We start from the raw sequence: 54,752 nt of genomic DNA on the forward strand, positions 1-54,752 counted from the left end.
AGCTTTAGGCAGGCAGAACGCGCCGCGCGCTCGGTGCACCTCTCCCGCTTGCGGGGAGGTCGACGCGCGAAGCGCGGCGAGTGGGGGTTCTCTGCTCTGGGGGAGTCCCACTGCGGAGACAACCCTCCTTCCAGCCCTCCTCCGCAAGCGGGGGAGGGAGCGCACCACTGCCATCGCAACGATCGAGCCTCATTCACACTCTCGCCCCATTCACCACGCCCGAGATTCCCGATCCCTCCGAGCGCCGAATTCCGCTATTGAGGGGGCGCGGCAATCGATCCGTCCCGCCGGCGCGTGGTTCAATGCAGCTCTACCTTCCGATCGCCGACCTTCCGGTCAACGTCTTCCTGGTGCTCGCCATGGGCGCCGCGGTCGGCTTCGTGTCCGGCATGTTCGGGATCGGCGGCGGTTTCCTGATGACGCCGCTGCTGATCTTCATCGGCATCACACCGGCGGTCGCGGTCGCCTCCGTGGCAAGTCATATCGCGGCCTCCTCCTTTTCCGGCGCGCTGTCGTACTGGCGGCGGCGTGCGATCGATCCGGCGCTGGCGAGCGTTCTCTTATGCGGCGGCGTGACCGGGACGACGCTGGGCGTGTGGACCTTCACGCAGCTTCGCGCGCTCGGGCAGCTCGACCTGATGATCGCGCTGTCTTACGTGGTGCTGCTCACCACCGTCGGCAGCCTGATGTTCTCCGAAGGTCTGCGCGCCCTGATGCGGACCCGGCGCGGCGCGCTGCCGCCACGCCGCACCCACAATTGGATCCACGGCCTGCCGCTGAAGATGCGGTTCAAGCGCTCCAAGATCTATCTGTCGGTGATTCCGGTCGTGGTCGTCGGCACCGCGATCGGATTTATCGGCGCCATCATGGGCATCGGCGGCGGCTTCATCCTGGTGCCGATCATGATCTATCTGCTGCGGGTGCCGACCTCGACCGTGATCGGGACCTCGATGGTCCTGACCGTCGTCACCATGCTGTTCGCGACCATGCTGCATGCCGTGACAAATCACCTGGTTGATGCCGTACTGGCGCTGATCCTGATGGTCGGCGGCGTCACCGGCGCGCAGTTCGGCGCAAGGGCCGGCCAGAAGATCCGCGGCGAGCAGTTGCGGCTGCTGCTTGGCCTTCTGATTCTCTCGGTCGGAATCCGCTTCGCGGTCGAGCTGGTGATCCGCCCCGCGGACCTCTTCACCATCCGTGAGCTGGGGGTGACCTGATGACGCGCGCGCTTCTGGCAGCTCTTCTCGTTCTACTGATCGGCGGCGCAGCGCGCGCCGAGCGGCTGATCGTGTCGGTCTCCAACCACCGCGTCACCGTGACGCCGAACTATTCCGGCGAGGAGCTGGTGCTGTTCGGCTCGGTCGAGAAGGATGCGTCCACGCCAGCCGATCGAATCAATTACGATCTCGTCGTCACCGTGATGGGCCCGCGCGCCGACATGGTGACGCGGCGGAAGGAACGCACCTTCGGCATCTGGATCAACACCGATCACCGCCAGTTCCTGGAGGTGCCGTCCTATTTGGCGCTGTTCGCCAACCGTCCCTTCGATGCCATCACCTCGCCCGAGATCGCGCGGCGGCAGCAGATCGGGCTCAACAACGTGCTGCTGACCCAGCGCGTCAGCGGCGATTATGCCGACGTGGTGCCGAACGATGCATTCCGCTCCGCCTTCATCCGCCTGCGCACCCAGCGCGGGCTCTATCGCGAGGATGCGAGCGCGGTGACGTTCCTGACGCCGACGCTGTTCCGCACCGGCATCCCGTTGCCGGGCGAGGTGCCGATCGGCACCTATGAGGTCGAGATCAAGCTGTTTGCCAATGGTGCGTTCATCGGCAAAACCGAGACCGCGTTCGAGATCGTCAAGATCGGCTTCGAGCAGTTCGTCGCCACCAGTGCGCGCCACCACGGCCTGCTCTACGGCCTCGCCACGGTCGCAATGGCGCTGATGTCGGGATGGATGGCGTCGATCGTGTTCAGGAAGGATTGAGGCCGGCACCCTCCTTCACGGCGCCTCGATCACCGTCGGCACGCCCGGCTCCAGCAGGCGCAGCCGTGTCCCGAAGCCGAGCACGTCGAAGGTCTTGCGCAGGTCCTCGCCGTTCTGACGGAAATGCGCCCAGCCTTCGGTATGAACAGGCACGATCATCGCATCGGGGAAGGCGCGCGCGGTCTCAATGGTGTCGTTGGTGTCCATGGTGAGATGGAACGGGCCGCGCGTTTGCGCCGCGCCCGCGAAGGGCAGCACCACGCCGCATTTGAAGCGGCGCGCGACTTCGGCGACGCCGTCGAACCAGGTGGTGTCGCCGCTGATATAGATCGGACGCGTGTCCTTGCGGCTCGACGAGACCACGAAGCCGATGACGTCGCCCGACAGCGGCTCGATGCCGGCCGGGCCGTGGCGCGCGGGCGTTGCGGTGATGGTCAGCGAATTGCCGTCACCGTCCCTCAGCTTCGCAGTGTCCCAGGGCGCAAGGCCCTCGATATGACCGCCGAGGCGCCTTGCGCCCACCTCGGTCGTGAACACGCGTTTGACTGTGAAGAGATATTCGCGGCCGGAATTGTCGAGATTGTCGGAGTGCTGGTCGTGGCTGAGCAGCACCGCATCGACCGGGCCGATCGCGTCGGGCTTCACGGCAGGGCCGATCGTCTTTTCCAGCTTCACATGCGGCAGCTGATAGGCGCCGGGCGCATCGAAGGTCGGGTCGGTAAGCAGGCGGAAGCCGTCGATCTCGATCAGCGCGGTCGGGCCGCCGATCAACGTGATGGAAACGGGCATGACAAACTCCTGTTACGAGACGGGCTTTGCGGGGCGCGTCACCAGATAGATGCCGAGCGCGACCGGGATGATGCCGAGCAGATCGCGGGCCTCGACATGCTCGCCGAGTACGAGGAACGCGAACAGCATGCCGAGCGGCGGCATCAGGAAATGATAGGCGCTGGCGGCGGTGGCGCCACACACTTTCAGGAGATGAAACCAGAGCCAATAGGCGAGGATCGAGCCGCCAAGCACGAGGAAGGCGAAGGCGCCGATCAGACCCGGCGTATAGTCGATCGCATGAACGTCGGCGAAGGTGAGCGCGACCGGCGTCAGCACGATGCCCGCGGCGAGGTTCTGCACGCCGTTGCCGATCCACAACGAGCCCTTCGGTGCGAGCAGCTTGAACAGGATGGTGCCGGCAACGATGGACGCGAGCGAGGCCAGCGTAAAGACGATGCCGTGCAGGCTGTCGGTGCCGACCGACAGGCGATGCCACACGATCGCGGTCACGCCGATGATGCCGAGCAAGAGGCCGCTCGCCTTGCGCCAGGTCATGCCTTCGCCGAGCAGAAGCGCGGCCAGCGCCGCCGTGAACACCGGATTGGCCGAGACGATCAGGCCGCCGAGGCCTGCGGAGACCGATTGCAGGCCGGTATAGCCCAGCCCGAGATAGAACGCGTTGTTGGCGATGCCGAGCACGGCGAAGATCGCGACATCGCGCCAGGACAACGACCAGCCGTCGCCGCGGATCAGGGTCGCGCCCAGGATCAGGATGCCGGCCAGCGAGAAGCGCGCGGCGAGCAGGATCAGCGGCGGGCAATGGGTGACGCCGATCTTGCCGGCGACGAAGGCGTAGCTCCAGAGCAGGCAGAACAGGCCGATGGCGAGCGGCAGCGTGTTGAAGCGGCTGTGGGGAACGGGAAGCGAGGGTGCGAGCGACATGAGGGCATTCTCCTGGAGCCCTCGATCTAGGTAGACGGCTTGTCATTTGGAAATTAAATGATTAACTTCCGATCAGTGGATTTCCGAATGGAGGCTGATATGCTCGATCTCGAGCTGCTGCGCAGCTTCGTCTCGGTGGTCGAGGCCGGCGGTTTCACCCGCGCCGGCGCGCGCGTCCACCGCACGCAGTCGACCGTGAGCCAGCAGATCAAGCGGCTGGAGGAGGATGTCGGACAGGTGCTGCTGCACCGCGACGGCAAGGACGTGCGTCCGACCGAAGCCGGCGAGCGGCTCTTGTCCTATGCGCGGCGGCTGCTCTCGCTCGCGGAGGAAGCGCGCGACGTGCTGCGGCAGCCGGGCGGCGAAGGCGCGATCCGGCTCGGCATCCCCGAGGATTTCGCGGCCTACCGGCTGACGAAACTGCTGGGCGCGTTCTCGCGCTCGCATCCGCGGTTGCGGCTCGACGTTCGCGCCGACCAGAGCAAGCATCTCGCCCGCGATCTCGAACGCGGCGAACTCGACCTTGCGCTGTACAAGCGCGAGGCGAGCGCAAAAGACGCGATTGCGGTGTGGCCGGAGCGGGTGCACTGGGTGACCAGCAAGAGCCATCCGGTCGACATCAACGTGTCGTCGGTGCCGCTGATCGGGTTTCCGCTCGGCTGCATCTACCGCGCCGGCGCCATCCACGCGCTGGAAAGCGCGGGCCGTGCCTGGCACACCGCCTACACGTCATCGAGTCTCTCCGGCATCCAGGCCGCCGTCGCCGCCGGCATGGGGCTGAGCATATTGTCGGAGATGGCAATCCAGTCCGACCATCGCGTACTGACCGCCAAGGACGGCTTTGCGCCAATCAACAAGACCGAGGTGGCGCTGATGGCCTCGCCGGATGCCAGCGCGGCGACGCTGCGGCTGGCCGAGCGGCTCGCCGAATTCTGCGACAATGTGCAGACGAAGGCGGCTTAAGCTGCTACTGCGGCTTCGATTTGACCCCGGTCGCGGCTTGAGCAAGCGCCTCGTCCTTCGAGACGACCGCTCCGCGGTCTCCTCAGGATGAGGCTCATGAGCGACGTGCGTTGAAACTGCTGCCACGCGTTCCGTCCTCATCCTGAGGGCCCGCCGGAAGGCGGGCGTCTCGAAGGATGGCCGCAACAAAGCTCTCTAGCGTTCAATAGCACCGCGATGCGGCGATGGCGTGGACGCGGCGGTCGCCGAGGAGATGGGCGACGAAACCGTTCTCCGGAAAGATTTTTGCAAACGCGGCGTCGCGGATGCTGAGGCCGCCGGCATAGGCGCCGAAGGCGGGCATCACGGCGCGCATCCCGTCACTGGCAAAGCAGCGGCGCTCCATCGAGCGGCCGCGGGCGGAGACGCGGGCCTTGGGATGCAGATGCCCGGCGATCTCGCCATGCGCGCCGGTCGGCTCGTGGCGGAAGGTGATCGGGCCGATCGCGACTTCCTCGGCGACGGTGCCGCCGAGATCGCGCGGCAGCATGGGATCGTGATTGCCCGAGATCCAGATCCAGTCGCGGCCCGACTGGAGCGCGGCGACGGCGTCGCGGTCCTGTGCGGAGAGGCGCTCATGCGCGCTGCGATCGTGAAAACTGTCGCCGAGCGCGATCACCGTGCGCGGGTTATGGCGGGAGATGACAGCAGCGAGACGGCCAAGCGTCGCCAGCGTGTCGTAAGGCGGCAGCAGCACGCCGCGCATGGCGAAGCTGGAACCTTTCTCGAGATGCAGGTCGGAGACGACGAGCAGGCGCTGCTCGTCCCAGAACAGCGCGCCGGAGAGATCGGCCGCGAACGTCACTTCGTTGATGGTGACGCTGGAAACGCGCATGTCCTCGACATCTCCCGAAATCAGCGCGCCTGCCGTCACGTCGAAACCTGCCTCTATCCCATCGCTTCCTTGACCAGCTCGTCGGCGGCTTCCGCCAACAGCTCGTCTCCAGCTTCGCCATAAACTGACTCGCGGCCGATTTCCAGCATCACGGGCACCGCGAGCGGGGAAACGCGATCGAGTTCCCGGAATGAGATTCGGCCCTTGATGCGCATCAGCATGTCGCTGAGGCGGCGCAGATCGAGCAGGCCGGTGGCGGCATCGGCGCGCGCGGCGCGCAAGAGGACATGGTCGGCCTGGTGCTTGCGCAGCACGTCGTAGACGAGATCCGTCGAGAACAGCACCTGGCGGCGGCTCTTCTCTTCGCCGGTGTGGCGGCGCGCGATCAGGCCGGAGATGATGGCGCAATTGCGGAAAGTGCGCTTCATCAAGGCGGACTCGGCCAGCCAGGCTTCGAGGTCGTCGCCGAGCATGTCGGGGTCGAACAGCGCGTCGAGATCGATCCGGCCGTCGCGGATCATGAAGGACATGTCGCCGAGCGCCCAGACCGCGATGGCGTATTCGTTGGCGACGAAGCCGAGCGGCCGCGCGCGGGCGCGCTCCAGGCGCCGCGTCAGGAGCATGCCGAGCGTCTGGTGCGCGAGGCGGCCTTCGAAGGGATAGCAAACGAGATAATGCTTGTTGGCGCGCGGGAAGCTCTCGACCAAGAGCTCGCGCACCGCCGGCACCTGCGAGACGTCCTTTTGCAGCGACAGCCAGTCGCGCACCTGCTCCGGCAGGCCGCCCCATGCGCTGAAGTCATCGAGCAGGCGGCGGACGCGCTCGGCGAGATAGGTCGAGAGCGGGAATTTGCCGCCCATGTAAGACGGCACCTTGGGATCCTTGTCATGGGCGCGCGAAACATAGACCTGATCCTCGACCAGGGTCTCGTAGCGCACCACCTCGCCTGAGAACACGAAAGTATCGCCGGGGCTCAAGCCCTCGATGAAGGCCTCCTCGATCTCGCCGAGCAGCCTGCCACCGCGCGCGATCACGCCCGTCGATGCCGCACCGCCGCCGCGCGAGCGCACCAGGCGCACCTTCAGCATGTCGTCCTCGACGATGGTGCCGACATTCATGCGGTAGCTCTGCCGCACCTTGGGATTGGCAACGCGCCAGCGGCCCTCCTTGTCCTGCTTGATGCGGGCGAAGCGCTCATAGGTCTTTAGCGCGTAGCCGCCGGAGGCGACGAAGTCGACGACGTCGTCGAAATCCTGGCGCGAGAGATTTGCGTAAGGCGCGGCGGTTCGGACCTCATTGTAGAGTTCATCGGAGAAGAACGGCTCGCCACAGGCGCAGCCGAGCACGTGCTGGGCGAGCACGTCGAGCGCACCGGTGCGCAAGGGCGGCGTGTCCTGCGCATTCTCGGCGATGGCATCGATGGCCACGCGGCATTCCAGCACCTCGAAGCGATTCGCGGGCACCAGCACTGCACGCGAGGCCTCGTCGAGACGATGGTTGGCGCGGCCGATACGCTGCATCAGACGCGAGGATCCCTTGGGCGCGCCGATGTTGACGACGAGATCGACATCGCCCCAGTCGACGCCGAGGTCGAGCGAGGAGGTGCAGACCACGCCGCGCAATCTGCCCGCCGACATGGCGTCCTCGACCTTGCGGCGCTGGGCGACGTCGAGCGAGCCGTGATGCAGGGCGATGGCAAGGCCGTCATCGTTCATGCTCCAGAGATTCTGGAACAGCATCTCGGCCTGGCTGCGGGTGTTGACGAAGACCAGCGTGGTCTTGTTGGCCTTGATCAGCTCGTAGATTTCAGGGAGCGCATGACGCGCGCTGTGGCCGGCCCAGGGCAGGCGTTCGCGCGTGTCCAGCATCTCGACCTCGGGCGGCGCTGCGCCGCCGGCGACGACGATGTCGGCCGCCTCTTCCTTGCCATCGGGCTGCGGCACCAGGAAGCGCGCGAGCTGATCGGGTTCGGCGACCGTCGCCGACAGGCCGATGGCGCGCAGATGCGGCGCGAGGCGCCAGAGCCGCGCGAGACCCAGCGAGAGCAGATCGCCGCGCTTGGACGTCACCAACGCATGCAGCTCATCCAGCACGATGCGCCTGAGCGATGAGAACAGGAACGGCGCGTCGTCGGAGGACAGCAGCAGCGCGAGCTGCTCGGGCGTCGTCAGCAGGACATCCGGCGGATAGCGCCGCTGGCGCTGGCGGCGCGACACCGGTGTGTCGCCGGTGCGGGTCTCGACCTTGATCGGCAGTCCCATCTCGGCGATCGGCCGTTCCAGATTGCGCGCAATATCGACGGCGAGCGCCTTGAGCGGCGAGATGTAGAGCGTGTGCAGGCCGCCGGCGCGCCGCACGTCGCGGCCGGTGGAGACGAGGCTTTTCTTCTCACCTGCGTTCCGCTCGGCCGCCTGCGTGGAAAGCTCCACCAGCGTCGGCAGAAATCCTGCCAGCGTCTTGCCGGCGCCGGTCGGCGCGATCAGCAGCGCGGACCTGTCCTCGCGCGCCTTCTCCAGCAGCGCCAATTGATGCGCGCGCGGCGACCAGCCGCGCGCCGCGAACCACGCATTGAAGCGGTCGGGCAGCAGTGCGGCGGGCTCGGCCGGGGATTTGCGGATGCGGGGCGGCACGGCATGACAGGTAAGCCGTGGGGCCGGGTTCGTCGAGGGGTGGATGCTCTCGTAGGGTGGGCAAAGCGGAGCGTGCCCACCGCGGTCGTCGTCAGGAAGATGGTGGGCACGGCGCAAGAGCGCCTTTGCCCACCCTACGGCACCATGCCCTTCCCTACTCCGACATCGGCTTGTCGGAGATGTCCCAGTCCTTGCCGGTGAAGGTGGAGATGAACAGCGTCTTCATCGGCGTGTAATCCTCGGGCGTGTAGCTGTAGCTGACGCCGTCGAGGAAATAGGGCGAGTGGAAACCGTTGAGGTTCGAGGCCTGCTTGAGCACGTTGGCGCGGGTGAGCTCGTTGCCGCAGCGGCGCAGGATCTCGGCCATGGTCGCGGCTTGGCCATAGCCGGCGAAGGCGATGGTGTTGTCGGAATCGATCGCCGGCGTGTATTTCTTGCGCAGCTCCTCGAACGCCATCACATCGGGGTCCTTCTCCCATTTGGGCAGGCCGACCTCCTTGTTGTAGCGGATGGCGACGATGCCGGTGGCGTTCTCCATGCCCGCGGCATTGAGGATCGAGCGGCCGGTCGATCCCGCCGACAGCAGCTGCAGCGGCTTCCAGCCGAGCTCGGCCACTTTGCGGATCGACTGCGACGTCGCCTTGCCGGTGGTGATGTTGTAGAAGACGTCGGCGCCCGATTTCGAGAGATTGACGAGCTGCGAGTCGACGGTGGGCTCGGTGAGATCATAAGTCTGCTCCATGATCACCTGCGCGGTGCCGCCGGCATCGGCCAGCACCTTCTTGAACGGACCAAGGAAGTCGCGGCCGAAATCGTCGTTCTGGTAGAGGATGCCGATCTTGGCATTCGGCTTCACGCTGACGACGTGGCGCGCGAGAATGCGCGCCTCGGTCGGATAGAGCGGCAGGCCGGCCATGGTCCATTTGAACTCTTTCGGGTTGTTCCACTTCGAGGCGCCGGTGTTGAGCAGCAGCTGCGGCACGCCCTTTGAGTTCAGGTATTTGTGCACGGCGGTCTGCGGCGCGGTGCCGAGCGAGCCGTAGAGCGCGAGCACCTCTTCCTGCTCGACGAGGCGCCGCGTCGCCTCGACGCATTTCGGCGCGCTGTAGGCGTCGTCCATGGTGAGGAACTTGACCTTGCGGCCGTTGATGCCGCCCTTCTCGTTCAGCATCTGGAAATAGGCTTCGCCGATGCGGCCGAGCACGCCGTAGAGCGAGCCGGGGCCGGAATGCGGCACGGTCTGCCCGATCTTGATTTCGGTGTCGCTGGCCCCGGCATCGTATTTCTTCTCCGCGGCCCAGACATAGGGCGCGGGCAGAGTGGATGCGGCGATGGTGGCGAGCGCGGCGGCGCTGAAATCGCGCCGCGATGGATTCTTCGTCATTATTGTTTTCTCCCTGGTGCGCGCATTGTGCTGACATCGCAGCGCAGCTCGCAAGTGGGAAGTCGCAGCTTTGCGACGCAATGACGCTTAATTTGCTGCTGATGCAGCGCCTAGACTCAAGTTTTCTCGGCGACGACAACGAGGCCGCGCACCGGCTCGTTGTTCTCATTACGCGGCGAGGCCGGCTCCATCGTGAGAAGCTTGAGCCCGGCTTGCGCGAGCGCGCTGCGCACATATTCCGCCGAATGGGCATAGCGCAGGCCGGCGCCGAGCACGACGCCGCTACCGTCATGCGTCTCCAGCGTGAAGGCGAGCACGCCGCCCGAGACGAGCACGCGCTTTGCCTCGGTGAGCACCGGCGCGAGATCGGAGAGATAGACGAAGGCATCGGCGGCGACGACGAGATTCGCGCTCGCATCCGCCTTGCCGCGCAGGCCTTCGATCATGTCGGCGACTTCGAGCTCGGCATAGAGCTCAGTCGCACGCGCCTCCTTGATCATGCCGGGCGACAGGTCGATGCCGATGAAATGGTCGACCTGCTTGGCGAAGGCGGCCGCCGCAAGCCCGGTGCCGCAGCCGAGGTCGATGGTTCGCTTGAAGTAGGCCGGCTTTTTCGCGGCGACGCGCGCGGCCAGCACCGCCTTGAAGATCAGTGCGGGCGCGCGATAGCCGAGATCGTTGATCAGCGTATGCTCGAAGCGCGGCGCGTATTGGTCGAACAGCGCCTGCACATAGGCCTTGGGCATCTCCGCCATCGCCGCGTCTCCGAGCCGCATCAGGTGCAGGCCGGCGCCGTGCTGGTCCGCCGGATCGCACCGGAGCGCTTCCCGAAACGCGGCGAGCGCCTTGTCGAGCTCGCCGAGCTGCTGACGGAGTTCGCCGAGCGTGAACCAAGCCGAGGTGAAATCGGGCGCGAGCTCGAGCGCCTGTTCGACGAGGTCCGCGGCTGCAGGCAAATCGCCCTTGAGCTGGAGGTCGCGCGCGAACTCGAAGCGGCGGTCGGCCATGAGATCGCCGGAGGTCAGGAACAAGCGCAGGGGCATCGGGGAACCACTCGTCATTGTCGGGCTTGACCCGCCTGCGGGGCCGAAGCCCCTCCGGCGCGGCGTAGGCCCGGCAATCCATCAAAAAATGAAACTCTTTAAGAGGATGGATGCGCGGGTCAAGCCCGCGCATGACAGCTTAATTTGGAGCGGTCCACTTCCTATATGACCACGATGCGCCCCCAAGACATCCTGCTGCCAACTGCTGCCGGCCTGTGCTGCAAACCCGGCGGCTTCCATATCGATCCTGTGCGCCCGGTCGAGCGGGCGGTGATCACCCATGGTCATTCTGACCATGCCCGCGCCGGCCATGGCGCCGTGCTGGCGACGCAGGAAACGCTCGACATGATGCGGCTGCGCTACGGCGAGAATTTTGCCGGCTCGACACAGGCGATCGCTTACGGCGAGGAGATCCGGCTCGGAGATGTCCGCGTCAAGTTTCACCCAGCCGGCCATGTGCTGGGCTCGGCGCAGATCGCCGTGACCTGCAAGGACACCTGCATCGTCGCCTCCGGCGACTACAAGGACGCACCCGACCCGACCTGCACGCCGTTCGAGCTGGTGCCCTGCGACGTCTTCATCACCGAGGCGACGTTCGGCCTGCCGGTGTTCCGGCATGGCGATGCCGCCGACGAGGTGAAGAAGCTGCTGGCCTCGGTCGCGCTGTTTCCGGAGCGCGCCCATCTGGTCGGCGCCTATTCGCTCGGCAAGGCCCAGCGCGTGATCGCGCTGCTGCGCCAGGCCGGCTATGAGGCGCCGATCTACCTCCACGGCGCGATGGAGACGATCACGCATTACTATCAGAGCCGCGGCATCGACCTCGGCGAGCTCAGGCCGGTGAAAGGCGTGAAGAAGGCAGCGCTCGCCGGCACCATCACGCTGGCGCCGCCGTCGGCGACATCCGATCTCTGGACGCGGCGCTTTCCCGATCCCGTCACCGCTTTCGCCTCGGGCTGGATGCGCGTGCGCGCCCGCGCACGACAGCGGGGCATCGAGCTGCCGCTCGTCATCTCCGACCATGCCGATTGGGACGGCCTCACCGCGACGATCGCAGCGACTGGCGCCGGCGAGATCTGGGTCACCCACGGCCAGGAAGACGCGCTGGTGCATTGGTGCCGAAGCAAGGGCCTGAAAGCGCAGCCGCTCGATCTCGTCGGCTATGGCGACGAGGAGGAGAGCGAGACGCCGATCCAAAACGAGGCCGAGGCATGAACCGCTTCGCCGAGCTGCTCGACCGCCTCGCCTACGAGCCTGGCCGCAACAACAAGCTGCGGCTGATCACCAGCTATTTCCGTGAGGTCGCCGACCCCGATCGCGGCTACGCATTGGCCGCGCTCACCGGCGCGCTCAGCTTCAAGCATGCCAAGCCCGCATTGATCCGCGACCTCATCGCGGCGCGCACGGATGAGGTGCTGTTCGGGCTATCCTACGACTATGTCGGCGATCTCTCGGAGACGGTGGCGCTGATGTGGCCGAAGGCGCCGTTGGCCGCCCACAACAACCCGCCACCTCCGTCCCTCACCGAGGTCGTCACCACGCTGCGCACGCTCGGCAAGACCGAGCTGCCAAAGCAGCTCGAACGCTGGCTCGACGAGCTCGACGAGACCGGCCGCTGGGCGCTGCTGAAGCTCGTCACCGGCGCGCTTCGCATCGGCATTTCCGCGCGCCTTGCCAAGACTGCCGCCGCTGCATTGGGCGACAAGGATCCGCATGAGGTTGAGCTGATCTGGCCGGGGCTTGCGCCGCCCTATCTCGACCTGTTCGCCTGGCTCGAAGGCCGCGGCGACAAGCCGGTCAATCGCGACCCTGCGCCGTTTCGGCCGGTGATGCTCGCGCATGCGATCGAGGACACCGATTTCACGGCGCTCGACCCCGCCGACTATATCGCCGAATGGAAGTGGGACGGCATCCGCGTGCAGGCGGTAGCGGGGCGAGACGAGCACGGCCACATCACCGCGCGGCTCTATTCGCGCACTGGCGAAGACATCACCGGCAGCTTTCCGGATCTCGTGCCGTCATTGCATTTGCCCGGCGCCATCGACGGCGAGCTGCTGATCCTGCGCGAAGGCCGCGTGCAAAGCTTCAATGTCCTGCAGCAGCGGCTCAATCGCAAGGTGGTCTCGCCGAAGCTGATCAAGGAATTCCCCATCCATCTGCGCGCCTACGATCTGCTCGGCGACGACGAGAACGACCTGCGCGAGCTGCCGTTCGGGGAGCGGCGCAAGAGGCTCGAGACCTTCATCGCAAAGGTCGACGATCCCCGCATCGACCTTTCGCCCACCGTTTCGTTCGCCAGCTGGGAGGCGCTTACCGCCGCGCGCGCCGATCCCGCCAGTGCCGGCGCCGGCGAGGACGCCGACGCGGTCGAAGGCGTGATGCTGAAGCGGCGCGATGCGCCGTATTTGCCGGGGCGGCCGAAGGGGCAATGGTGGAAGTGGAAACGCGACCCGCACATCATCGACGCCGTGCTGATGTATGCGCAGCGCGGCCACGGCAAGCGCTCGTCCTATTATTCCGACTACACCTTCGGCGTCTGGACCGGCGGCGATGGCGGCGACGAGCTGGTGCCGGTCGGCAAAGCCTATTTCGGCTTCACCGACGAGGAGCTGTTGCAGATCGACCGCTTCGTCCGCCGCAACACCACCGAAAAATTCGGCCCCGTCCGCCATGTCGTGCACGAGCCGGACAAGGGCCTCGTGCTGGAAGTCGCGTTCGAAGGGCTGCAACGCTCGCCGCGGCATAAATCTGGCGTCGCCATGCGCTTTCCCCGCATCAGCCGCCTGCGCTGGGACAAGCCGCCGCGGGAAGCGGACAGGCTGGAAACGCTGGAGCGGATGCTGAAGGCGGAGCCGGCGCGTGCTGAGCCGGATTTTGGCGGCGCCTGAGCGCGCGCCTCGTCCTTCGAGACGACCGCTTCGCGGTCTCCTCAGGATGAGGCTAATCGGCGCCGGCGCCTGTTTAAACTGCTGCCGCGCACTCCGTCCTCATCCTGAGGAGCCCGCCGAAAGCGGGCGTCTCGAAGGATGGCGGCCGGGAAAACACTCTTATCAGGCCGCGGGAGAGATGACTCGCGAATTAAACTCCCGTAACCCGATTGACGGCCGGACCCGGGTTCCCCATGTGCCCCGCCGTGACTTATAATGGGGACGAATCCCCGCGAGGAGTTTGAGATGGTCCAAGACGTCAGAGATTTGCCGGCCGGCCGCAGCGATGGCCTGAACCGCTTTCTCGGCGGCACGCCGCTGGCAGTCGCGTTTCGCCTGGTCCTGCTCTCGATCCTGGTCGGCGTCGTGCTGGCGGCGATCGGTTTCGATCCCTGGAACATCCTCTACAGCATCCAGCTGCTGTTCCAGCGGCTCTGGGATCTCGGCTTCGACACCATCAACTGGCTGTGGCGCTACTTCCTGCTCGGCGCTGTCATCGTGATCCCGATCTGGCTGCTCTCGCGCGTGTTCGGTTCGCCGCGACGCTGATTCCGGATCATAGTTAGGGAGCCCGCAGCCGATGCAACTGCGCTTTGTCGGCTGCGGTGACGCCTTCGGCTCGGGTGGCAGGCTCAACACTTGCTTCCACATCTCGGGGCGCGAGAGCAATTTCCTGATCGATTGCGGCGCGTCGGCCCTGCCGGCGCTGAAGCGGCTCGAGATCGACTGTGACGACATCAATCTCATCCTCATCACGCATTTCCACGGCGACCATTTTGCCGGGCTGCCGTTTTTTCTGCTCGATGCGCAATTCTCGCGGCGGACGCGGCCGCTGACGATTGCGGGCCCGCAAGGCACCGAGACGCGGCTCCGCGCAGTGATGGAAGCGCTGTTCGAGCACTCCTCCAAGACCAAGCAGCGTTTCGAGCTCAACGTGGTCGAACTAGCGCCTCGGCAAAGCCAAAGCTTCGGCACGGTGACGGTGACGCCCTATCCGGTCGTGCACGGCGAATCCGGCGGGCCGTTCCTGGCCTATCGCGTCGAAGCCGAGGGCCGCACGCTCGCCTACAGCGCCGATACCGAATGGACGGAGACGCTCATTCCGCTGGCGCATGGCGCGGACCTTTTCATTGCGGAAGCCTATATGTACGAGAAGGTGGTCAAGAACCATCTCAGCCTGAAGACCTTGGAACAGCATCTGCCCGAGATCGGCGCCAAGCGCCTCGTCCTCACCCATATGAGCGACGACGTGCTGTCGCGCCTCGACGACATCGACCATCTCGCCGCCGAAGACGGCATGGTGCTCGTGTTCTGACATGCACGCCCCCATTCCCCTCAAGATCGGCTCCCGCCAGGTGTTCGCCATCGCCGGCCCTGCGATGGTGGCGAACCTCACCACGCCGCTGATCGGCGTGGTCTCGACCACTGCGATCGGACGGCTCGACGATGCCGCGCTGCTCGGCGGCGTTGCGATGGCTTCCGTGATCTTCGACTGCCTGTTCTGGCTGTTCGGCTTCCTGCGCATGAGCACGCTCGCCTTTACGGCGCAGGCGATGGGCGCCGGCGAGACGCGCGAGCAGACCGTGATCCTGGTGCGCGGCTTCATCGTGGCCGGCCTGATCGGCGCCGGACTGATCGTGCTGCAATTGCCGCTGGCCGCCGCGCTGTTCGACCTGATGGGCGGCAGCGAGGGCGTGACGCGCGCCGCCAAGACCTATTTCATGATCCGGATCTGGTCCTCGCCCTTCGCTTTCGCCAATTACGTCGTGCTCGGCTGGCTGGTGGGACAGGCCCGCGCCAATCCGGCACTCGCGCTCCAGGTCGTCATCAACCTCATCAACATGGCAGCCACGATCCTGCTGGTGCTGGTCTACGACTTCGGCATCGCAGGTGCGGCAATTGCGGCGCTGCTGTCGGAGACGACCGGCTTCGTGCTGGGTGTGATCGTGTGCCGGCGCTACGCGGTCGGCGGTTTTGCAGTGCCTCGCACAACGCTGTTCGACCGCGCCAAGCTGATGCGGCTTTTGGCGGTGAACACCGACATCCTGATCCGCACCGCGGCGCTGATCACGGTGTTCCTGTTCTTCACCGCCAAGGGCGCGCGCACGGGCGACGTCACGCTCGCCGCGAATTCCGTGCTCAACAATTTCCTGCTGGTCAGCGCCTTCTTCCTCGACGGCCTCGCCAATGCGGCCCAGCAGCTTTGCGGCCGCACCTATGGCGCGCGGGACGCCACGGGCTTTGCGAATTCGACCCGGCTGGTGCTCACATGGGGCCTCGGCTTCGCCACGGTCGTCGCGGTGCTGTTCGCGACGTTCGGGCCCGATATCATCAATTTCATGACCGCGAGCGAAGACGTCCGCCGCGCCGCGCGCGAATTCCTGCCGTTCATCGTGCTTGCACCGATTCCCGGCGTATTCGCGTTCGGCTTCGACGGCATCTATGTCGGCGCCACCTGGGCGCGGGAGATGCGCAATCTTATGCTGGCCTCGCTCGCGATCTTCTTCTGCGTCTGGCTGGCACTGCAATCGTTTGGCAATACCGGATTGTGGTGCGCGCTGATCGCGTTCTACATCGCCCGCGGCGGCTTGCAGGGGGCGCGGTATCCGGCGCTGTACCGGGCGACGTTCTCAAAAATCTAACAATCGTGTCCCGGACGCGCTGCAGCGTGAAACGCTGCTGCGCAGAGCCGGGATCCAGTTTGCGGCGAGCATGGGCCCCGGCTCTGCAGCGCACCACGCCGAAGGCGGCGCGCTGCGCTGCGTCCGGGGCACGAGCCCGTCTTACATTCCCGGCCAGTCTTCCGCCGTCAACGTCGCAGCATCGGCGCCGACGATCTCGGACAGCGAATCCCGTCCCGTGCGCAGCAGCGTCGAGGCGAGGTCGCGCTTGATCTCGTCGACGAGGCCGAGGCCCTTGTAGACCAGCGACGAGTAGAGCTGGATCAGGCTGGCACCGGCGCGGATCTTGGTCAGCGCGGCGCCGCCTGAATCGACACCGCCAACGCCGATCAGCGGGAATGCGCCTTCGACGCGCACATAGGTCTCCGCGACCATGCGCGTCGACAGGCGGAACAGCGGCCTGCCGGACAGGCCGCCCTGCTCCTTGGCCCGCGTCGCCTCGCGCAACGTGCTGTTCCGCGCGATGGTCGTGTTCGACACGATCATGCCGTCGACCCGGCGCGATCGCGCGACCTGCACGACGTCGTCGAGCTGGGCGAGGCTGAGGTCGGGCGCGATCTTGAGCAGCACCGGCGTGTCGCCGGCCTTCTGCCTGACACGCTCGCGGGCGTCGATCACGCGTGCGAGCAGATCGTCAAGCAGCGCGCCTTCCTGCAAATTGCGCAGGCCCGGCGTGTTCGGCGAGGAGACATTGACGGTGAAATAGCTCGCAACCGGCGCGAAGGTCTCGATCAGCTTGACGTAATCGGCGACGCGATCCGGCGAATCCTTGTTGGCGCCGACATTGACGCCGACGATGCCGCCATGCTGCGCGCGCGCAGCGAGCCGGCGCAACGCGACCTCGGCGCCGTCATTGTTGAAGCCCATGCGGTTGATCACGGCCTCGTCGCGCTCGAGCCGGAACAGCCGCGGCCGCGGATTGCCGGCTTGCGGCTTCGGCGTGACCGAGCCGATCTCGACGAAGCCGAAGCCGAGCCGCAGCAGCGCATCCGGCACCTCGGCGCTCTTGTCGAAGCCCGCGGCCATGCCGATCGGATTGGGAAAGTTGAGGCCGAAGGCGCGCACCGCGAGCTTGGGATCGTCCGCACGCGGCTTGACCGGCGGCAGAAAGCGCAGCCCCTGGATCGCGAGACGGTGCGCATCCTCCGGATCGAGCCAGCGCAGCACCGGCAGTGAAAAGGCGTCGAAAGCACGGATCACGGGGCAAGCTCCGGAACGTCGTGGCTGCCATCGGAGCGCATGTTGAGATTCATCACCGAAAGCACGGCGCCGAGATCGAGCTCGCCATAGAGATGCGGAAACAGCTCGTCGTTGCGCGAGCGCTCCCAGCGCAGCTCGCTGCCGAGCGCATCGCCCTCGACCTCAACCAGGAACAGCGCGCGCTGTCCGGAATAGTGCTTGCGCAAGGTCTCGGGAACCTGGGTGGCGGTGGAGAAATGGATGAAACCGTCGCGCGCATCATCCGCGCTGCCGCGGTAGACACCCTGCCGTTCCGCCTCGCGCCAGGCCGAGGCCGGACAGATTTTGTAGATCTTGACCACCGCTTCCGCAGCCCTGTTTGCTCTTTGAGTCTTTTGGGTTTTTTCGTCTCGTGCGGGTCTCGAAAAGCCCTGGCGCGACCGTAAAGGCGGCCCCTGCCGAACTCAAGAGTTAGCCACCGCCTCTTGCGCGAAAAACGGAAAACCGGTTGATTTGAGGACAGTTTTCCTGAGTTGCGACGGGCTGGACCTTCCATGGTCAAACAGGCCAATGCGCCGAGGATGCTGACCCACGACCAGATCTGGATCGCGCTGGATCGGCTGGCGGCGCGCGCCGGTCTGTCGCCGTCGGGCCTTGCCAAGCGCGCCGGGCTCGATCCCACCACCTTCAACCGGTCGAAGCGCGTCACCGCCGACGGCCGCGAGCGCTGGCCCTCGACCGAATCGATCGCGAAGGCGCTGGCCGCGGCCGATTGCTCGATCGACAGCTTTGCGCGGCTGATCGACGACGACGCCGTCGACGGCCGCTCGATACCGCTGCTCGGCTTCGCGCTGGCCGCCACCAGTGGCGCTTTCGACGAAGCCGGCCATCCATCCGGCAAGGGCTGGAGCGAGATCACGCTGCCGAGCGCCGAGGACGGCCACGCCTTCGCGCTGGAGATTTCCGGCGATGCACTGCTGCCGGCCTATCGCCACGGTGACATCATCCTGGTCTCGCCCGATGCACCGATCCGCAAGGGCGATCGCGTGGTGGTGAGGACGAGGACGGACGAGATGACGATCGCGACGCTGAAGCGTCGCACGGCCAAGGCGTTGGACGTGCAGCCGCTCGATGCGTCGCAGGCGGCGCGGACGATCGCGGCGAACGACGTCGCGTGGGTGGCGCGGATCGTGTGGGCGAGCCAGTGAGAGGCCCGCATACTCCGCCGTCATTCCCCGCGGAGGCGGGGAATCCAGTACGCCGCGGCCCCTCGACTCCATAAGTCCGGTCTCTGGAATACTGGATCGTCCGCCTTCGCGGACGATGACAGCATGGTTTTCCCTCACGCACTCCTTGCCAGCGCGCCGTCGATCATGTTGACCGCGTTCTGAAGGCCGTACACGGCGACGAAGGAGCCGAAGCGCGGGCCCTTCTCCTGGCCGAGCAGCACCTGATAGAGCATGTTGAACCAGTCGAGCGTGACGCCGGGGCGGCCGTCCTTGCCCTTCTTGACCTGATCGAGGAACGGCTCGCGGCGGCCGATTTCGTAGACGACGTTCTGGATGTCTTCGGCCGAGGCGTCCTGAGGCAGCTGCGACAGCGCTTCGCGCAGATCCTGCAGCGCGGCGCGCTCGGTGTCCGTGGGCACGCGGAACTGCTTGGTCGGCGCGACGAAATCGCGATAATAGTTGATGGCATAGCCGACCATCGCATCCAGCTTGGGATGCGTCTGCGGGCTGACGCCCGGACGGTAGCGGCCGATGAAGCCCCACAGCGTCTCGGCATTCTCCGCGTTCGACGACGACACCAGCGTGAGCAGGAGCTGGAACGTCACCGGCATGTCGCCCTGCGGCGGCTTGCCGTTGTGGATGTGCCACACCGGATTGCCGAGCTGCTGCTTGCCGTCCTGCTTGGCAAAGCCGTCGATGAATTGCTGGTAGTCGTCGACGTTGCGCGGGATCACGTCGAAGTAGAGCCGCTTCGCCGCCTTCGGCTCGCGATACATGAACAGCGATAGCGATTCCGGCGAGGCGTAGCGCAGCCATTCGTCGATGGTGAGGCCGTTGCCCTTCGACTTCGAGATCTTCTGGCCCTTCTCGTCGAGGAAGAGCTCGTAGTTGAAGCCTTCCGGCGGCGTGGCGCCGAGCGCCCGCGCGATCGCGCCGGACAGCTTCACCGAATCGATCAGGTCCTTGCCGGCCATCTCGTAGTCGACGCCGAGCGCGACCCAGCGCATCGCCCAATCGGCCTTCCACTGGCACTTGACGTTGCCGCCGGTGACTGGCGTCTCGACCTCCTGGTTGGTATCGGGATCGAGATAGGTCACGGTGCCGGCCGCGACGTCGCGGCGGATCATCGGGACCTGCAGCACGACTCCGGTCGTCTTGCTGATGGGCAGGAACGGCGAATAAGTGGCGCGGCGATCGGGACCGAGCGTCGGCAGGATGATCGCCATGATCTTGTCGTAGGCGGCCAGCATCTTGAGCAGCGTCGCGTCGAACCGGCCGGACGTATAATAGTCGGTCGAGCTCGCGAACTCGTAGTCGAAGCCGAAATGATCCAGAAACGCGCGCAAGCGCGCGTTATTATGTGCGCCGAACGAGGGATACTCGTTGGAGAACGGATCCGGCACCCGGGTCAGCGGCTTGCCGAGATGCGCGGCCAGCATCTCCTTGTTGGGGACGTTGTCGGGCACCTTGCGAAACCCGTCCATGTCGTCGGAGAACGCCAGCAGGCGCGTCTTGATCTTGTCCTCGGTCAGCACGCGGAAGGCGTGGCGCACCATCGAGGTGCGCGCGACCTCGCCGAACGTGCCGATATGCGGCAGGCCGGAGGGACCGTAGCCGGTCTCGAACAGCACCTCGTCCTTCGGGCTCTTCTTCAGCCGCGCGACGATGGCCTTCGCCTGCTCGAACGGCCAGGCGTTGGATTGTTCGGCGAGCGCACGCAAATCGCTAGGGCTGATGCTGGGATCGATAACGGACATCAAGAAGGGCCTCCGGGCCGCGGAAAATAGCGATTTCCGGGCAGAATGCAATTTTGTGGGGCGGACGTCAGACCCTCACCCTGAGGAGCGCGCTCTTCGCGCGCGTCTCGAAGGGCGAGGCCACTGACGGGGCCTTCATCCTTCGAGACGCTTGCTACGCAAGCTCCTCAGGATGAGGAATGAGAGCGGCACGCGACGAACTAAAACGGGCTCACCGAGAAATAGCGCAGCCACAGATCGGTGTAGCGGCCTTTTTCCCAGACGCGGAACAGCGCCCAGTTCAGGGCCTGGCGCAGCACGTCGTTGCCTTTGCGCACGGCGATGCCGACACCTTCGCCGAAGAAGCGGCTCTCGACGAAAGGGCCGCCGGAGAAGGCGCAGCAATCGCCGGAATCGGTGCCGTTGATCCAGAACGCCAGCGAGATGGCGTCGCCGAAGATGAAATCGACCTCGCCCTTCCGCAGGGCCGTGCGTAGCGCATCGTCATTGGGATAAGCGTGCAGCTCGGCGTCGGTGAACATCGCCTTGAGATAGGCCTCATGCGCCGAGCCCGCGATGACGCCGACCTTCTTGCCCTCGAGATATTCGGGGCGGATCTCCGGCATCACCGCCTCCTTGCGCGAGACGAAGCGGGCCGGCACCCGGTAATAGGGATCGGTGAAGTCGACGCGGGCGCGCAACTGGGGGCTCACCGCCATCGAGGCGATGATGGCGTCGCCGCGGTTGGAGGTCAGCGCATCGACCAGCGTCTCGAAGCGGCGCATCTGCACCGTGCAGCTCACCTTGATCTCGTCGCACAGGCTGCGTGCGAGATCGACATTGAAGCCGGCGGGATTGCCGTCGGCGCCGGTGAAGTTGAACGGCGGATAGTCGGTCTCGGTCAGGAAACGGATCACAGTGATGCGCGACAGGTCCGGCCGCTCCGGTCGGCGCCGCGGGTCCCAGAAACCCGGCACGGCCTGCGGGGCGGCCTGGGGTGTGACCTGAGGCGAAGCCTGCGGCGCGGCCGGCGGTTGCTTGGCTGGGGCCTGGGCATGCGCGGCTGGCAGGCCGGCAAGCAGACAGGCAGCGGCGGCCAGTCCGAGCAGCAGGCCACGGACAGATTTGGACGATTTCGCCTGTTGCGATGGAGCCATCGGCCGGAAATGAACTGATATCGTTGGGATCGGAGGCCTTATAGACCATCCCGCCGGGAACGCGAGCGGGGAATGTGGATGGGAAAGGTCCCTCCGCCGTCATGCCCGGGCTTGTCCCGGGCATCCACGAACTCTCCTGCCCGCTCAAGAACGTGGATGGACGGGACATGCCCGGCCATGACGATGTGGGAAGCACGGTGCCTAAATCAGGCTCAGATATACTTCTTCAGATCCGCCGCCGCCTCTTCCGGCGTGCGCTTCAGGTTGAATGGCGAGACGAATCTGCCCTCGCGGTCCATCAGATAGATCAGCGCGGTATGGTCCATGGTGTAGTCACCGTCCTTGGCCGGGACCTTCTTGGCGTAGACCCGGTAGGAGGTGATCACCTTGGCGATCTCGGCGGGATCGCCGGACAGGCCCTGAAGATGCGGATCGAAGCTCGACAGATAGTCCTTCATCGCCGCCTGCGTGTCGCGCTCGGGATCGACCGAGATGAAGACGGCATTGACCTTGTCGGCATCCTTGCCCAGCACGCGCAGCACTTCCGAGATCTCGAACAGCGAGGTCGGGCAGACGTCGGGACAATGGGTGTAGCCGAAGAAGATCAGGGTCGGCTTGCCCTTCAGATTCTTGTCGGTGACGGCCTTGCCGTTCTGGTCGGTGAGCTGGAAGGGACCGCCGATCGCGGCCGGCTGCGCCACCTTGCTCACCCCGCCCATGGCCCAGAACATGATCAGGAGCCCAACGATGAGGCTTGCGGCGAAGGCGGTCGCGATCACCAGCGGACGGGCCATGGAACTCATTGGCGGAACACTTCCTGTCGGGGATCAGAAGCAGGCGGCGAAGCCGGTCCTGATGATTTCGAAGAACACCTGGGTGCCGTAATGGAACCAGAGCGCGAGGGCGCCGACCACGACGAGCGCGCCAAGAGCTGCGCCCGCCCACAGCAGCACGGACGGCAGCCGGCCGGCAGTGGGCGAATTGTCCTGTAGCGGATGGGCGGGGTGCACTGGTTGAGCCATGGCAAGGATCGGGGCGAAGGGTTCCCTGCCTTTCAAATAGGCGCTGGGACGGGACCGGGCAAGCGCGGCGGAGGTGGTGGGGATCACGTGGTGCGGAGGCGCGCGGCGGTCCTCATACCGGGCTTGTCCGTCTGCGCGGCCGAAGGAGGCGAAGGCCCGGGCATCCATGCACTTCGTGCCGCCCAGGTCCAAAAACGTCATGGCCGGGACGAGCCCGGCCATGACGATACGAAAGCGGCAGATGGGCGCGTACGCAGCTTACCGCGACGGCCTGTTGGTCGAAGCTTGCGCGTCCAGGTAGCAAGGCTTGTACATGGCCTGCAGCTGCTTGCCCCTCAGGAAGAGCATGTTCGGCGTGAGGCCGCCGCGCTGCGCGATCCAGCGTTTCACCTGCGAGGGATACATCGCGTAGAGCATCTGGGTGGCCTCGGGATTGGTGACGGCGCGGCCGTTGCTGCCGAAATCCCATGCGGCGTGGAAGCCGAGCGTTGCGTGCGAGGTTACGCAGATCCGGTCGCGCGGGATGGCGCCCAGGACGATGGTGCAGGCCGAGGCACAGAGACCGTCGATGATGACGGTTTCGCCGGATTGCCTGAGATCCTGATATTTGTCGACGTAGGTTCCGATCCTGCCGCCGCGGTCATCCGCAATTCGAACCACCGCGTGAGAAGCCCCCATGCTCGCGATCAGCAAAACCGCCGCAAGCAACCCCGTCAGAACCTTCATTGTCCCCCGCCCCAGTCGTCTTCGAATCTGCGTGTCAGGTGGTGATGCGCGGCTAGCGTCTGTCGACTTCAAGGTTTTGTCTAGGCGCGCCGGCTTCCTCAAAACAAATTCAAATCCAGTGTTGCGCCCGCGCTGCACTCGGCTGATCTCTATCCCGGAGTGGAACAAGTTAACGATGTCTTGCGCGTCACGCCCTTGATCTCAGTTGCAACCGCTGGCTTCAATCCGGGCAACTACAGGGAGGAACCTGTGGAGGGGGAGAGTCATGGCGGAAGAGACTGACGTCATCGTCGTCGGCGCGGGGCTGTCGGGCCTGGTGGCCGCAACAGAGATCGCCGACGCGGGCAAGCGCGTCATCGTGGTCGACCAGGAGGGCGAGCAGTCGCTCGGCGGTCAGGCGTTCTGGTCGTTCGGCGGGTTGTTCCTGGTCAATTCGCCGGAGCAGCGCCGGCTCGGCATCAAGGACTCCTACGATCTCGCGCTCCAGGATTGGATCGGCACTGCCGGCTTCGACCGCGACGAGGATTTCTGGCCGCGGCAATGGGCCGAGGCCTATGTGGCGTTCGCGGCCGGCGAGAAGCGCGGCTGGCTGCGCGCGATGGGTCATCGCATCTTTCCCGTGGTGGGCTGGGCCGAGCGCGGCGGCTATGACGCCATGGGCCACGGCAATTCGGTACCGCGCTTCCACGTCACCTGGGGCACCGGTCCCGGCATCGTCGAGCCGTTCGCGCGCCGCGCGCGCGAAGGCGCCCGAAACGGCCGTCTCACCTTCAAGTTCCGCCACCGCGTCGATGCGCTCTCCAGCACCAATGGCACGGTCGATGGCGTCAGCGGCGCCATTCTCGCCCCCGACAATATCGAGCGCGGCAAGAGCTCGTCGCGCAATGTGGTCGGCGAGTTCGCGCTGAAGGCGCAGGCGGTGATCGTCGCCTCCGGCGGCATCGGCGGCAATCATGAGCTGGTGCGGCAGAACTGGCCGAAGCGGCTCGGTGATCCCCCGAAATTCATGATCTCGGGCGTGCCCGAGCATGTCGACGGCCGCATGATCGGCATCACGGAGAAGGCGGGCGCGCGGCTGATCAACCGCGACCGCATGTGGCATTACGTCGAGGGCATCCAGAACTGGTCGCCGATCTGGCCGCGCCACGGCATCCGCATCCTGCCCGGCCCATCCTCGATGTGGTTCGACGCGACAGGCACGCGGCTGCCCGCGCCGCTATTCCCCGGCTCCGACACGCTCGGGCAGCTCAAATACATCATGTCGACCGGCTATGATCATTCCTGGTTCATCCTGACGCAGAGCATCATCAAGAAGGAGTTCGCGCTGTCGGGCTCGGAGCAGAACCCCGACCTCACCGGCAAGAGCTGGCGCATGACGCTGCGCCGCGCCACCAATAAGGGGGCGCCGGCGCCGGTCGAGGCGTTCAAAAGCCATGGTGTCGACTTCATCGTGCGCGACAAGCTCGATGAGCTCGTTGCGGCCATGAACCAACTCGCCGGCAGCGACTTATTGAAGCTCGAGCACATCAGGATGCAGATCGAAGCGCGCGACCGTGAGATCGCCAACCCCTACGTCAAGGACGCGCAGGTGATGAACATCCACAATGCGCGCCGCTATATCGGCGACAAGCTGATCCGCACCGCCTCCCCGCACAAGATCCTCGATCCCGCGCACGGGCCGCTGATCGCGGTGAAGCTCAACATCCTCACCCGCAAGACGCTGGGCGGCTTCGAGACCGATCTCGACTCCCGCGTGTTCGGCGAGGAAGGCAGCGTCATTCCCGGCCTCTATGCCGTTGGCGAAGCCGCCGGCTTCGGCGGCGGCGGCGTGCACGGCTACCGCTCGCTGGAAGGCACCTTCCTCGGCGGCTGCCTGTTCTCGGGCCGGAATGCCGGCCGCGCCGCGGCGAAGGCGGTGGGCTAGTTCATGCCGCGGTGGATGCAGATCGGGGCGCTGGTTGCGGCATTGACCGCCGCCTCCCCTGCATCCGCCGACACGATCGACGTCAACGGCGTGAAGCGCTCCTACGCCGCGCAGCTGCCGGCGAAGAAGCCGGCGCCGCTGGTGATCGTGCTGCATGGCAAGACCCAGCGCGGCGCCGACATGATCACGCGGACGGCGTGGCCGCAAACCGCCAAGCGCGAGGGTCTCGCCGTGGTCTTTCCGGACGGACTCAACAATGCCTGGGCGGACGCGCGGACGAAGGCAGGCCCAGCCCTGCGCGGACCACCGGCGGGCACCGACGACGTCGCCTTCATCGCAAGGCTGGTCGAGAAGCTGGTGGCCGACGGCACGGCCGATGCAAAGCGGATCTACGTCACCGGCGTCTCCAACGGCGGCGCCATGGCGATGACGCTGGTTTGTGCGCGGGCCGATCTGTTTGCGGCAGGCGCGAGCGTGATCATGAACCTCAACGATGAGGCCGCCGTGACCTGCCATCCATCGCGGCCGCTGCCGATGCTGCTCATGAACGGCACGGCCGACCCGCTGGTCCCCTATGAGGGCGGGCGAGGATCGAGCTATTTTGCCGCAGAGGGATTCTGGTCGACCGACGAGACGCTGGCATTCTGGCGCAAGCTCAATGGCTGCGAGACGGACGAGGTGACCGAGACCGAGCTGCCCGACAGGAATCCCGCGGACCAATCCACGGTGACGCGGATTTCCTCACGCTGTCCGGCGAGACACGAGGTCGTGCTCTATCGCGTCAATGGGGGCGGCCATCGCATGCCTGGATTTGCACCGGACGCGCGTTTCCCGAAAGTCGCGGCCAAGCTGCTCGGCCCGCAGAACGGCGACATCGACGGCGCCGAGACGATCTGGACATTCTTCAGCCAGTCTCATTGAGCGGGCAAACGCATGCATGCCGGGCAACGCATGCGTGCCGGGGGTGGCACACGGCAGGTCGCTGGGCTAGACAGGGCCGCCCTTTCACCAGGAGATCCCCCAATGAGCATTCAGCGTTTTGAAACCGGCCCGCGCATGAGCCAGGTCGTCGTGCACGGCAACACCGTCTATCTCGCCGGTGTCGTCGCCAACAAGGCCGCCGGCGAAAGCGTGACGAAGCAGACCCAGGACATCCTGGCGACCATCGATGGTCACCTCGCCAAGGCCGGCACCGACAAATCGAAGCTGCTCTCGGCCACGATCTACATCACCGACATGAAGACCTTCGGAGAGATGAACGCAGTGTGGGACGCCTGGGTCTCGCCCGGCAACACGCCGGCCCGCGCCACCGTCGAAGCCAAGCTGGCGGCGCCGCAATACACCGTCGAGATCATGGTGACCGCGGCGAAGTAAATCCGCAGACGATGCGAATGAAGCGCGATGAGGTCATCATCGCGCTTCATTTTTTCGCGTATCGATGACCTCCGAGGTAATCGATATGTGCGCGTAGACCTTCGATAGTCACGGTCAGCCGGACACGGCTTCATCGAAGGAGACTGACATGACCGACCACACCGCCATCGCCCTTTGCTATATCGATCTCTGGAACGAGCGCACGACGAGCCGCCGCCGCGAGCTGCTGAGCGAAACCTGGACGGCAGATGCAAGCTATGTCGATCCGCTGATGAAGGGTGACGGCCGGGATGGCATCGACGCGCTGATCGCGGGCGTGCAGCAGCGCTTTCCCGATTTCACATTCAAGCTGATCGGCGAGCCCAATGGCTACGGCGATCATGTGCGATTCTCGTGGGGACTTGGTCCCGACGGCGTCGACAGCCCGATCAAGGGGACGGATTTCGCCGTGCTGAAGGATGGGCGGATCAGAAGCGTGACGGGATTCTTGGATCAGGTGCCCGCGGAGGCGTGAGGGGCGCTGCTCGTTGCTGCGCCCTCTCCCCTTGTGGGAGAGGGCATCACCTCTCGTAGACACAAGCTCGGTAGGGTGAGGGGGTATCTCTCCGCGCGCGAATTTTGAGAGGTGATATCGCGGAGAGAACCCCTCATCCGGCGCTGCGCGCCACCTTCTCCCACAAGGGGAGAAGGAAGCGCGTGCGCGGCTCAGCTCACCGCCAACCGATACGCCGCCTTCGCATTCGCGCCGAATGCCTTCTCTCGCACGCCCGGTCCAAGCCTTGCCAGACACGCCTCGAGCGCGCTCTTGATCTCGCCGTAGCTGCCCGCAAGCAGGCACACCGGCCAGTCGGAGCCAAAGATCAGGCGATCCTCGCCAAAGCATTTCGCGGCATGTTCGACGAACGGAAACAGATGCTCCGCATCCCAGTCGTTCCAAACCGCTTCCGTTGCGAACCCTGAAATCTTGCACCAGACATTGCCGCAGGTGGCGAGCGCTGTGATGCGATCGGTCCATTCCTCGCTGCCGCCGTCGGCGATCGGCGGCTTGGCGGCGTGATCGAGCACGAAACGTGCTTGCGGAAAGGCCTGCGCGGTTGCGACGGCCGAGGGCAGCTCGCGGGTGCGAACCAGCAAGTCATAGGTGAGATCGCGGGCGAACACGGCGGTGAGGCCGCGCTGAACGTCCTCGCGCAGCAGCCAGTCGGGATCGGCCTCGTCATGGACCTGATGGCGGATGCCAACCAGCTTGTTGCCCCCGCGCGATGCACGCAGCCCGTCGAGGGTTTCGCCAAGCGCAGCGTCGGTCAGATCAGCCCAGCCGACGACGCCGATCACCGACGGCGTCGCATCTGCGATCCGCAAAAATTCCTCGGTCTCCTCCAGCGCGGAGCGGCATTGCACCAGGATGCTGGCGTCGATGCCGTTTTCCTTCAGGAGCGGCGCGAGATCGGCAGGACTGAAGGCGCGGCGGATCGGCGTGAGCTCCTCCGCCTCCATCCAGGGATAGTCTGCGCGCGCCGGGTCCCAAAAGTGTTGATGGCCGTCGATCATCATGCTCACGCTCCGCCCGGCAGCGGCGCGCGGTCATCGACGAGATTTTTCGCGCGCAGCTCCTGCCAGAACGCCGGCGGCACCGCGCGCTCCGACATCGCCATGTTGTCGGCCACTTCCGCTGCATTGCGCGCGCCCATCACCGCGACCGTCACGGCCGGGTGAGCCATGCAGAACTGGAACGCGGCGGCCTTCAGCTCCGTGCCGTGCTTGCGGCAGAGCGCGTCGAGCTCGCGCGCCCGCGCAACCAGTGCCGCATCCGCGTCCTGATAGTTGAACTTGGCGCTGGTGTTGGGATTGGCCAGGATGCCGCTGTTGTAGATGCCACCGAGCAGGATGCCGATGCCTTTCGCCGTGCAGAGAGGAAACAGCGCATCCAGTGCGCCCTGATCGAGCAGCGTGTAGCGGCCGGCGAGCAGGAAGCAATCGACCGGCACCGCCTCGGCAAATCGAACCAGCATTTCGGACTGGTTCATGCCGGCCCCGATCGCCTTGACCGTGCCCTCGCTGCGCAGCCGCTGCAGCGCGCGGAACGCACCGTTGACGGCGTCGTCGAAGTGGTCGTCGGGATCATGCACGAGCAGGACGTCGACGCGGTTGAGCCCGAGCCTTGCGAGGCTCTCCTCGACCGAGCGCATCACGCCGTCATGGCTGAAATCGAACACCGGCCGCTCGCGCGGCGTTCCCTTGTAGTGCTCGTCCTCGGCAGCTGCGCCCTCGGGCGCGCGCAACAGGCGGCCGACCTTGGTCGAGATGACGTAGGAGTCGCGCGGCTGCTGGCGCAGGAACGCGCCGAGCCGCCGCTCGGCGAGGCCAAAGCCGTAAAGCGGCGCGGTGTCGAAGAAGCGGATTCCGGCCGACCAGGCTCGTTCGATCGTCGCTTGCGCGTCGGCATCGCTGACGGGGCTGAACAATCCGCCGAGCGGAGCGGAACCGAGGCCGATTGAGGTGACGTCGAGAGAGCCGAGCCGCGACCGTTTCATTCCCATTGCCTTCCAGACTTCATTCCAGCAGCCCAAATCATCTCCCCCGCTCGCGGAAATCGCAAGCGGGGGAGGCATGCAGGAGCGCGGGGCTGGCAGCGCTCCTACTTCAACATCTGCGCGACGTTGTCCTTGGTCACGAGATCGAGGCCAGTGTAGACGATCTCCGGCACCTTCTCGCCCTTCTTGATAGCGAGCAGCGTGTCCATCGCCTTCTCGCCCATTTCGAACGGACGTTGCCCGACCAGCGCATTGGCATAGCCGTCGCGCAGCAGCTCGAGCTGCATCTTCAGCGTATCGGCGACGACCAGCGTGAACTTGCCGGAATCGATGTCCTTCTTGTTCCTGGAGGCGAAGGCCTTGAAACCTTCGGGGGCGAACATCGGCCAGCCGCCGATGGGGACGATGGCGGCGAGGTCGGGCGTGGCCGTGCGCATGTCCGTCATCTGCTGCACCGCGAGCGCGGGATCGTCGTTGCAGAAGGTCGGCGAGCCCGCGACCTCGGTCCATTTCGAGCCCTTCAGCGCCTCGCGCACGCCGTCGACGCGCTCGGCGAGATTCTTGGCGCCGGGACCGCCCGAGACCATGGCATATTTGCCGCCGTCGGGCCGCATCTTCAGGAGCTGCTTGCCGAGCGCCGTGCCGAACTCCTTGTTGTTGGTGCCGATATAGGCGATGCGCTTGGAGCCCGGCGCGTCCGCATCGAAGGTGATGACGGGGATGCCGGCAGCGGTCGCCGCCTCGATCGACTTGGTCATGGCCGCGACGTCGGCGACCGAGATGGCGAGGCCGTCGACCTTCTGGGTGACAAAGTCCTGGATGATCTGGGCTTGCGTCGCCGGCTCGTGCTCCACCGGCCCCTTGTAGATGCACTCGATGTTGCCGAGCTCCTTGGCGCGCTTCAGGCAGCCGTCGCGCGCGAAGTCGAAGAACGGATTGTTCATCGCCTTGGGCACGATGACGAAGCGGTAGTTCGCGGCGAACGCCGGCGTGGCCATCATCGCAACCGCGATGCCGGCAAGAAGAAGTTTCCTCATTGTCTCCTCCACTCTTGTCAGGCGCCTGCCCTGTCTAGAGGTGTCCGGGAAGCGGACAGGCGGCGTTTTATTTGCCTTCCCGGACCATTCGTTACGTCACGTCATCCGCGAGCGGATGCGATCGACCAGCACGGCCAGGATGATGATCACGCCCACCAAGGTCTGCTGCCAGTAGGAGCTGACCTGCGCCAGCACGAGGCCATTGCGGATCACTTCCAGCAGCACACAGCCGACGATGGCCCCGAGCGGACCGCCGATGCCGCCGGCGAGGTTGGCGCCGCCGATCACGGCAGCCGCGATCACGTTGAGCTCGTAGGAGGTCGCCATGTTGGCCGGGGCCGATCCGAGCCAGCCGGAGATGATGATGCCCTGTAGGCCTGCGGCGAGCGCGCAGATGACGTAGACCTCGATCTTGACGCGCACCACGGGAATGCCGGTGAGCTCGGCCGCCTTCTCGTTGCCGCCGAGCGCGAAGACGTGGCGGCCGAACGCGGTGTGGTGCAGCACCACGGCCATCGCCAGCGCGAGGATCATAAGATAGATGAAAGGCGCGGGCAGGCCGAACATGGTGCCCGAGGTCAGCGCATAGAAGTAATCGGCGTCCGGCCCGCCGGGAAAACTGCCGCGGCCGTTGGAGACGACATAGCCGAGCCCGCGCACGATCGAGAGCATGCCGAGCGTGGTGACGAAGGGCGACAGGCCGAGCACGGCGATGCAGAAGCCGTTGACGAGGCCGGCGATCAGCGCAACGCCGAGGCCGGCGAGAACAGAGACCAGCAGGATCAGCCCAGGCACGTTGGCAACGACAGTCTTGCCGTCCGCCGCCATGTGCACGAAAAGCGAGCCCGCGGGCGAGCCGGGCGCCGACAGCTCGGTCATCACCATGGAGGTGATCATGGCGGAGAAGCACATCATCGATCCCACCGAAAGATCGATACCGCCGGTGATGATCACGAAGGTGACGCCGAGCGTGGCGATGGCGATGAAGGAGAAATTCTTCGCCACGTTCTGCATGTTGCCTTCGGTGAAGAAGTACGGGCTGGCGAAATGCATGATCACCAGCAGCACGGCCAGCGCCAGCAGGACATAGCCGGTCTGGGAGGCGAAGATGCCGCGCTGCCACCATCTGATCCGGCCGACATTGGTGAAGCTGATCGGGGATTCCATGGGCATGGCCATCACGCCGCCTCCTTCGCGCCGGTGATGAGGGCGGTGATCTCCTCAGGCGAGGTCTGGTGGATCGGCTTGTCGGCGCGCTTCTCGCCGCGGCGCATGACGACGACGCGGTCGCATACGGCGAAGACGTCGGGCATACGGTGCGAGATCAGCATGACGGCGACGCCCTGCTCCTTCAGCCGGTGGATCAGGCCTAGCACCTGCTCGACCTGGCGCACCGATATCGCGGCGGTCGGCTCGTCCATCATCACCAGCCGCGCATTGGAGAGCCTGGTACGCGCGATCGCGACCGCCTGGCGCTGGCCGCCCGACATCTGCTTGACGAGATCGTCGGGCCGCGTCTCCGAGCGCAGCTCGCCGAACAATTCGAGGGCACGCACCGCCATCGCCTTGTGGTCGAGCAGCGCAACAGGTCCGAATTTGCGCTTCAGCTCGCGGCCGAGGAAGACGTTGGCCGCGGCGGTCAGATTGTCCGCGAGCGCGAGGTCCTGGTACACGACCTCGATGCCGACGGCGCGGGCGTCGACCGGACGGTTGAAATGGACGGCATTCCCGGCAAAGCGCATCTCGCCATGGCTTGGGCGAAAATTGCCGGCAATGATCTTGACCAGCGTCGACTTGCCGGCGCCGTTGTCGCCCATCAGGCCGACGACTTCCCCCGGGAAGACCTGCATGTCGACGTCGTGCAGCGCGCGGATCGCGCCGAACTCCTTGCCGATGCCGGAGAGCTCGAGGACCGGGGTCGCGTCAGCATGTGCCATCAGCGGACTTCCTCAGACGTAGCGATTGACCAGGGATTCCAGATATTCCTGCCGGCCCGAGCGCGGCTGCGGATCAAAGCCGGGGAGAAGCGCGCGGTCGGCGAGATCGGCGAGCGAACGCTGGCCGCCGAGAATGGCGCGGCCCTCGGGGCCTGCCCATCCCTCGTAGCGCTTGGCGAGCGGCGCGGTGAGTGCGCCGGCGTCGAGCATGTCGGCCGCGGCGAGGAAGGCGCGCGCGCAGGCATCCATCGAGCCGACATGGGCGTGAATGAGGTCGTCGGGGTCGATCGACTGGCGGCGGATCTTGGCGTCGAAATTCAGCCCGCCCGAGGTGAAGCCACCGCGATTCAGGATCTCGTGAAATACGAGCGTCAGTTCCGGCACATTCATCGCGAACTGGTCAGTGTCCCAACCGAGCAGATCGTCGCCGCGGTTGATGTCGAGCGAGCCGAACACGCCGAGCGCCTCCGCCAGCGCAACCTCGTGATGGAAGGAATGACCGGCCAGGATGGCATGGTTCTGCTCGATGTTGAGCTTGACGTCTTTGAGGAGATCGTAGCGTTCGAGGAAGCCGTAGCAGGTGGCAACGTCGAAATCATATTGGTGCTTGGTCGGCTCCTTCGGCTTCGGCTCGATCAGGATCGGGCCTTTGAAGCCTATTCTGTGCTTGTGCTCGACGACGAGCGAGACGAAGCGCCCGAGCTGGTCGAGCTCGCGCTTGAGATCGGTGTTCAGCAGGGTCTCGTAACCCTCGCGCCCGCCCCACAGCACATAGTTCTGGCCGCCGAGCCGATGCGTCACCTCCAGCGCGGCGCGGACCTGACCGGCGGCATAGGTGAAGATTTCGGGGTCCGGATTGGTCGCTGCGCCCGCCATGTAGCGGCGATGGGTGAACAGATTGGCGGTGCCCCAGAGCAGGCGCACTCTTGCCGAGGCCATCTTCTGCTCGAACAGGTCGGCGATGGCATTGAGATTGGCGACCGACTCGGCGAGCGATGCGCCTTCCGGCGCCGCGTCGACGTCGTGGAAGGTGAAGAAGGGCACGTCGAGCAGGCGGAACAGCTCGAAGGCGATATCGGCCTTGGCGCGCGCCTGCGCCATCGCATCAGTGCCGCCGTGCCAGGGCCGCAGGAACGTCTCCCCGCCGAAGGGATCACCGCCCGGCCAGCACAGGGAATGCCAATAGCAGACCGCAAAGCGCAGATGGTCCTCAAGCCGGCGGCCATGGATGAGGCGGTCCTTGTCGTACCAGCGGAAGGCGGGCGTGTTGTCCGCATCCTTGCCGGCAAAGGCGACGGGTGCGCTGGCCTCGAAGAATTTGGCTGACGCGTTCACTTAAGCTAGCTCCTTCAATGCAGGATAAAGCGCGCGCCAGCGACGATAGGCCTCGTCATAGGCTGCGGTGACGGACGGGCGAGGCGTGAAACTCGCGAACCGCCGCGGACGGGTGCAGACCTCCGCGGGATCCTCGCCTGTTGCGGCGAGCCGGCCGAGACGCGCGGCGCCGAGCGCCGCTCCGACCTCGCCATCCTCGACGCGGTGGACGGGGATGCCGAGCGCGTCGGCGCAGATTTGCGCCCACAATTGCGAGCGCGAGCCGCCGCCGACGAGATCGAGCTCAGTGATCGTCCCACCGGCCGCGCCCAGCGCCGCCAGATTGTCGCGCGCGGCAAAGGCGACGCCTTCGAGCACGGCCTGGACGATCTGGCTGCGCGAGGTCGCGCCGCGCAGGCCGACGAAGGCGCCGCTGGCGCCGGCATCGTTGTGCGGCGTGCGCTCGCCGTCGAGGTACGGCAAGAACGAGACGGGGCTCGGCCCGTCGACGCGCTTACCCAGTGGCACCAACAGCGCTGCAGCCGGCGTCTCCATTAGGCCGGCCAGCCAAGTCAGAGACGCCGTCGCCGAGAGCATCACGCCCATCTGGTGCCAGAGGCCGGGCAGCGCGTGACAGAACGCATGCACAGCCGTTTCAGGCGCCGGCGCGAAGCGGTCGGTGGCGCGGAACACCACGCCCGACGTGCCCAGCGACAGGAAGGCATCGCCCGGTGAGATCGCGCCAAGCCCGATCGCGCTCGCGGCATTGTCGCCGGCGCCACCGGCGACCACGACGTCTTTTGTCATTCCCCAGCGCTGCGCATAGTCAGGCGCAAGCACCGCGCTCGCCGCGCTGCCCTCGACGAGGCGCGGCATGTGGTGCAGATCGAGCCCGGTGGCGTGCAGCAGCAGGGCCGACCAACGGCGCAGGCCGACGTCCAGCCACAGCGTGCCGGCTGCGTCGGACATATCCTCGACCATCTCGCCGGTGAGGCGATAGCGGACATAGGCTTTGGGCAGCAGCACCTTTGCGACACGCTCAAAGATCCTCGGCTCATGCCGCGCGACCCAGAGCAGCTTTGGCGCGGTGAAGCCGGCCATGGCCAGATTACCCGCGATCGCGTGCAGCGACGGGCAGCGCCGCTCCAGCGCGGCGCATTCGGCCTGCGAGCGGCCGTCGTTCCAGAGAATGGCCGGGCGCAGCGGCCGGCCATCCTCCCCGAGCAGCGTCGCACCATGCATCTGGCCCGACAGCCCGATGCCGCGGACCCGCGCGACCTCGTGCGGATGGCGGGCGGCGAGATTGTCGACCGCAGCGGTGGCGGCATCGACCCAGGAATCGGGATCCTGCTCGGACCACAGCGGCGCGGGATGCGAAAGCGCAAGCTCGCGCGCGCTCCTCGCGATAGTCGCGCCGGCGTCGCTGACAAGCACTGCCTTCACACCGGACGTGCCGACGTCCAGTCCGAGATACATGCCATCCTCCCATTCACCTGTCGCGGTGCGCGATCTTGGAGCCGGGTTCACCGGTGCAGCTGTCGAAATCTCCTGCCGCTAGGGCAGATTGTCCCGCATCACGATGTCGATCCTGATCTTCTCCTGTTCGTGCAAAATCGGCTCGCCGCGGGCGAGCGCGAGCAGCACGCGCACCGCGGCGCGCGCTTCATGTCCCGGATTTTGCGAGATCGCCGCATCCATCACGCCCTGCAACAGCAGCCGCCGCGTCAGCGCGGTAACGTCGTGTCCGACGAACACGACCTGCTTGTCGCGGCCGACATCGCCCGATGCTCTGTCGCCCGACGCCTTATCACTCAAAGCCTTATCACCCAAAGCCTTGGCCACGCCCTGCGTGCCGGCGCCGACATTATAAAGGCCGACGATGTCAGCGTACCTGCCGAACAGGCGCGCCAGCAGCTGCTCCGAACGCTCGTCCTCATCGCGCCCTTCGAGCACCGGCAGCACGGTGAGATCAGGGAATTCCGCCGCCATCACCTGATTGAAGCCGAAGATGCGCTCTGCATGGTCGCGCAGGCCCTGCGAGCCCGCGATGATCGCGACCTTGCCTGACCTTTGGCCGACCAGCCGTCCCACCAGCGCGCCGGCGGTGCGGCCCGCGGCGATGTTGTCGATGCCGACATAATGGTGCCGGCGCGAGGACGGCACGTCCGAGACCAGCGTCACCACCTTGGTCCCGCCATCGACGAGATCGTTGATGGCGGCGCGGACGCTCGGATGATCCAGCGCCACCACGGCGACGCCGTCGTAATCGCCCGACAGCGCCTCCAGCGAGGCTGCAAGCGCGGAAACTTCGAACACGTCGGTTGCGACCATCTCGACGCTGATCCGGCGCGCCGACAGCCAGGACGACATTTCGCCGAGATAGGCCTCGATCTGCTGCATGAACGGGTTCGGCCCCGACGGCATCACGAAGGCGAAGCGGCGGGCGCGGCCGCGCGCGAGCTCGGCGGCGGCCACATGCGGCTGGAACGAATTGCGCTCGATCGCCGCCTTCACGCGCCGGACCGTGTCCGGGCGCACGCCCGGGCGGTTATGCAGGACGCGGTCGACCGTTGCCAGGCTGACCCCGGCCTCGCGCGCGATGTCCTTCAGCGTCAGTGCGGTCGGCGTGAGCGTCTCGGCCATGGCTGAAGGCTAGCAGAGGTGTTTTGAGGTACGCAACTCATTTTGAGGGGCGGCCGGCATTTTGGATTGCGCGCCCCAGGAACGGCTCCTCCCCTCGACCGTTGCCGCCGCGTGCATAACGACATCACCCATGATCCTGGCGACGGACTGAGCCCGACGCTCGAGCGCAATATCCAGGCGCTGGTCGAGCGCCGCCGCGGTGAGCAACGCGCTGCCAAGGGCCAGGAAAAGCTCGCCGACGCCATCACAGCCTTCACCGGCAGCATGATTTTCGTCTATCTGCACCTCGCTTTGTTCGGCTTCTGGATCATCGCCAACCTGCATTGGGTGCCGGGGGTCCCGGCCTGGGACGAGAGCTTCGTGGTGCTGGCGATGATCGCTTCGGTGGAGGCGATATTCCTCTCGACCTTCGTGCTGATCTCGCAGAACCGCATGACGGCGGCCGCAGACAAGCGCGCCGATCTCGACCTCCAGATCAGCCTGCTCGCTGAGCACGAGCTGACCAAGGTCGCCCGCCTGCTCACCCAGGTCGCCGAACGGCTCGACGTCAAACCCGACTCCAAGCGCGAGCTGGAGGAAGCGGCGCGCGACATTGCGCCCGAGCGCGTGCTCGACAAGCTCGAGGAGACGCGACGAGGTTGAGGCTGAGTGCGTTTAGCGCTGGCCCGCGGGCTTACCCGGACGTCAGGTCGAGCGTCAGGAACACGCTGTTGGGATCCTCGACATAGCCCTCGAACGGCGCGCAGGCGACGAAGCCGTGCGCCTGATAGAGCGCTTGCGCCGGCTTGAAATAATTCCACGATCCGGTCTCGAGGCTGAGGCGCTGCAGGCCGCGCGCGTGGGCTTCCGCGATGATGTGACGAAGCATCTGGCCGCCATAGCCCTGCCTGCGCGTGGTCTGGAGCGTGTGCATCGACTTGACTTCACCGTGCTCGGCCGAAAGCGTCTTCAGCGCGCCGGTGGCGACCAGCGTCTCGCCCTCCCAGCCGGTCCAGAATGCGATGTCGGGCGCGCGAAGTCGAGCGCGTGGGCACTGCCCGGCGCCGTCTGCGCCCGCGCCGCCGTGACGTGATGATCGAGCAGCGCAATGACGCGGGGATCATAGGTGTCGCCGGTGCGGATCTGCATCATCATTTTATCCATGGTCTCACATCTTGCCGTAGGAAGCGCCGCGCCTGGTGATGATGACGTAGCGCGCATCCTGCCGGGTCTCGTTCTCGAACATCACCGCGCGCATCACATCGAAATCCAGGCAATCGCCCTCGCGCAGCCGCACCGCCTTGGCATCGATATGCACGGCGATCGTGCCCTCCAGCATCAGCAGTTGCTGGGTGAAGGCGTTGCGGCCCCAGGGGCTGTAGGAGACCCGGGCGCCGGCCGGCAGGTCGACGACGATGATCTCGATGCCGCTTGCCGCATCCGGCGGCGAGGCATGACGGCGCCGGTAGCCGCTGTCGGGATCGCGCCAATGCGGCTGGTCGGCGAGCCGCACCAGGCGCTCCGGCGGTTTCTCGGCGAGCGCGACCACATCGCTGAGCGAGACATCGAGCGCCGCGCAGAGCTTTCCGAGCAGCGCCGCCGTCGCACTGCTCTGCGCCCGCTCCACCCGCCCGATCATGGCCCGGCTGACGCCGGACCGGCCTGCAAGCTCGTTCAACGTCATGCCCGCCTGCGTCCGCAGCGTCTTCAGGCGGCGCCCGATGGCGCGATCGAGTTTCTGCTGGTCCATAGTCCCTCTTCAGGATAGCGCCCGGTGCGAGGACCGCGCTCGCCGAGACGGCTGAGCTTAGCGCACGCGAAATCGAACGCCGGGAATGAAGGGCTAATATAATGGAATCTTGAGCGCGGCAGGCGAGGTCGAAAGCAGTCAAGCCCGGCTTGAGCTCAAATCACGCGGAGAGGAGAAGCTGGAGCGGGCGAAGGGAATCGAACCCTCGTATGCAGCTTGGGAAGCTGCCGTTCTACCATTGAACTACGCCCGCGGACGCGCTGCTTCGCGCCCATCCTGATTAGCCGAGACGGCGCGTCCCGCCAAGCGCTTTGGCGTGGCGCACCCGACGCTGCTTAACTTTCTGGTAAGATTCCAGGTGCGCCGGATTGTGGCAGTGATATGATGCTTGTCTGGGGAGAAACGTGCACTGAGTGGGGCGTGTGCATGGTGGGGCGCGCTTACGCGATATTCGACACGGCGATCGGCCGCTGCGGCATCATCTGGAGCAGCAGCGGCGTGGTTGCCGTGCAATTGCCGGAGGCGCGGGAGATCGACACCCGCCGCCGGATTTTTGCAGTGCATCCCGACGCGCGCGAGCAGCGGCCGTCCGAGAACGCTGAGCTTGCCATCGAGGGCATCACGGTGCTGCTGCAAGGCAGCGATCCCGACTTCTCCGACGTCAGCCTGGATGCCGGCGGTGTGCCCGGCTTCAACCGGCGCGTCTATGAATACACCTGCACGATCCCGCGCGGAGAGACGCGCACCTACCACGAGATCGCCAAGGCGCTCGGCGCCTCCGGTGCCGCGCACTCTGTGGCGCAGGCAACCGCGAAAAATCCCTACATGCTGATCGTGCCCTGTCACCGGGTGCTGGAGGCCGGCAATTACACCGACCGGCTGTCGCCCTATGGCGGCGTCATCTCCAAGCGGCGGCTGCTGGCGCTCGAAGGCGCCCATCCGATCGCCAGCAAGACGCTGTTCGAGGTGCTGCTGCCGGTTGCTCCGCCGCGCCCTCCTACCTAAGGCGCGGTCTTGCCCGCATCTTAGCTTTGGTTTTTGAGGCATGATCTTATCGGACAACCGCTACACACTTGTCCGGATCATGCCTAGATTGGCGGGATGGACGCCACCACCCACCTGATGACGCGCTCGATGACCGTCTCCGAGTTTCGCTGCGATGCGGGACCGGACGACATGCCGTTTGCGGAGTGCCGCACCGGCCACTCCATTGCCTATGTCCGCTCCGGCAGTTTTGGCTGCCATTGCCGCGCCGGCTTCTTCGAGCTGGTGGCGGGCTCGATGCTGGTCGGCGCTCCCGGCGAGGAATACACCTGCACGCATGAGCACGTCTCCGGCGACGTCTGCCTGTCCTTCTTTCTCAGCGAGGACCTGGTCGACGGCCTCGGAGGGCGCTGCGAGGTGTGGCAACTCGGCGCGACGCCGCCGCTCCCCGAGCTGATGGTGCTCGGCGAGCTCGCCCAAACGGCAGCAGATGGCAACAGCGATCTCGGCCTCGACGAAATCGGTCACATCCTGGCCGCTCGTTTCGTCGACGTTGCCTCCGGCAAAACGCGCAAGCAGACCCTGCCGACTGCGCGCGACCGCCGGCGCGCGGTGGAAGCTGCGCTGTGGATCGACGACAATTCGCAGGGCGAGGTCGATCTGGAGCAGGCTGCGCGGCAGGTGGGCCTCAGCCCGTTCCACTTCCTGCGACTGTTCTCCAGCGTGCTCGGCGTCACCCCGCATCAATATCTGGTGCGCTCGCGGCTGCGGCATGCCGCACGGCTGCTGGCTGACGAGGACATCGCGGTCACCGACGTCGCCTATGACGTCGGCTTCGGCGATCTCTCCAATTTCGTCCGCACCTTCCATCGCGCCGCGGGCGTGTCGCCGGGCAAGTTTCGCCAGGCCTCGAAGGGCGAGCGCAAGATTCTCCAAGAGCAGCTTGCCCTCAGCTGACTAGGGTCGTCTCCGGCGCGCGCCAGTTGCGGCGCGCTTTCGCAATGGAGACGAACATGTACGACCACATCGGACTTCGCGTTGCCGACCTCGACGCCGCGACGCGCTTCTACAGCGCCGTGCTGGCGCCGCTCGGTTACGCCCTTTGCTCCAGCGGCGACGGCTATGCCGGCTTCGGGCCGAAGGGCGAGCCGGCGCTGTGGCTGCACCTGAACAAGGGTCGCAAAGCCGACGGCGCCCACATCGCCTTCCGCGCCAAGGACCACGACGCAGTGAAGGCGTTTCACAGCGAAGGCCTGAAGAATGGCGGCCGCGACAATGGCGGCGCCGGGCCGCGCAAGGATTACAGCCCGACCTACTATGCGGCGTTCCTGATCGATCCCGACGGCAACAATGTCGAGGCGGTTTGTACGTGAGTTCTCCTCGTCATTGCGAGGGGCTCTTGCGACGAAGCAATCCAGACTGCCTTCGCAGAGATGTCTCTGGATTGCTTCGCTGCACTCGCAATGACGTGGCAACCACCCAACATCATCAAGGACACCTTCATGGCCTCCATCCACAACGACATCCCCCTCCTCGCCTCCGCGCACGACGTCTGGGACGCGGTACGGGATTTCGGCGCGCTGCATCATCGGCTTGTCCCGGGCTTCGTCACCGCCTGCACGCGCGATGGCGATGCGCGGATCGTCACCTTCGCCAACGGTTCGGTGGCGCGCGAGGTGCTGGTCGATTGCGACGATACGCAGCAGCGCCTCGTCTATGCCATCAACAATGAGCGGCTGAAGCACTACAGCGCTTCGGTGCAGGTGATTGCCGACGGCGAGACGCGGTGTCGCCTGCTCTGGACCATCGACATGCTGCCGAACGAGCTTGCGCCTTATGTTCAGGGACAGACGAAGGAGGCCGTGGCCGCGATGCACCGGGCGTTTCCGGTGCCGGCCATCCTCGCCACAAGCATCGCTAGTCCACCGTCGAAAGAGCAGGCCTGATCGCAGGTTTTGTCTGGCGCGGTCCCCAGCGCGTCAGCACCACGCTGGAGCACGACAGCAAGCCGAGCACGACCATCGAGCTTGCGGCGAGCCAGAAGAAGCTCTGCACGCTGGCGTGGTGGGTCGACAGCCACCAGCCGATCGCGGCGATGTAGATCAACCGCGCGGTCTGCGCCAGCACCGGCCCGATCACTTTGGCCGCGCCTTGCGAGGAGAAATACATCGTCGTGGCAAGGCCGAAGAAAGCGTAGAACGGTCCGACCGTCGAGAGATATTGATGGCTCGCCGCGCGCACGGCCTCGCTGTCGGTGAAGATGTTGACCCAGAGATCGGGGAAGATCGCAACGAGACAGGCCGGCGCGCCGACCGCCACGAAGGCGGCAGCACTGGCGATCCAGGCGATACGCCGGGCGCGCGCGATGCGGCCCGCGCCGATCGCCATCCCGACCATCGGCACACAGGCGATGCCGAACGAGAACGCGATCGAGGTCAGCAAAAATTCCAGCCGCGCGCCGATGCCGTAGCCGGCAAGGATCGCAGTTCCGAACTGCGCCAGCATGTGGGTGAAGATCGAGATCGTCAGCACCGATTGCAGCGGCGAGAAGCAGGCGATGGCGCCGACCTTGAGGATGTCGAAGAACATCGCCCATTGGATGCGCAAGCCGCGCAGCCTCAGCACGATCCCGGCGCGGCCGGAGAACAGGTACCAGCCCATGATGCCGATGTTCATGCAATAGGCGATCAACGCACCGGCGGCGACGCCGCGCATGCCGAACTGCGGCACCGGGCCAAGCCCGAGGCCCAAGGTGCCACCGAGCACGATCTGCCAGGCCGCGGAGTTGAGAATGAGGAACGACGGCAGCTTCATGTTGCCGGTGCCGCGCAGGACGCCCGCCATGGTGTTGAGCAGCCAGGGTAGCACCGCACCGCCGAAAAACACCTGAGTGTAGGCGACGGCGTGCGTCAGCACATCGCCACGGCCGCCGAGCAATTCGAGAAGGCGCGGCCCGAAGATCAGCATACTCAGCATGAAGACGAGACCGAAGCTGATGCCGATCATCAGCGCGTGCATCGCCAGCGTGCCGGCGCGTTCGCGGTTACCGGCGCCGAGCGCGCGGGCGATGGCGGAGGCCACCGCGCCGCCCATGGCACCGCCCGACATCGTCATGGTCAGGATCACGGTCGGAAACACCAGCGCCATCGCAGCCAGGGCCTCGACGCCGAGCCGGCCGACATAGGACGTCTCCGCGATCACCACACAGATGCCGGCTGAGAGCCCGATCACGTTCGGCCAAGCCAGCGAGAGCAGCGTGCGCAGGATCGGTCCATCCGTCAGCGCGCTCTTGATCGGCTGCGGAGGCGGCGGCAACGGACGCTCTTGTTCATCGACCGGGATTTCGGCGATGTCGGACATGTCCTCTCCCGGGCACGAGCGCCATTTTTGCGGCGCGGCAATGAACAGGTGTGCCAATCAATTTCTTCGCGCGCGAGGCGCGGCAGGGCTTGTTAGCACGGCGCGCGCCGATTCCTCCTGCGCAGGGTGCAGGCGTGCTCTGCGGCAGCGCATTCCAAGGGGTGAAACTACTGGAGTGTCCACACCAGCGGCGGGCGGCCGCCCTTGGCTGGACGCATGTGCACGCCAATGTGCCGCCCGCATCCCGCAGCCAGGCCTTCGAACAACCCCTCAAGCACCTTGGCGCAAGCGGGGTGATAGTCGGTGACGTCGTCCATCAGCTTCCAGCTCTGCTGACTGATTTCGAACGTACCTTCGGATTGCGCCATCTCGGCGGCGTCATCCTGCGCGGCGAACAACGCGTTCAAGAACGAGGCAAATTCGCGCGCACCACCGCGGCTCATCGACAGCGCGGCTGCGACCTCGTCGAAGTACTGCATCCCGATCAGCTTGCCGGTGAGGTGCAGCAGATAGCCGGCGTCCTCGGGGCCGAACAGCTGCACCATGACCGGCGCGGCGGTGCGGACATATTCCATCGCATAGTTGCGATAGGCTTTCTCGAGTCGTGGTTTCGGCCAGCTCGCAACCGGCAGCGCCGGCGCGGTGTTCGCGTCGAACAGCGGCGCCTCGAGGTGACGCGCAAACACCAGACGCTGGTCGAGCTCCAGCGAATGGTCGTATTGATGATAGTAGCCTTCGAGGCCGTCCTGGCCATCGACGCTCTGCTTGGTGCAAACGAAGCCCAGCCTGATATCGCCGAGCGCGACGCCGTTGTTGGCGTGCCAGCCGCGCAACATCGCGCGCGAGACCTCGCCGGGCACCCCGCAGATCGCGGTGCCCTTCCAGATCCAGCGTGGCGGCGGATAGCGGATCCAGGCCTTGATGTCGCTCTCATACATGTATTCGACATGCACGCCGCCGATCCAGTTGGAGAGATAGTGATATTGCGCAGCGGCGACCGCCGGCGGCAGATGGCTGAGTCCGAGCTTTTCGAGCCCGGGCAGGAAGCGCTCCTGCTGCTGGCGGCGGAACACGCGGAAGACGAATTCGGCGGCATTCGCATTCCCGCGGCGCGTGACAACGGTGAGAATGAGGCCGGTGAAGTAGGCGTGATAGAGATCAGCGATCGCCCGCCAGCGCTTCCATTGGGCTTCCTGCGCCGTGTCTGATGCAGCGGTCATGTTCGCTCCCGATCGTTGTTTTGATCGAGTGTGTCACTGCGTCAGTTTGCAGGCAACATGATGCGCGTGCAGGCCGCTCTGCGCAGCACGCCCGTCAATTCCGCATCACGAATTTTGTGCCGACCTGGCCGCCCGCTCGCGCTCGACGCGTTCGGTGACATCGCGCGCCATCGCCACAGATCCCTGCACGGCACCGCCTGCATCACGCACCAGCGCGAACGTCATCTCGATGTAGAGCTTGCGCCCGCTCTTGTGCAGCGCGCGGGTCAGCGTCGGCCTGCCCGCAAGCTTCATCGCGCCGCTCGCAAGCGCGGCCTCAAAACCTTTCCAATGCGCGGCGCGCAAATGCTCGGGAATGATCAGGTCGAGGTTCTGGCCGAGCGCTTCGTCCGCCGTGAAACCGAACAGCGCGGTCGACGCACGATTCCAGCGCATGATCGTGCCGGAGCGATCGGAATAGATCAGCGCGTCGGCGACGTCGTTGAGGATGTTTGCGTTGAGATCGGATAGATCGGTCATGTCGTCACCTCGCACACAGCCCGAGCCCGTTTCGCATCCTGCCACACATCAGTGTCATCGCCCGCGAAGGCGGGCGATCCAGTATTCGAGGCAGCAGTGACTGAATCGAGAGGCTGCGGCGCACTGGATGCCCGGTCAAGCCGGGGCATGACAGTAAAGTGTGGGGCTACACCCGAAAATGCTTCGATAGTTTGAGGCCCTGCGCCTGGTAGTTCGAGCCGATACGCTGGCCGTACATCGCATCGGGGCGGGCCAACATCTTCTCGTAGACGAGGCGGCCGACGATCTGGCCGTGCTCGAGGATGAACGGCACCTCGCGCGAGCGCACTTCGAGCACCGCCCGCGATCCTAGCCCGCCCGCGCCGGCATAGCCGAAGCCGGGATCGAAGAAGCCGGCATAGTGCACGCGGAATTCGCCGACCAGCGGATCGAACGGCACCATTTCGGCGGCGTAGTCGGGCGGAACCTGAACGGCTTCCTTGGAGGCGAGGATGTAGAACTCGCCGGGATCGAGGATCAGGCTACCGTCGGGACGGGCCGAGATCGGCTCCCAGAAATCCTCCACCGCATAGCCGGAGCGGCGATCGACGTCGACCACGCCGGTATGGCGCTTGGCGCGATAGCCGACGAAGCCGTTCGCTTTCTCGCCCGACAGATCCACCGACACAGCGACGCCGCCCGAGAGGTCGGCATCGTCGATGTCGACGAGGCGCTCAGTGGCATGCAAGCCATCGAGCTCGTCGGCGTTGAGGATGGCATCGCCGGTGCGAAAGCGTACCTGCGACAGGCGCGAGCCCTCGCGCACCAGTACCGGAAACGTCTTCGGGCTGATTTCGGCATAGAGCGGGCCGTGATAGCCGGCGCCGATCATGTCGAAGCGGCGGGTGCCGTCGGCGATCACACGCGTGAAGACGTCGAGCCGGCCGGTCGAGCTCTTGGGGTTCGCAGCCGCGACGATCTCCGGCGGCAGCGCGAGGCTCTCCAGCAGCGGCACGATGTAGACGCAGTTGGTCTCCAGCACCGCGCCGTCCGCGAGGCTGAACTCGTGCAGCTTCAACTCGTCAATGCGCTCGGCGACGGTGGCGCCGGGACCCGGCAGGAAGCTGGCGCGGACGCGATAGGCGATGTCGCCGAGGCGCAGATCGAGGCTCGCCGGCTGGATCTGGCTTTCGACGAAATCGTAGGCAGGCAGGATGAGCCCCGCCTCCGCCATCGCCGCGATCATGCGGTCGGGCAGGATACCATTGGCGTCGGCAGCGACCGTGAACGTCAACCGAGGGACCTCATCAGGGAGCAAACACATCCCGACATACGGGAAATATGAGCCTTTTACGGCTATCCGATGGACGCCTTGACGGAAAGGGCATTGCGGAATATGAGCATCACTTATCCCGTGGTGATTTGAGCCGGCCGGCTTGCAGCCACGTTAAATAAGTCGCTAAACAGGCCGGGGACCTCTGTGATCCCGGCCCGTGGAGATATCCAGGCCGGTTTTTTTGTGACCGGTTTCGACGAGACGGTCATATCGGAGGGTCCTATGTCGAAGTCACCTGCCACCTACCGCCCCGAAACCCGCCTGGTCCATTCCGGCACCCTGCGCTCGCAATATGGCGAGACGTCGGAGGCGCTGTTCCTGACGCAAGGCTATGTCTACAACAGCGCCGAGGAATGCGAGGCGCGGTTCAAGGGCGAGGATCCCGGCTTCATCTATTCCCGTTATTCGAATCCGACCATCGCGATGTTCGAGCGCCGCATCATCGAGCTCGAGGGCGCTGAGGCTGCACGTTCGGCGGCCACCGGCATGGCGGCGGTGACGACGGCGATCCTGGCGCCGCTTAAGGCCGGCGATCACGTCGTGGCTTCGCGTGCGCTGTTTGGCTCCTGCCTCTACGTCATCCAGGATCTGCTACCGCGCTACGGCATCGAGACCACGCTGGTCGACGGGCTCGATCTCGACCAATGGCAGCGGGCCGTGCGGCCGAACACCAAGACGTTCTTCCTGGAGAGCCCAACCAACCCGACGCTCGACGTGCTCGACATCCCGTCCATCGCCGAGATCGCACACAAGGGCGGTGCGCGGCTCGTCGTCGACAACGTGTTCGCAACCCCGATCTGGCAGAGCCCACTGGCGTTAGGGGCCGACGTCGTCGTCTATTCCGCGACCAAGCATATCGACGGCCAGGGCCGGTGCCTCGGCGGCATCATCCTGTCCTCGGAAGCCTTCATCGCCGAGCACATCCACAATTTCATGCGTCAGACCGGCCCGTCGATCTCGCCGTTCAATGCCTGGGTCCTGCTCAAGGGCCTGGAGACGCTGGGCGTGCGCGTGCGTGCGCAGACCGACACCGCAGCACGCATTGCCGAGGTACTGGCGAGCCATCCGAAGGTCTCGCGGCTGGTCTATCCCGGCCGCGCCGATCATCCGCAAGCAGCATTGGTGAAAAAGCAGATGCGCGGCGGCTCGACGCTGGTCGGCTTCGAGGTCAAGGGCGGCAAACAGGCGGCCTTCCGCGTGCTCAACGAATTGAAGCTGGCGAAGATCTCGAACAATCTCGGCGACGCCAAGAGTCTCGTCACCCATCCGGCCACGACGACGCATCAGCGCCTGAAGCCGGAGGACCGCGCCGCGCTCGGCATCAGCGAAGGCTTCATCCGCTTCTCTGCGGGGCTGGAGCATGCCGATGATCTGATCGAGGATCTGACCGCGGCGCTGGAGAAGGCGTGAGCGGCGAATAGTGAGTAGCGAATAGCGAGTGCAATCCCTATTCGCTACTCGCCATTCCCCATTCGCGTCTCGTCACATCGGCCGATACGCACGCACGTCCGCGGGAACGTTCACGCCCAGCCTGATCTGGCCGACCGAGCGGATGATGTCGTCGCCGAGCAGCTGGGCGAAGCAGGCGTAGCCCCAATCGTTCATGTGCAGACCGTCGGCGATGACGAAGCCCTCGACCGGGATCGACTGGTTCTCGTGCCAGTCGCGCATCACCTCGAAGCGCGGAAAGATGCCGACCTTGCGGAGCTCGGCAACCTTGCCAAGCAGCTTGATCATCTTGCCGGCGCTCTCGGCGCGCTGGTTGACGGCCGGCGAATATTGCGGATCGACCAGCACGATGTCGGCGCCGCCTGCGGCCTGGATTCGGGAGATGCCGTCCTCGACCAGCTTGGCGGTATCGCCGGGATCGAGGTTGCGCAGCACGGCGTTGGTGCCGACCTGCCAGATCACCATGTCCGGATGGACGTCGATCACCTGCGTCTGAAGGCGCTTCATCATCTCGGGCGCGTCCTCGCCGCCGACGCCGGCGTTGACGACGGTGATGTCGGCGGTCGGATAGTGCCGGCGCAGCTGCGCCGCGAGACGGTTCGGATAGTTGAATTCCGGCGAGCTCGCGCCGAATCCAGCGGTCGAGGACGAGCCGAACGCAACGATGACGACGGGCTGGCCGGCGACGAGCTTGCTTGCGACATGCGGCAGCGAGCCCATCGCCTTCGAGCCGCCCTTCGGCGGCAGGCAGGGCACGCGGCTGAAAATGTCGCCGGCGGATTTTGCGACCTCCTTCACCTTGTCGATGGCGCGGGCCGTGATGCCGCGCTGCTCGGGAGATGTCGCAGCGACGGTGGTTTGTGCGTGCGAGGCGGAGGCGGGATCAGCCGGCTGCGCGGGCGTCGTCTGTGCAGCGTGCGTCTGCGCGCGAGACGGCGACGCGGGCGTCAGCAACAGCAGCAGCGCCGCTGCGATCGCAGCCAGCGCTGGCGTCAGGCAAAAAGGGCGGAGAAAACTCATTAACGCTAGACCTCAATTTTGCTGCTGGGCCGGCTCCAGACGGGCTGCGTCGATCACGAACTGTGCCAACGCCCGGCCAAGGCAATCATGGACCTGTTTCGCCAGCTCAGGGCCGCGGGACGGGTTGAACAGGTCGAACTGGCCCTGCTCATTCCACTGCCGCATGATCGCGAAGCGATCGAACAGCGGGATGTCGTGCTCCTGCGCAACCACGCGCATATTATCGAGAAAAGGCTGCGCCGAGATCATGGTGTCGGTACGCGGGCTGTACTGCAAATTCATCAAGACGACGTCCGCCCCTGCCTTTTGCAACGCAGTAACCCCTTCGGTCACCGCGCCGCGAAAATCGTCGGGATCGATGGCTCGGATAGCGTCCACGGTCCCGGTCTGCCAGATGACCAAAGTAGGCGTTTTTGCTTCCATCAGCTTAACGAAGGTGCCGGCGGTTTCCTCGGCCGTCTTCTTGCTCTGTATATCTACGGAAACGTGCACCACTTCCGACGGCGGCAGCTTGTCCTTGAGGATTGCTTCCATCCGCGCCGGATAGGAGCTGCTCTCCGAGGATGGAATCGTGGTCGAGCGGCTGCCGATGACCAGAATCTCGAGCGGCTTGCCGGCCTTGACGGCATCGGCAACCCTGGGAAGCTGGCTTTCACTGGTCAGCAGATAGGACGGCAGTTCGCACGCGGGGGGCACCGCGGGGGCAGCAGGCACAGCATCGCCCGCGCGCGCCAGGGGCGCGGCGAGGCCACCGCATAGCAGGACCAGGCTCAGGAGAACCTTCGCCTTCATCAGCCCCCTCCCGCCAGATCGGCGTTCTTGGCTTTTGCACCGCTCTTGTCAGCCACGCGCTTGTACCACGAAATGAGCCAGGCTACCCCCCACATGATCAGGATTCCGGAGAGACTAATCAAGGCATGCATGCCCGCGCCACCTGAGACTTCCGCCAGGATGAAATGGCCGGCGAACGCCAGGAAGACGCCGAGACAGAAGATCTCCAGGGAATGCTGGCCGCACAGGATCAGCGGCCGCAGCCAGGGCGATTTCAGTCCCGGCCAGGTCCGGGGCAGGAAGCGCACCGTGAGCGCTGCCAGTGCCAGGAAATGCGCGAAGCGCAGCACATCGAGGTCGGTCTTGTTGATCGGATACATCCATTGCTCGATCCGCTTCGGCATGAATTGGGAGAGCTGCGGCACGTACCAGGTCAACGTCACGTAGAACGCCGCCACGAGATAGGCGATCGAGATCCACATCGTCACCGGCGAGGCCAGGATACGCGACATGCGCCGCGCACCTCCGAGCGCGCACCATGCGCCGAACACGAACAGCAACTGCCAGGCGAAGGGATTGAACGCCCAGAAGCCGTTCGGATAGGCCGACAAATAGAGATCGTACTCCCAGGTGACCGCGTAGAGCAGCACCGAAAGCCCGAGCGTGACGTCGGGCCGCCATTTCATCGACCACAGGATCAGCGGCAGCGCCAACATCAGGACGATATATAGCGGCAGCACGTCCATGTTGACGGGACGGAAACGCAGCAACAACGCCTGCACGATCATGACGTCGGGCTGCTTGAGGAACTCCATGATCCCCATCTCTTCGGTATAGAGCGGGTTCTCGAACCTGGTCGCCACATAGGAGATTTCGGCAAGGAAGATCGTGAACAGGAAGACGTGGGCGACATAGATCTGCCAGACCCGGCGCAGGATGCGCGCGGTGGCGATGAGGACGCCGCTCTCCAGCATCGCCCGACCGTAGACGAAGGCGGCGGTGTAGCCGGAGATGAAGATGAAGATCTCGGTGGCGTCGCTGAGGCCGTAATTGCGGATGGTGAACCAGGTCAGCAAACTGGGCGGCAGGTGATCGATGAAGATCAGCCACAGCGCCAGCCCGCGAAACAGATCGAGCCGCAGCTCGCGCTCGCCGATGGCCGGCAGCGTGATAGCCGAGGAGACCACGCGCGGCTTCGCCCCCGCGGGTTTGGCGGTTCCCGCGATCGTCGATCCCGTCACTTGGTCGGCAATGGTCATCGGGGGCCAAAAACCCTTCCGCAAATCGCGACGTGTCAAGCAGTGTACCGATCCGGCCGATCTCTCGCAAAGCGGCCGGATCACATCGCGGTGTCCTTCCCCGCGAATTCTGGCGGGACGATGTCGCCAAGGCCGTCTCGCGGCGTTTGGTTCCCGGCCGGGGAATCGGTATGATGGCCGCATGTACCGCGCCGTGACCCGCCAGATCGAAGTGACCGTCGAGCCGAACTTTGTTCCGGAGCAGTCGTCGCCTGACCGCTCGCGCTATTTCTGGTCCTACACCATCGTCATCACCAATTCCGGCGAGGAGACCGTGCAGCTGAAGACGCGGCACTGGATCATCACCGATGCCTCCGGCCGCCAGCAGGAGGTCAAGGGCGAGGGCGTGGTCGGCGAGCAGCCGATTTTGGCTCCCGGCGAGCGCTTCGAATACACCTCCGGCGTACCGCTGACGACCGCCTCCGGCTTCATGACCGGCCGCTACCAGATGGTTAGCGAAAGCGGCGAGCGCTTCGAGATCGACGTGCCGACGTTCTCGCTCGACAGCCCCGACAACAAGCGGGTGTTGAACTAGGGGGCAGAGCGACGCTACGCGTCCTCCACGCCCGCCTCATCCGGCGTGAACTGGTACACCGACGAGCAGAACTCGCAGGTCACGACGACCTTGTCGTCCTTCACCATCGCGGCGCGATCGTCAGCCGAAAAGCTCTTCAGCATGGAGGCGACCGCATCGCGCGAGCAGGAGCATTGCGCTTTCAGCGACAGCGGGTTGAACACACGCACACCACGCTCGTGAAACAACCGAAACAGCAGCCGCTCGCCGGAGAGCTCGGGATCGATCAGCTCGACGTCCTCGACGGTCTCGATCAGCGAGCGCGCCTCGACCCAGGCGTCGTCTTCCGTGACGCTGTGCACCTCGGTGCCTTCGGGCGCATCGCCGGGATGCAGGTCCGCCTGCCGTGCGCGCTCCGGCGCCTTCGGCAGGAACTGCATCAGCATGCCGCCGGCGCGCCAGCGATGCTTGCCGCCGTCGCTCGAGCGCCATTCCTCGCCGACCGCAAGGCGCACGCGCGTCGGGATCTGCTCGGAGCGCAGGAAATATTCGTGGGCGGCCTCTTCCAGGCCGCCGCCGTCGAGCGCGACCAGGCCTTGATAGCGGCTCATGTCGGGGCCCTGATCGATGGTCATGGCGAGATGGCCGCGGCCGAGCAGCGCGCCGGAGTTCAAGCCAGAATCCTTGGCCTCGCCGAGACGCGCGGCATCGTAGCGCGCGTAAGCGCGCAGGCGATCCGGGGCCATGTAATCGACGACCAGGAACGACACCGGACCGTCGGTCTGGGCCTGGAGGATGAAGCGCCCCTCGAATTTCAGCGCCGAGCCGAGCAGCGTCGTCAGCACGATGGCCTCGCCGAGCAGCTTGCCGACGGGCGCGGGATAATCGTGCTTGGTCAGGATGTCGTCGAGCGCCGGGCCAAGCCGCACCAGGCGGCCGCGCACGTCGAGCGCATCGACCTCGTAAGGCAGCACGGCGTCATCGATCGGAACCGCTGATGGTGCGCGAACCGGGCCTTCGGGCCCGGCTTTCATGTCAGGAGATTGGGAAACCATGGCGCTCTATCTGGGGTCTGAGATGGGGATTGGAAGGGGGTGCGATCCGGATGCAGAATGGATCACACGAAAGCACGACAAGATCAGTGTCGTCCCGGGACTCGCAAGGCGCGAGCCCGGGACCCATAGCCACATGATTACATCACAACGCGAGATGACAACCCCGAGTCCTCGCCAAACAACTTCCTGTGGCTATGGATCCCGGATCGGCGCGCCGCTGTGCGGCGCTTGTCCGGGACGACAGTGTGTGCAAGGCGGTCGCCGGGCTTCCACCGGTGCTACTTCACCGCGTCGAAGCACCAGGCCAGGATGCCCTTTTGCGCGTGCAGGCGGTTTTCGGCCTCGTCGAACACGACCGATTGCGGGCCGTCGATCACCTCGTCGGTGACCTCCTCGCCGCGATGGGCCGGCAGGCAGTGCATGAACAGCGCGTCGGGCTTGGCCAGCGACATCAGCTTGCCGTTGACCTGGTAGGGCTTCAGCACGTTGTGACGATGCTCGCCCTCCTTGTCGCCCATCGACACCCAGGTGTCGGTGACGACGCAGTCGGCGCCCTTCACCGCGGCTTCCGGATCGGTGCCGAGCACGATGGGCGCGTTGGTCGCCTTGATCCAGTCGCGCATCACCTTCTTGGGTGCGAGCTCCGGAGGCGTCGCAACATTGAGCTGGAATTTGAAGCGCTCGGCGGCGTGCGCCCAGGACGCCAGCACGTTGTTGTCGTCGCCGGTCCAGGCCACCGTCTTGCCCTCGATCGGGCCGCGATGCTCCTCGTAGGTCATGAGGTCGGCCATCACCTGGCAGGGATGCGAACGGCGCGTCAGGCCGTTGATGACGGGCACGGTCGCATAGGCGGCAAGCTCCAGCAGCGCCTCGTGATTGAGGATGCGGATCATGATGGCGTCGACATAGCGCGACAGCACGCGCGCGGTGTCGGCGATGGTCTCGCCGCGGCCGAGCTGCATCTCGGCGCCGGTGAGCATGATGGGCTCACCGCCGAGCTGGCGCATGGCCACGTCGAACGACACCCGCGTCCGCGTCGAAGGACGCTCGAAGATCATCGCCAGCGTCTTGCCTTCGAGCGGCCTGACCGGCTGATGCGCCTTCTGCTTCGCCTTCATGGCGGAGGATGCGGCGAGCATGCGCTTGAGCTCCGACAACGGGAGCTCGTTGATGTCGAGGAAGTGTCTCGGCGACTTGCTCATCAGCTTGCCGCCCGCTTGGTCTGACTGGACGAGATCGCAGCGCAAGCACGCTCGAGCCGCCCGACGCTGTCCTCGATCTCGGCTTCGGTGACGATCAGAGGCGGCAGGAAGCGCACGACATTGTCGCCGGCACCGACCGTGAGCAGCTTTTCGTTGCGCAAGGCGGCAACGAGATCAGCCGAAGGCACCACCGCCTTGATGCCGATCAGCAGACCTTCGCCACGGACTTCGCTGACGATATCGGGGTGGCGGTCGATCACGGAGGCGAGCTTCTGCTTGAGCAGCAGCGACATCTTCTGCACGTGATCGAAGAAGCCGGGCTTGAGCATGACGTCGAGCACGGCGTTCGCAGCGGAGATCGCGAGCGGATTGCCGCCGAACGTCGAGCCGTGTGAGCCGGGCCCCATTCCGGCAGCCGCCTCCGCCGTGGCGAGCACCGCGCCGATCGGGAAGCCGCCACCGAGCGCCTTGGCGAGCGACATCACGTCGGGCGTGACGCCGGTGCGCCGGTGCGCGAAGAGATCGCCGGTACGCCCCATGCCGGTCTGCACCTCGTCGAAAGCGAGCAGAAGACCCTTCTCGTCGCAGAGCTGGCGCAGCGCCTTGAGGAAGGCGGGCGTCGACGAACGCACGCCGCCCTCGCCCTGGATCGGCTCAATCAGGATGCCAGCGGTCTGCGGGCCGATCGCCTTCTTCACGGCCTCGATGTCGCCATGCGGGACCTGGTCGAAACCGTCCATCGGCGGACCAAAACCTTCGAGGTATTTTGCAGATCCGGTCGCGGCCAGCGTCGCCAGCGTGCGGCCATGGAAGGCGCCTTCGAAGGTGATGATGCGATAGCGTTCCGGATGGCCCTTGGAGAAGTGATGGTGGCGGACCAGCTTGATCACACCCTCCAGCGCCTCGGCGCCGGAATTGCAGAAGAACACGAAGTCCGCAAAGCTCTCGTTGCACAGGCGCACGGCGAGCTTCTCGCCATCCGGGCTCTGGAACAGGTTCGACATGTGCCAGAGCTTCGTCGACTGCTCCTGCAAGGCCTTGACCAGCGCCGGATGGCAATGGCCGAGCGCGTTCACCGCAACACCCGAGGTGAAATCGAGATAGCGATCGCCATTGGTCGCGATCAGCCAGCAGCCTTCGCCGCGCTCGAAACCAAGGTCGGCCCTGGCGAAAACGGGAAGCAGATGCGGCGCGGCGCTGTTGGTCATGACCATCACTTGGATGTTGCATTTGAATGTTGAGACCTGCCTGGCATGCCTTGCGCAGCGCACCATTGACCGGTCCGGAAAACGAAACGTGCCGCCTTTTAAGGGCGGCACGCGGCACTATCTTATGCCTGGCAAGACGGGTGTCAATGCCGCCCGGAAAGCCTCGCGAAACGCTGATTCCGTAGTCTTGCGGTGCCGATTTTGCGGGGTTTTCACCACGGAACATGTGGAAGCGAGTCGGCGGACTCTTGCGCGGGAGTCACGCCATATTGTAGCGTTTGGACTGTCAGATACGACATCTCGTGCAGCGGTTCTGATCCCAAGAGTCCTCATGTACCGGCGTAAACGTTCGGGCGCTCGTTGCGCGCCCGGCGAGCCTTAAGGGATTCTGGCGGCACGGGTTTTTTCAAGGCTTAGGCATTCGCTGCGAGGCCCCAGGATGGCGGCGCGCAGCGAGGGAAAGGGTGCAATGACGGTTTTGACCTGGTCCGATGATCGCGTCGAGCAGCTGAAAAAGCTCTGGGAGGCCGGACTTTCGGCCAGCCAGATCGCGGCTGAGCTCGGCAATGTGACCCGCAATGCCGTGATCGGCAAAGTGCACAGGCTCGGCCTGTCCGGCCGCGCCAAGAGTCCGTCTTCGGCCGCTCCGCGGCCGCGCAAGGCACGCCCGGCGCAGCACATGATGCGGGTGACCCGTCCGATCTCGCGCGGCAACACCGCGCTGGCGCAGGCCTTCGAGGTCGAGGTCGAGGCAGAGCCCGTCACCTACGACAACGTGGTGCCGATGAGCCAGCGGCTGTCGCTGCTGGAATTGAACGAGGCGACCTGCCACTGGCCGGTCGGCGATCCCTCGAGCCCGGATTTCTTCTTCTGCGGCGGCAAGGCGCTCTCCGGCCTGCCCTACTGCGCCCAGCACTCGCGCGTCGCCTATCAGCCCGCAGCGGATCGCCGGCGCGCGCCGGCCAAGCCGAGCACGCGGTGAGCGGGGTTTAACTGACTGCAAGGACAGCAGCCGTCGCGCGATGACGGCTCCAATTGCTCGGTGTCACCCCCGCGAACGCGGGGATCCATAACCCAAGGGCGCAATTGTTGCGCGA

General features: G+C 65.5%; 53 protein-coding genes, 1 tRNA gene, 1 pseudogene and 1 riboswitch. Of the genes and pseudogenes, 21 read left to right on the forward strand and 34 right to left on the reverse strand.

Translation table 11 applies throughout. The features are described from left to right. The first annotated feature begins 302 nt into the window (after positions 1 to 302). Positions 303 to 1,217, forward strand: coding sequence for a sulfite exporter TauE/SafE family protein (locus SE91_RS33240; RefSeq protein WP_061850647.1), 915 nt, complete (start codon positions 303 to 305; stop codon positions 1,215 to 1,217). Beyond that, positions 1,217 to 1,987 carry a TIGR02186 family protein gene (locus SE91_RS33245; RefSeq protein WP_061850648.1) on the forward strand — a complete coding sequence of 257 codons (771 nt, stop codon included), beginning with the start codon at positions 1,217 to 1,219 and terminating at the stop codon, positions 1,985 to 1,987. Before SE91_RS33240 ends, SE91_RS33245 begins: the two co-directional genes overlap by 1 nt. A gap of 15 nt (positions 1,988 to 2,002) precedes the next feature. Here SE91_RS33245 and SE91_RS33250 read toward each other — a convergent pair whose 3' ends face one another. Both SE91_RS33250 and SE91_RS33255 read right to left on the reverse strand, forming a co-directional pair. After that, on the reverse strand, positions 2,003 to 2,776 hold the full coding sequence (locus SE91_RS33250; RefSeq protein WP_061850649.1) for an MBL fold metallo-hydrolase: 774 nt from the start codon (positions 2,774 to 2,776) through the stop codon (positions 2,003 to 2,005). Between the two features lie 12 nt (positions 2,777 to 2,788). Beyond that, a complete protein-coding gene (locus SE91_RS33255) occupies positions 2,789 to 3,700 on the reverse strand; it encodes a DMT family transporter (protein WP_061850650.1) in 912 nt (303 codons plus the stop codon). 99 nt (positions 3,701 to 3,799) lie between these two features. Here SE91_RS33255 and SE91_RS33260 point away from each other — a divergent pair, with 99 nt between their 5' ends. After that, positions 3,800 to 4,663 (forward strand): LysR family transcriptional regulator, encoded by an 864-nt coding sequence (locus SE91_RS33260; protein ID WP_061851443.1) that lies wholly within the window; start codon positions 3,800 to 3,802, stop codon positions 4,661 to 4,663. Positions 4,664 to 4,865: 202 nt separating this feature from the next. On the opposite strand, the gene pdeM is transcribed toward SE91_RS33260, so the two are convergent. The 4 genes from pdeM to SE91_RS33280 all read right to left on the reverse strand — a co-directional run bounded on the left by pdeM (position 4,866) and on the right by SE91_RS33280 (position 10,594). Then, positions 4,866 to 5,537 carry a ligase-associated DNA damage response endonuclease PdeM gene (gene pdeM / locus SE91_RS33265; RefSeq protein ID WP_061850651.1) on the reverse strand — a complete coding sequence of 224 codons (672 nt, stop codon included), beginning with the start codon at positions 5,535 to 5,537 and terminating at the stop codon, positions 4,866 to 4,868. Positions 5,538 to 5,590: 53 nt separating this feature from the next. Next, positions 5,591 to 8,167: a ligase-associated DNA damage response DEXH box helicase gene (locus SE91_RS33270; protein WP_061850652.1), complete on the reverse strand. Its 2,577-nt coding sequence runs from the start codon at positions 8,165 to 8,167 to the stop codon at positions 5,591 to 5,593. 154 nt (positions 8,168 to 8,321) lie between these two features. Next, complete coding sequence (locus SE91_RS33275; protein WP_008541146.1) at positions 8,322 to 9,551, reverse strand: ABC transporter substrate-binding protein; 1,230 nt, start codon at positions 9,549 to 9,551, stop codon at positions 8,322 to 8,324. Between the two features lie 116 nt (positions 9,552 to 9,667). Next, a complete protein-coding gene (locus SE91_RS33280; protein ID WP_061850653.1) occupies positions 9,668 to 10,594 on the reverse strand; it encodes a class I SAM-dependent DNA methyltransferase in 927 nt (308 codons plus the stop codon). Between the two features lie 174 nt (positions 10,595 to 10,768). Between SE91_RS33280 and SE91_RS33285 the strand changes: the two genes are divergently transcribed. The 5 genes from SE91_RS33285 (at position 10,769) to SE91_RS33305 (ending at position 16,160) form a co-directional block, all read left to right on the forward strand. Further along, a complete protein-coding gene (locus SE91_RS33285) occupies positions 10,769 to 11,806 on the forward strand; it encodes a ligase-associated DNA damage response exonuclease (protein ID WP_061851444.1) in 1,038 nt (345 codons plus the stop codon). Beyond that, positions 11,803 to 13,479: an ATP-dependent DNA ligase gene (locus SE91_RS33290; protein ID WP_061850654.1), complete on the forward strand. Its 1,677-nt coding sequence runs from the start codon at positions 11,803 to 11,805 to the stop codon at positions 13,477 to 13,479. The genes SE91_RS33285 and SE91_RS33290 overlap by 4 nt, the downstream gene beginning before the upstream one ends. 285 nt (positions 13,480 to 13,764) lie before the next feature. Further along, the gene (locus SE91_RS33295; RefSeq protein ID WP_008569045.1) at positions 13,765 to 14,067 is read left to right on the forward strand and encodes a DUF6460 domain-containing protein; all 303 of its coding nucleotides are present in this window, start codon (positions 13,765 to 13,767) and stop codon (positions 14,065 to 14,067) included. 31 nt (positions 14,068 to 14,098) lie between these two features. Continuing rightward, a complete protein-coding gene (locus SE91_RS33300; protein ID WP_060737294.1) occupies positions 14,099 to 14,833 on the forward strand; it encodes an MBL fold metallo-hydrolase in 735 nt (244 codons plus the stop codon). A 1-nt stretch (position 14,834) separates the two neighbouring features. Then, the gene (locus tag SE91_RS33305) at positions 14,835 to 16,160 is read left to right on the forward strand and encodes an MATE family efflux transporter (protein WP_061850655.1); all 1,326 of its coding nucleotides are present in this window, start codon (positions 14,835 to 14,837) and stop codon (positions 16,158 to 16,160) included. Positions 16,161 to 16,301: 141 nt separating this feature from the next. On the opposite strand, the gene SE91_RS33310 is transcribed toward SE91_RS33305, so the two are convergent. Both SE91_RS33310 and SE91_RS33315 read right to left on the reverse strand, forming a co-directional pair. Next, entirely contained in the window at positions 16,302 to 17,399 is a 1,098-nt protein-coding gene (locus SE91_RS33310; RefSeq protein WP_061850656.1) for a quinone-dependent dihydroorotate dehydrogenase, read from the reverse strand. After that, entirely contained in the window at positions 17,396 to 17,740 is a 345-nt protein-coding gene (locus tag SE91_RS33315; protein WP_061850657.1) for a DUF952 domain-containing protein, read from the reverse strand. The genes SE91_RS33310 and SE91_RS33315 overlap by 4 nt, the downstream gene beginning before the upstream one ends. Before the next feature lie 192 nt (positions 17,741 to 17,932). Between SE91_RS33315 and SE91_RS33320 the strand changes: the two genes are divergently transcribed. Beyond that, positions 17,933 to 18,586 carry a S24 family peptidase gene (locus tag SE91_RS33320; protein WP_082813881.1) on the forward strand — a complete coding sequence of 218 codons (654 nt, stop codon included), beginning with the start codon at positions 17,933 to 17,935 and terminating at the stop codon, positions 18,584 to 18,586. Positions 18,587 to 18,720: 134 nt separating this feature from the next. On the opposite strand, the gene SE91_RS33325 is transcribed toward SE91_RS33320, so the two are convergent. The 5 genes from SE91_RS33325 to SE91_RS33345 all read right to left on the reverse strand — a co-directional run bounded on the left by SE91_RS33325 (position 18,721) and on the right by SE91_RS33345 (position 23,248). After that, positions 18,721 to 20,364, reverse strand: a complete 1,644-nt coding sequence (locus tag SE91_RS33325; protein WP_061850658.1) for a lysine--tRNA ligase — start codon at positions 20,362 to 20,364, stop codon at positions 18,721 to 18,723. 200 nt (positions 20,365 to 20,564) lie between these two features. Then, positions 20,565 to 21,500, reverse strand: coding sequence for an ABC transporter substrate-binding protein (locus SE91_RS33330; protein ID WP_061850659.1), 936 nt, complete (start codon positions 21,498 to 21,500; stop codon positions 20,565 to 20,567). Positions 21,501 to 21,712: 212 nt separating this feature from the next. Continuing rightward, positions 21,713 to 22,303: an SCO family protein gene (locus SE91_RS33335; RefSeq protein ID WP_060737298.1), complete on the reverse strand. Its 591-nt coding sequence runs from the start codon at positions 22,301 to 22,303 to the stop codon at positions 21,713 to 21,715. 24 nt (positions 22,304 to 22,327) lie between these two features. Then, positions 22,328 to 22,744 carry a hypothetical protein gene (locus tag SE91_RS38365; protein WP_502687166.1) on the reverse strand — a complete coding sequence of 139 codons (417 nt, stop codon included), beginning with the start codon at positions 22,742 to 22,744 and terminating at the stop codon, positions 22,328 to 22,330. A gap of 36 nt (positions 22,745 to 22,780) precedes the next feature. Then, complete coding sequence (locus SE91_RS33345; protein ID WP_061850660.1) at positions 22,781 to 23,248, reverse strand: hypothetical protein; 468 nt, start codon at positions 23,246 to 23,248, stop codon at positions 22,781 to 22,783. A gap of 265 nt (positions 23,249 to 23,513) precedes the next feature. Between SE91_RS33345 and SE91_RS33350 the strand changes: the two genes are divergently transcribed. From SE91_RS33350 to SE91_RS33365, 4 genes are all read left to right on the forward strand, one after another. Continuing rightward, complete coding sequence (locus SE91_RS33350) at positions 23,514 to 25,172, forward strand: FAD-binding dehydrogenase (protein ID WP_061850661.1); 1,659 nt, start codon at positions 23,514 to 23,516, stop codon at positions 25,170 to 25,172. Positions 25,173 to 25,175: 3 nt separating this feature from the next. Then, positions 25,176 to 26,093, forward strand: coding sequence for a CE1 family esterase (locus tag SE91_RS33355; RefSeq protein ID WP_061850662.1), 918 nt, complete (start codon positions 25,176 to 25,178; stop codon positions 26,091 to 26,093). A 102-nt stretch (positions 26,094 to 26,195) separates the two neighbouring features. Beyond that, positions 26,196 to 26,546: a RidA family protein gene (locus SE91_RS33360; RefSeq protein ID WP_027575148.1), complete on the forward strand. Its 351-nt coding sequence runs from the start codon at positions 26,196 to 26,198 to the stop codon at positions 26,544 to 26,546. Between the two features lie 148 nt (positions 26,547 to 26,694). Then, positions 26,695 to 27,060: a nuclear transport factor 2 family protein gene (locus tag SE91_RS33365; RefSeq protein WP_061850663.1), complete on the forward strand. Its 366-nt coding sequence runs from the start codon at positions 26,695 to 26,697 to the stop codon at positions 27,058 to 27,060. Positions 27,061 to 27,251: 191 nt separating this feature from the next. On the opposite strand, the gene SE91_RS33370 is transcribed toward SE91_RS33365, so the two are convergent. The 8 genes from SE91_RS33370 to SE91_RS33405 form a co-directional block, all read right to left on the reverse strand. Beyond that, positions 27,252 to 28,100: an amidohydrolase family protein gene (locus SE91_RS33370; protein ID WP_061851447.1), complete on the reverse strand. Its 849-nt coding sequence runs from the start codon at positions 28,098 to 28,100 to the stop codon at positions 27,252 to 27,254. 2 nt (positions 28,101 to 28,102) lie between these two features. Continuing rightward, positions 28,103 to 29,080, reverse strand: coding sequence for an aldo/keto reductase (locus SE91_RS33375; protein WP_061850664.1), 978 nt, complete (start codon positions 29,078 to 29,080; stop codon positions 28,103 to 28,105). A gap of 104 nt (positions 29,081 to 29,184) precedes the next feature. Then, positions 29,185 to 30,117, reverse strand: a complete 933-nt coding sequence (locus tag SE91_RS33380; protein ID WP_061851448.1) for a sugar-binding protein — start codon at positions 30,115 to 30,117, stop codon at positions 29,185 to 29,187. A 96-nt stretch (positions 30,118 to 30,213) separates the two neighbouring features. Beyond that, the gene (locus SE91_RS33385) at positions 30,214 to 31,296 is read right to left on the reverse strand and encodes an ABC transporter permease (protein WP_061850665.1); all 1,083 of its coding nucleotides are present in this window, start codon (positions 31,294 to 31,296) and stop codon (positions 30,214 to 30,216) included. Beyond that, a complete protein-coding gene (locus SE91_RS33390) occupies positions 31,296 to 32,054 on the reverse strand; it encodes an ATP-binding cassette domain-containing protein (RefSeq protein WP_061850666.1) in 759 nt (252 codons plus the stop codon). Before SE91_RS33390 ends, SE91_RS33385 begins: the two co-directional genes overlap by 1 nt. Before the next feature lie 12 nt (positions 32,055 to 32,066). Further along, the gene (xylA, locus tag SE91_RS33395) at positions 32,067 to 33,389 is read right to left on the reverse strand and encodes a xylose isomerase (protein WP_061850667.1); all 1,323 of its coding nucleotides are present in this window, start codon (positions 33,387 to 33,389) and stop codon (positions 32,067 to 32,069) included. Further along, a complete protein-coding gene (gene xylB, locus SE91_RS33400; RefSeq protein WP_061850668.1) occupies positions 33,390 to 34,844 on the reverse strand; it encodes a xylulokinase in 1,455 nt (484 codons plus the stop codon). A gap of 78 nt (positions 34,845 to 34,922) precedes the next feature. Next, entirely contained in the window at positions 34,923 to 36,011 is a 1,089-nt protein-coding gene (locus SE91_RS33405) for a LacI family DNA-binding transcriptional regulator (RefSeq protein ID WP_061850669.1), read from the reverse strand. Between the two features lie 111 nt (positions 36,012 to 36,122). On the opposite strand from SE91_RS33405, the gene SE91_RS33410 reads away from it, so the two are divergent. Further along, positions 36,123 to 36,653: a DUF1003 domain-containing protein gene (locus SE91_RS33410; RefSeq protein ID WP_008541066.1), complete on the forward strand. Its 531-nt coding sequence runs from the start codon at positions 36,123 to 36,125 to the stop codon at positions 36,651 to 36,653. A 31-nt stretch (positions 36,654 to 36,684) separates the two neighbouring features. On the opposite strand, the pseudogene SE91_RS33415 reads toward SE91_RS33410, so the two are convergent. The 3 genes and pseudogenes from SE91_RS33415 to SE91_RS33425 all read right to left on the reverse strand — a co-directional run bounded on the left by SE91_RS33415 (position 36,685) and on the right by SE91_RS33425 (position 37,993). Next, a pseudogene (locus SE91_RS33415) lies at positions 36,685 to 37,139 on the reverse strand (GNAT family N-acetyltransferase). Positions 37,140 to 37,158: 19 nt separating this feature from the next. Then, entirely contained in the window at positions 37,159 to 37,740 is a 582-nt protein-coding gene (locus tag SE91_RS33420; protein WP_008541063.1) for a helix-turn-helix domain-containing protein, read from the reverse strand. Positions 37,741 to 37,919: 179 nt separating this feature from the next. Next, positions 37,920 to 37,993, reverse strand: a tRNA-Gly gene (locus SE91_RS33425). Positions 37,994 to 38,166: 173 nt separating this feature from the next. On the opposite strand from SE91_RS33425, the gene SE91_RS33430 reads away from it, so the two are divergent. The 4 genes from SE91_RS33430 (at position 38,167) to SE91_RS33445 (ending at position 40,670) form a co-directional block, all read left to right on the forward strand. After that, positions 38,167 to 38,745 carry a methylated-DNA--[protein]-cysteine S-methyltransferase gene (locus tag SE91_RS33430; protein ID WP_061850670.1) on the forward strand — a complete coding sequence of 193 codons (579 nt, stop codon included), beginning with the start codon at positions 38,167 to 38,169 and terminating at the stop codon, positions 38,743 to 38,745. Positions 38,746 to 38,841: 96 nt separating this feature from the next. Further along, positions 38,842 to 39,681, forward strand: coding sequence for a helix-turn-helix transcriptional regulator (locus tag SE91_RS33435; RefSeq protein WP_061850671.1), 840 nt, complete (start codon positions 38,842 to 38,844; stop codon positions 39,679 to 39,681). A gap of 56 nt (positions 39,682 to 39,737) precedes the next feature. Then, the gene (locus SE91_RS33440; protein WP_060738009.1) at positions 39,738 to 40,097 is read left to right on the forward strand and encodes a VOC family protein; all 360 of its coding nucleotides are present in this window, start codon (positions 39,738 to 39,740) and stop codon (positions 40,095 to 40,097) included. A gap of 129 nt (positions 40,098 to 40,226) precedes the next feature. Continuing rightward, positions 40,227 to 40,670 (forward strand): SRPBCC family protein, encoded by a 444-nt coding sequence (locus SE91_RS33445; RefSeq protein WP_061851449.1) that lies wholly within the window; start codon positions 40,227 to 40,229, stop codon positions 40,668 to 40,670. Here SE91_RS33445 and SE91_RS33450 read toward each other — a convergent pair. From SE91_RS33450 to SE91_RS33465, 4 genes are all read right to left on the reverse strand, one after another. Then, complete coding sequence (locus SE91_RS33450; RefSeq protein WP_061850672.1) at positions 40,642 to 42,084, reverse strand: MATE family efflux transporter; 1,443 nt, start codon at positions 42,082 to 42,084, stop codon at positions 40,642 to 40,644. The two genes, SE91_RS33445 and SE91_RS33450, sit on opposite strands and share 29 nt — an antisense overlap. Before the next feature lie 167 nt (positions 42,085 to 42,251). Then, positions 42,252 to 43,304: a hypothetical protein gene (locus SE91_RS33455; RefSeq protein ID WP_061850673.1), complete on the reverse strand. Its 1,053-nt coding sequence runs from the start codon at positions 43,302 to 43,304 to the stop codon at positions 42,252 to 42,254. Between the two features lie 105 nt (positions 43,305 to 43,409). Then, complete coding sequence (locus tag SE91_RS33460) at positions 43,410 to 43,823, reverse strand: PAS domain S-box protein (RefSeq protein WP_008541048.1); 414 nt, start codon at positions 43,821 to 43,823, stop codon at positions 43,410 to 43,412. Between the two features lie 166 nt (positions 43,824 to 43,989). Further along, a complete protein-coding gene (locus SE91_RS33465; RefSeq protein ID WP_156489900.1) occupies positions 43,990 to 45,126 on the reverse strand; it encodes a 2'-deoxycytidine 5'-triphosphate deaminase in 1,137 nt (378 codons plus the stop codon). 80 nt (positions 45,127 to 45,206) lie between these two features. Then, a riboswitch (SAM riboswitch) is annotated at positions 45,207 to 45,286 on the forward strand. A 74-nt stretch (positions 45,287 to 45,360) separates the two neighbouring features. Between SE91_RS33465 and SE91_RS33470 the strand changes: the two genes are divergently transcribed. Next, on the forward strand, positions 45,361 to 46,548 hold the full coding sequence (locus tag SE91_RS33470; RefSeq protein ID WP_061850674.1) for an O-succinylhomoserine sulfhydrylase: 1,188 nt from the start codon (positions 45,361 to 45,363) through the stop codon (positions 46,546 to 46,548). A 72-nt stretch (positions 46,549 to 46,620) separates the two neighbouring features. Here the strand turns inward: SE91_RS33470 and SE91_RS33475 are convergent, their stop codons facing one another. From SE91_RS33475 to SE91_RS33485, 3 genes are read right to left on the reverse strand one after another with little or no spacing between them, the layout of a single operon-like run. Beyond that, positions 46,621 to 47,607, reverse strand: coding sequence for an SGNH/GDSL hydrolase family protein (locus SE91_RS33475; protein ID WP_060737308.1), 987 nt, complete (start codon positions 47,605 to 47,607; stop codon positions 46,621 to 46,623). Positions 47,608 to 47,619: 12 nt separating this feature from the next. Next, positions 47,620 to 48,399: an SGNH/GDSL hydrolase family protein gene (locus SE91_RS33480; protein ID WP_061850675.1), complete on the reverse strand. Its 780-nt coding sequence runs from the start codon at positions 48,397 to 48,399 to the stop codon at positions 47,620 to 47,622. Next, complete coding sequence (locus tag SE91_RS33485; RefSeq protein WP_061850676.1) at positions 48,399 to 49,637, reverse strand: OpgC domain-containing protein; 1,239 nt, start codon at positions 49,635 to 49,637, stop codon at positions 48,399 to 48,401. The genes SE91_RS33480 and SE91_RS33485 overlap by 1 nt, the downstream gene beginning before the upstream one ends. A 181-nt stretch (positions 49,638 to 49,818) precedes the next feature. Here SE91_RS33485 and apaG point away from each other — a divergent pair, with 181 nt between their 5' ends. Then, on the forward strand, positions 49,819 to 50,211 hold the full coding sequence (gene apaG, locus SE91_RS33490) for a Co2+/Mg2+ efflux facilitator ApaG/CorD (protein ID WP_061850677.1): 393 nt from the start codon (positions 49,819 to 49,821) through the stop codon (positions 50,209 to 50,211). A gap of 14 nt (positions 50,212 to 50,225) precedes the next feature. Here apaG and SE91_RS33495 read toward each other — a convergent pair whose 3' ends face one another. From SE91_RS33495 to SE91_RS33505, 3 genes are all read right to left on the reverse strand, one after another. After that, positions 50,226 to 51,245 (reverse strand): Hsp33 family molecular chaperone, encoded by a 1,020-nt coding sequence (locus tag SE91_RS33495; RefSeq protein WP_060737310.1) that lies wholly within the window; start codon positions 51,243 to 51,245, stop codon positions 50,226 to 50,228. 278 nt (positions 51,246 to 51,523) lie between these two features. Then, complete coding sequence (gene argF, locus SE91_RS33500) at positions 51,524 to 52,447, reverse strand: ornithine carbamoyltransferase (RefSeq protein WP_061850678.1); 924 nt, start codon at positions 52,445 to 52,447, stop codon at positions 51,524 to 51,526. Next, the gene (locus tag SE91_RS33505) at positions 52,447 to 53,655 is read right to left on the reverse strand and encodes an aspartate aminotransferase family protein (protein WP_061851450.1); all 1,209 of its coding nucleotides are present in this window, start codon (positions 53,653 to 53,655) and stop codon (positions 52,447 to 52,449) included. The genes argF and SE91_RS33505 overlap by 1 nt, the downstream gene beginning before the upstream one ends. A gap of 469 nt (positions 53,656 to 54,124) precedes the next feature. On the opposite strand from SE91_RS33505, the gene SE91_RS33510 reads away from it, so the two are divergent. Beyond that, entirely contained in the window at positions 54,125 to 54,637 is a 513-nt protein-coding gene (locus SE91_RS33510; protein ID WP_008541008.1) for a GcrA family cell cycle regulator, read from the forward strand. The last annotated feature ends 115 nt before the right edge of the window (positions 54,638 to 54,752 follow it).

The organism is Bradyrhizobium sp. DOA1 (assembly GCF_001593325.1).
GTDB lineage: Bacteria > Pseudomonadota > Alphaproteobacteria > Rhizobiales > Xanthobacteraceae > Bradyrhizobium.

What these genes read in the sequence shown, in the direction of transcription:
- SE91_RS33240 (WP_061850647.1), top strand. Translation starts at nt 303, where the DNA reads ATGCAGCTCTACCTTCCGATCGCCGACCTTCCGGTCAACGTCTTCCTG.
- SE91_RS33245 (WP_061850648.1), top strand. Translation starts at nt 1,217, where the DNA reads ATGACGCGCGCGCTTCTGGCAGCTCTTCTCGTTCTACTGATCGGCGGC.
- SE91_RS33250 (WP_061850649.1), bottom strand. Translation starts at nt 2,776, where the DNA reads ATGCCCGTTTCCATCACGTTGATCGGCGGCCCGACCGCGCTGATCGAG.
- SE91_RS33255 (WP_061850650.1), bottom strand. Translation starts at nt 3,700, where the DNA reads ATGTCGCTCGCACCCTCGCTTCCCGTTCCCCACAGCCGCTTCAACACG.
- SE91_RS33260 (WP_061851443.1), top strand. Translation starts at nt 3,800, where the DNA reads ATGCTCGATCTCGAGCTGCTGCGCAGCTTCGTCTCGGTGGTCGAGGCC.
- pdeM (WP_061850651.1), bottom strand. Translation starts at nt 5,537, where the DNA reads ATGCGCGTTTCCAGCGTCACCATCAACGAAGTGACGTTCGCGGCCGAT.
- SE91_RS33275 (WP_008541146.1), bottom strand. Translation starts at nt 9,551, where the DNA reads ATGACGAAGAATCCATCGCGGCGCGATTTCAGCGCCGCCGCGCTCGCC.
- SE91_RS33280 (WP_061850653.1), bottom strand. Translation starts at nt 10,594, where the DNA reads ATGCCCCTGCGCTTGTTCCTGACCTCCGGCGATCTCATGGCCGACCGC.
- SE91_RS33285 (WP_061851444.1), top strand. Translation starts at nt 10,769, where the DNA reads ATGCGCCCCCAAGACATCCTGCTGCCAACTGCTGCCGGCCTGTGCTGC.
- SE91_RS33290 (WP_061850654.1), top strand. Translation starts at nt 11,803, where the DNA reads ATGAACCGCTTCGCCGAGCTGCTCGACCGCCTCGCCTACGAGCCTGGC.
- SE91_RS33295 (WP_008569045.1), top strand. Translation starts at nt 13,765, where the DNA reads ATGGTCCAAGACGTCAGAGATTTGCCGGCCGGCCGCAGCGATGGCCTG.
- SE91_RS33300 (WP_060737294.1), top strand. Translation starts at nt 14,099, where the DNA reads ATGCAACTGCGCTTTGTCGGCTGCGGTGACGCCTTCGGCTCGGGTGGC.
- SE91_RS33305 (WP_061850655.1), top strand. Translation starts at nt 14,835, where the DNA reads ATGCACGCCCCCATTCCCCTCAAGATCGGCTCCCGCCAGGTGTTCGCC.
- SE91_RS33320 (WP_082813881.1), top strand. Translation starts at nt 17,933, where the DNA reads ATGGTCAAACAGGCCAATGCGCCGAGGATGCTGACCCACGACCAGATC.
- SE91_RS33325 (WP_061850658.1), bottom strand. Translation starts at nt 20,364, where the DNA reads ATGTCCGTTATCGATCCCAGCATCAGCCCTAGCGATTTGCGTGCGCTC.
- SE91_RS33330 (WP_061850659.1), bottom strand. Translation starts at nt 21,500, where the DNA reads ATGGCTCCATCGCAACAGGCGAAATCGTCCAAATCTGTCCGTGGCCTG.
- SE91_RS33335 (WP_060737298.1), bottom strand. Translation starts at nt 22,303, where the DNA reads ATGAGTTCCATGGCCCGTCCGCTGGTGATCGCGACCGCCTTCGCCGCA.
- SE91_RS38365 (WP_502687166.1), bottom strand. Translation starts at nt 22,744, where the DNA reads ATGGCCGGGCTCGTCCCGGCCATGACGTTTTTGGACCTGGGCGGCACG.
- SE91_RS33345 (WP_061850660.1), bottom strand. Translation starts at nt 23,248, where the DNA reads ATGAAGGTTCTGACGGGGTTGCTTGCGGCGGTTTTGCTGATCGCGAGC.
- SE91_RS33350 (WP_061850661.1), top strand. Translation starts at nt 23,514, where the DNA reads ATGGCGGAAGAGACTGACGTCATCGTCGTCGGCGCGGGGCTGTCGGGC.
- SE91_RS33355 (WP_061850662.1), top strand. Translation starts at nt 25,176, where the DNA reads ATGCCGCGGTGGATGCAGATCGGGGCGCTGGTTGCGGCATTGACCGCC.
- SE91_RS33360 (WP_027575148.1), top strand. Translation starts at nt 26,196, where the DNA reads ATGAGCATTCAGCGTTTTGAAACCGGCCCGCGCATGAGCCAGGTCGTC.
- SE91_RS33365 (WP_061850663.1), top strand. Translation starts at nt 26,695, where the DNA reads ATGACCGACCACACCGCCATCGCCCTTTGCTATATCGATCTCTGGAAC.
- SE91_RS33370 (WP_061851447.1), bottom strand. Translation starts at nt 28,100, where the DNA reads ATGATGATCGACGGCCATCAACACTTTTGGGACCCGGCGCGCGCAGAC.
- SE91_RS33375 (WP_061850664.1), bottom strand. Translation starts at nt 29,080, where the DNA reads ATGAAACGGTCGCGGCTCGGCTCTCTCGACGTCACCTCAATCGGCCTC.
- SE91_RS33380 (WP_061851448.1), bottom strand. Translation starts at nt 30,117, where the DNA reads ATGAGGAAACTTCTTCTTGCCGGCATCGCGGTTGCGATGATGGCCACG.
- SE91_RS33385 (WP_061850665.1), bottom strand. Translation starts at nt 31,296, where the DNA reads ATGGCCATGCCCATGGAATCCCCGATCAGCTTCACCAATGTCGGCCGG.
- SE91_RS33390 (WP_061850666.1), bottom strand. Translation starts at nt 32,054, where the DNA reads ATGGCACATGCTGACGCGACCCCGGTCCTCGAGCTCTCCGGCATCGGC.
- xylB (WP_061850668.1), bottom strand. Translation starts at nt 34,844, where the DNA reads ATGTATCTCGGACTGGACGTCGGCACGTCCGGTGTGAAGGCAGTGCTT.
- SE91_RS33405 (WP_061850669.1), bottom strand. Translation starts at nt 36,011, where the DNA reads ATGGCCGAGACGCTCACGCCGACCGCACTGACGCTGAAGGACATCGCG.
- SE91_RS33420 (WP_008541063.1), bottom strand. Translation starts at nt 37,740, where the DNA reads ATGGACCAGCAGAAACTCGATCGCGCCATCGGGCGCCGCCTGAAGACG.
- SE91_RS33430 (WP_061850670.1), top strand. Translation starts at nt 38,167, where the DNA reads ATGGTGGGGCGCGCTTACGCGATATTCGACACGGCGATCGGCCGCTGC.
- SE91_RS33435 (WP_061850671.1), top strand. Translation starts at nt 38,842, where the DNA reads ATGGACGCCACCACCCACCTGATGACGCGCTCGATGACCGTCTCCGAG.
- SE91_RS33440 (WP_060738009.1), top strand. Translation starts at nt 39,738, where the DNA reads ATGTACGACCACATCGGACTTCGCGTTGCCGACCTCGACGCCGCGACG.
- SE91_RS33445 (WP_061851449.1), top strand. Translation starts at nt 40,227, where the DNA reads ATGGCCTCCATCCACAACGACATCCCCCTCCTCGCCTCCGCGCACGAC.
- SE91_RS33450 (WP_061850672.1), bottom strand. Translation starts at nt 42,084, where the DNA reads ATGTCCGACATCGCCGAAATCCCGGTCGATGAACAAGAGCGTCCGTTG.
- SE91_RS33455 (WP_061850673.1), bottom strand. Translation starts at nt 43,304, where the DNA reads ATGACCGCTGCATCAGACACGGCGCAGGAAGCCCAATGGAAGCGCTGG.
- SE91_RS33460 (WP_008541048.1), bottom strand. Translation starts at nt 43,823, where the DNA reads ATGACCGATCTATCCGATCTCAACGCAAACATCCTCAACGACGTCGCC.
- SE91_RS33465 (WP_156489900.1), bottom strand. Translation starts at nt 45,126, where the DNA reads ATGTGTTTGCTCCCTGATGAGGTCCCTCGGTTGACGTTCACGGTCGCT.
- SE91_RS33470 (WP_061850674.1), top strand. Translation starts at nt 45,361, where the DNA reads ATGTCGAAGTCACCTGCCACCTACCGCCCCGAAACCCGCCTGGTCCAT.
- SE91_RS33475 (WP_060737308.1), bottom strand. Translation starts at nt 47,607, where the DNA reads ATGAGTTTTCTCCGCCCTTTTTGCCTGACGCCAGCGCTGGCTGCGATC.
- SE91_RS33480 (WP_061850675.1), bottom strand. Translation starts at nt 48,399, where the DNA reads ATGAAGGCGAAGGTTCTCCTGAGCCTGGTCCTGCTATGCGGTGGCCTC.
- SE91_RS33485 (WP_061850676.1), bottom strand. Translation starts at nt 49,637, where the DNA reads ATGACCATTGCCGACCAAGTGACGGGATCGACGATCGCGGGAACCGCC.
- apaG (WP_061850677.1), top strand. Translation starts at nt 49,819, where the DNA reads ATGTACCGCGCCGTGACCCGCCAGATCGAAGTGACCGTCGAGCCGAAC.
- SE91_RS33495 (WP_060737310.1), bottom strand. Translation starts at nt 51,245, where the DNA reads ATGGTTTCCCAATCTCCTGACATGAAAGCCGGGCCCGAAGGCCCGGTT.
- argF (WP_061850678.1), bottom strand. Translation starts at nt 52,447, where the DNA reads ATGAGCAAGTCGCCGAGACACTTCCTCGACATCAACGAGCTCCCGTTG.
- SE91_RS33505 (WP_061851450.1), bottom strand. Translation starts at nt 53,655, where the DNA reads ATGACCAACAGCGCCGCGCCGCATCTGCTTCCCGTTTTCGCCAGGGCC.
- SE91_RS33510 (WP_008541008.1), top strand. Translation starts at nt 54,125, where the DNA reads ATGACGGTTTTGACCTGGTCCGATGATCGCGTCGAGCAGCTGAAAAAG.